The 56,684-nt window shown below is 71.0% G+C and carries 51 protein-coding genes, 1 tRNA gene, 1 rRNA gene and 1 pseudogene (1 of these 54 running past the window's edge); 21 read left to right on the top strand and 33 right to left on the bottom strand.

Going from position 1 to position 56,684, the window contains the following annotated elements; genetic code table 11:
• Positions 1-134, bottom strand: the start of a protein-coding gene (locus ACZ61C_RS46625; protein WP_465314428.1) for a short chain dehydrogenase. It extends 442 nt beyond the left edge of the window; only the first 134 of its 576 coding nucleotides appear in the window; the start codon lies at positions 132-134; its stop codon lies beyond the left edge, outside the window.
• Between the two features lie 213 nt (positions 135-347).
• Between ACZ61C_RS46625 and ACZ61C_RS46620 the strand changes: the two genes are divergently transcribed.
• Positions 348-1,805: an MFS transporter gene (locus ACZ61C_RS46620; protein WP_465314443.1), complete on the top strand. Its 1,458-nt coding sequence runs from the start codon at positions 348-350 to the stop codon at positions 1,803-1,805.
• On the opposite strand, the gene ACZ61C_RS46615 is transcribed toward ACZ61C_RS46620, so the two are convergent.
• The 3 genes from ACZ61C_RS46615 to ACZ61C_RS46605 form a co-directional block, all read right to left on the bottom strand.
• A tRNA-Val gene (locus ACZ61C_RS46615) sits at positions 1,762-1,836 on the bottom strand. The genes ACZ61C_RS46620 and ACZ61C_RS46615 overlap by 44 nt on opposite strands.
• Positions 1,837-1,878: 42 nt before the next feature.
• Positions 1,879-2,340 (bottom strand): peroxiredoxin, encoded by a 462-nt coding sequence (locus tag ACZ61C_RS46610; protein ID WP_465314427.1) that lies wholly within the window; start codon positions 2,338-2,340, stop codon positions 1,879-1,881.
• Positions 2,341-2,411: 71 nt separating this feature from the next.
• Positions 2,412-2,843, bottom strand: coding sequence for a DUF3052 domain-containing protein (locus ACZ61C_RS46605; protein WP_465314426.1), 432 nt, complete (start codon positions 2,841-2,843; stop codon positions 2,412-2,414).
• Between the two features lie 418 nt (positions 2,844-3,261).
• Here ACZ61C_RS46605 and aceE point away from each other — a divergent pair, with 418 nt between their 5' ends.
• Together aceE and ACZ61C_RS46595 are read left to right on the top strand one after the other, a co-directional pair.
• Positions 3,262-6,057, top strand: a complete 2,796-nt coding sequence (gene aceE / locus ACZ61C_RS46600) for a pyruvate dehydrogenase (acetyl-transferring), homodimeric type (RefSeq protein WP_465314425.1) — start codon at positions 3,262-3,264, stop codon at positions 6,055-6,057.
• Positions 6,058-6,129: 72 nt separating this feature from the next.
• Positions 6,130-7,341: an alpha-hydroxy acid oxidase gene (locus ACZ61C_RS46595; RefSeq protein ID WP_465314424.1), complete on the top strand. Its 1,212-nt coding sequence runs from the start codon at positions 6,130-6,132 to the stop codon at positions 7,339-7,341.
• Here ACZ61C_RS46595 and ACZ61C_RS46590 read toward each other — a convergent pair.
• A complete protein-coding gene (locus tag ACZ61C_RS46590; protein WP_465314423.1) occupies positions 7,338-8,081 on the bottom strand; it encodes an SDR family oxidoreductase in 744 nt (247 codons plus the stop codon). The two genes, ACZ61C_RS46595 and ACZ61C_RS46590, sit on opposite strands and share 4 nt — an antisense overlap.
• A gap of 82 nt (positions 8,082-8,163) precedes the next feature.
• Between ACZ61C_RS46590 and ACZ61C_RS46585 the strand changes: the two genes are divergently transcribed.
• Positions 8,164-8,754, top strand: coding sequence for a TetR/AcrR family transcriptional regulator (locus ACZ61C_RS46585; RefSeq protein WP_465314422.1), 591 nt, complete (start codon positions 8,164-8,166; stop codon positions 8,752-8,754).
• 127 nt (positions 8,755-8,881) lie between these two features.
• Complete coding sequence (locus ACZ61C_RS46580) at positions 8,882-10,492, top strand: L-lactate permease (protein ID WP_465314421.1); 1,611 nt, start codon at positions 8,882-8,884, stop codon at positions 10,490-10,492.
• On the opposite strand, the gene ACZ61C_RS46575 is transcribed toward ACZ61C_RS46580, so the two are convergent.
• The 4 genes from ACZ61C_RS46575 to ACZ61C_RS46560 all read right to left on the bottom strand — a co-directional run bounded on the left by ACZ61C_RS46575 (position 10,473) and on the right by ACZ61C_RS46560 (position 14,572).
• On the bottom strand, positions 10,473-11,111 hold the full coding sequence (locus ACZ61C_RS46575) for a nicotinamide mononucleotide transporter family protein (protein WP_465314420.1): 639 nt from the start codon (positions 11,109-11,111) through the stop codon (positions 10,473-10,475). The two genes, ACZ61C_RS46580 and ACZ61C_RS46575, sit on opposite strands and share 20 nt — an antisense overlap.
• 253 nt (positions 11,112-11,364) lie before the next feature.
• Positions 11,365-12,141: a mechanosensitive ion channel family protein gene (locus ACZ61C_RS46570; protein ID WP_465314419.1), complete on the bottom strand. Its 777-nt coding sequence runs from the start codon at positions 12,139-12,141 to the stop codon at positions 11,365-11,367.
• 302 nt (positions 12,142-12,443) lie between these two features.
• Positions 12,444-13,667, bottom strand: coding sequence for an ABC transporter permease (locus ACZ61C_RS46565; protein WP_465314418.1), 1,224 nt, complete (start codon positions 13,665-13,667; stop codon positions 12,444-12,446).
• On the bottom strand, positions 13,664-14,572 hold the full coding sequence (locus ACZ61C_RS46560) for an ABC transporter ATP-binding protein (protein WP_465314417.1): 909 nt from the start codon (positions 14,570-14,572) through the stop codon (positions 13,664-13,666). Before ACZ61C_RS46560 ends, ACZ61C_RS46565 begins: the two co-directional genes overlap by 4 nt.
• 125 nt (positions 14,573-14,697) lie before the next feature.
• Between ACZ61C_RS46560 and ACZ61C_RS46555 the strand changes: the two genes are divergently transcribed.
• The 5 genes from ACZ61C_RS46555 to ACZ61C_RS46535 all read left to right on the top strand — a co-directional run bounded on the left by ACZ61C_RS46555 (position 14,698) and on the right by ACZ61C_RS46535 (position 19,574).
• Positions 14,698-15,912: a PucR family transcriptional regulator gene (locus ACZ61C_RS46555; RefSeq protein WP_465314416.1), complete on the top strand. Its 1,215-nt coding sequence runs from the start codon at positions 14,698-14,700 to the stop codon at positions 15,910-15,912.
• A 159-nt stretch (positions 15,913-16,071) separates the two neighbouring features.
• Positions 16,072-16,995, top strand: coding sequence for an ACP S-malonyltransferase (locus tag ACZ61C_RS46550; RefSeq protein WP_465314415.1), 924 nt, complete (start codon positions 16,072-16,074; stop codon positions 16,993-16,995).
• The gene (locus tag ACZ61C_RS46545) at positions 16,992-17,975 is read left to right on the top strand and encodes a beta-ketoacyl-ACP synthase III (RefSeq protein ID WP_465314414.1); all 984 of its coding nucleotides are present in this window, start codon (positions 16,992-16,994) and stop codon (positions 17,973-17,975) included. The genes ACZ61C_RS46550 and ACZ61C_RS46545 overlap by 4 nt, the downstream gene beginning before the upstream one ends.
• Before the next feature lie 74 nt (positions 17,976-18,049).
• Positions 18,050-18,295: an acyl carrier protein gene (locus tag ACZ61C_RS46540; protein ID WP_004559006.1), complete on the top strand. Its 246-nt coding sequence runs from the start codon at positions 18,050-18,052 to the stop codon at positions 18,293-18,295.
• Between the two features lie 28 nt (positions 18,296-18,323).
• Positions 18,324-19,574: a beta-ketoacyl-[acyl-carrier-protein] synthase family protein gene (locus ACZ61C_RS46535; protein ID WP_465314413.1), complete on the top strand. Its 1,251-nt coding sequence runs from the start codon at positions 18,324-18,326 to the stop codon at positions 19,572-19,574.
• Between the two features lie 51 nt (positions 19,575-19,625).
• Here ACZ61C_RS46535 and ACZ61C_RS46530 read toward each other — a convergent pair whose 3' ends face one another.
• Together ACZ61C_RS46530 and ACZ61C_RS46525 are read right to left on the bottom strand one after the other, a co-directional pair.
• Entirely contained in the window at positions 19,626-20,219 is a 594-nt protein-coding gene (locus ACZ61C_RS46530) for a hypothetical protein (protein ID WP_465314412.1), read from the bottom strand.
• Positions 20,220-20,328: 109 nt separating this feature from the next.
• Positions 20,329-20,832, bottom strand: a complete 504-nt coding sequence (locus ACZ61C_RS46525; protein ID WP_465314411.1) for a DUF3145 domain-containing protein — start codon at positions 20,830-20,832, stop codon at positions 20,329-20,331.
• 212 nt (positions 20,833-21,044) lie between these two features.
• Here ACZ61C_RS46525 and ACZ61C_RS46520 point away from each other — a divergent pair, with 212 nt between their 5' ends.
• On the top strand, positions 21,045-23,450 hold the full coding sequence (locus ACZ61C_RS46520; RefSeq protein ID WP_465314410.1) for a hypothetical protein: 2,406 nt from the start codon (positions 21,045-21,047) through the stop codon (positions 23,448-23,450).
• A 3-nt stretch (positions 23,451-23,453) separates the two neighbouring features.
• On the opposite strand, the gene ACZ61C_RS46515 is transcribed toward ACZ61C_RS46520, so the two are convergent.
• Positions 23,454-24,848: a dihydrolipoyl dehydrogenase family protein gene (locus tag ACZ61C_RS46515; protein WP_465314409.1), complete on the bottom strand. Its 1,395-nt coding sequence runs from the start codon at positions 24,846-24,848 to the stop codon at positions 23,454-23,456.
• A 138-nt stretch (positions 24,849-24,986) separates the two neighbouring features.
• Here ACZ61C_RS46515 and ACZ61C_RS46510 point away from each other — a divergent pair, with 138 nt between their 5' ends.
• A complete protein-coding gene (locus ACZ61C_RS46510; protein WP_465314408.1) occupies positions 24,987-25,433 on the top strand; it encodes an Lsr2 dimerization domain-containing protein in 447 nt (148 codons plus the stop codon).
• A 115-nt stretch (positions 25,434-25,548) separates the two neighbouring features.
• Here the strand turns inward: ACZ61C_RS46510 and ACZ61C_RS46505 are convergent, their stop codons facing one another.
• The 5 genes from ACZ61C_RS46505 to ACZ61C_RS46485 all read right to left on the bottom strand — a co-directional run bounded on the left by ACZ61C_RS46505 (position 25,549) and on the right by ACZ61C_RS46485 (position 29,859).
• Positions 25,549-26,280, bottom strand: coding sequence for a lipoate--protein ligase family protein (locus ACZ61C_RS46505; RefSeq protein ID WP_465314407.1), 732 nt, complete (start codon positions 26,278-26,280; stop codon positions 25,549-25,551).
• Positions 26,277-27,665 (bottom strand): NAD(P)(+) transhydrogenase (Re/Si-specific) subunit beta, encoded by a 1,389-nt coding sequence (locus ACZ61C_RS46500; RefSeq protein ID WP_465314406.1) that lies wholly within the window; start codon positions 27,663-27,665, stop codon positions 26,277-26,279. The genes ACZ61C_RS46505 and ACZ61C_RS46500 overlap by 4 nt, the downstream gene beginning before the upstream one ends.
• A complete protein-coding gene (locus ACZ61C_RS46495) occupies positions 27,662-27,973 on the bottom strand; it encodes an NAD(P) transhydrogenase subunit alpha part 2 (RefSeq protein WP_465314405.1) in 312 nt (103 codons plus the stop codon). Before ACZ61C_RS46495 ends, ACZ61C_RS46500 begins: the two co-directional genes overlap by 4 nt.
• Positions 27,970-29,082, bottom strand: coding sequence for a Re/Si-specific NAD(P)(+) transhydrogenase subunit alpha (locus ACZ61C_RS46490; protein ID WP_465314404.1), 1,113 nt, complete (start codon positions 29,080-29,082; stop codon positions 27,970-27,972). The genes ACZ61C_RS46495 and ACZ61C_RS46490 overlap by 4 nt, the downstream gene beginning before the upstream one ends.
• 123 nt (positions 29,083-29,205) lie before the next feature.
• Positions 29,206-29,859 (bottom strand): TetR family transcriptional regulator, encoded by a 654-nt coding sequence (locus ACZ61C_RS46485; RefSeq protein ID WP_465314403.1) that lies wholly within the window; start codon positions 29,857-29,859, stop codon positions 29,206-29,208.
• A 93-nt stretch (positions 29,860-29,952) separates the two neighbouring features.
• Here ACZ61C_RS46485 and ACZ61C_RS46480 point away from each other — a divergent pair, with 93 nt between their 5' ends.
• The 3 genes from ACZ61C_RS46480 to ACZ61C_RS46470 are packed head-to-tail and all read left to right on the top strand — an operon-like array spanning position 29,953 to position 32,349.
• A complete protein-coding gene (locus ACZ61C_RS46480) occupies positions 29,953-31,020 on the top strand; it encodes a ferredoxin reductase (protein WP_465314402.1) in 1,068 nt (355 codons plus the stop codon).
• An 11-nt stretch (positions 31,021-31,031) separates the two neighbouring features.
• A complete protein-coding gene (locus tag ACZ61C_RS46475) occupies positions 31,032-32,141 on the top strand; it encodes a fatty acid desaturase family protein (protein ID WP_465314401.1) in 1,110 nt (369 codons plus the stop codon).
• Between the two features lie 7 nt (positions 32,142-32,148).
• Positions 32,149-32,349: a hypothetical protein gene (locus tag ACZ61C_RS46470; RefSeq protein ID WP_257921124.1), complete on the top strand. Its 201-nt coding sequence runs from the start codon at positions 32,149-32,151 to the stop codon at positions 32,347-32,349.
• Positions 32,350-32,444: 95 nt separating this feature from the next.
• On the opposite strand, the gene ACZ61C_RS46465 is transcribed toward ACZ61C_RS46470, so the two are convergent.
• The 4 genes from ACZ61C_RS46465 to ACZ61C_RS46450 all read right to left on the bottom strand — a co-directional run bounded on the left by ACZ61C_RS46465 (position 32,445) and on the right by ACZ61C_RS46450 (position 37,639).
• Positions 32,445-33,074: an NUDIX domain-containing protein gene (locus ACZ61C_RS46465; protein ID WP_465314400.1), complete on the bottom strand. Its 630-nt coding sequence runs from the start codon at positions 33,072-33,074 to the stop codon at positions 32,445-32,447.
• Positions 33,071-34,771 carry a CTP synthase gene (locus tag ACZ61C_RS46460; RefSeq protein ID WP_465314399.1) on the bottom strand — a complete coding sequence of 567 codons (1,701 nt, stop codon included), beginning with the start codon at positions 34,769-34,771 and terminating at the stop codon, positions 33,071-33,073. The genes ACZ61C_RS46465 and ACZ61C_RS46460 overlap by 4 nt, the downstream gene beginning before the upstream one ends.
• Positions 34,772-34,920: 149 nt before the next feature.
• Positions 34,921-36,081 (bottom strand): acyltransferase, encoded by a 1,161-nt coding sequence (locus ACZ61C_RS46455; RefSeq protein ID WP_465314398.1) that lies wholly within the window; start codon positions 36,079-36,081, stop codon positions 34,921-34,923.
• A 226-nt stretch (positions 36,082-36,307) separates the two neighbouring features.
• The gene (locus ACZ61C_RS46450) at positions 36,308-37,639 is read right to left on the bottom strand and encodes an aminotransferase-like domain-containing protein (RefSeq protein WP_465314397.1); all 1,332 of its coding nucleotides are present in this window, start codon (positions 37,637-37,639) and stop codon (positions 36,308-36,310) included.
• A gap of 64 nt (positions 37,640-37,703) precedes the next feature.
• On the opposite strand from ACZ61C_RS46450, the gene ACZ61C_RS46445 reads away from it, so the two are divergent.
• Complete coding sequence (locus ACZ61C_RS46445) at positions 37,704-38,312, top strand: DJ-1/PfpI family protein (protein WP_465314396.1); 609 nt, start codon at positions 37,704-37,706, stop codon at positions 38,310-38,312.
• Here the strand turns inward: ACZ61C_RS46445 and ACZ61C_RS46440 are convergent.
• Complete coding sequence (locus ACZ61C_RS46440) at positions 38,288-38,965, bottom strand: GntR family transcriptional regulator (RefSeq protein ID WP_465314395.1); 678 nt, start codon at positions 38,963-38,965, stop codon at positions 38,288-38,290. The two genes, ACZ61C_RS46445 and ACZ61C_RS46440, sit on opposite strands and share 25 nt — an antisense overlap.
• Before the next feature lie 199 nt (positions 38,966-39,164).
• Between ACZ61C_RS46440 and ACZ61C_RS46435 the strand changes: the two are divergent.
• From ACZ61C_RS46435 to ACZ61C_RS46420, 4 genes and pseudogenes are all read left to right on the top strand, one after another.
• Positions 39,165-40,586 (top strand): annotated as a pseudogene (locus ACZ61C_RS46435) (NCS1 family nucleobase:cation symporter-1).
• Positions 40,583-41,290, top strand: coding sequence for an aspartate/glutamate racemase family protein (locus ACZ61C_RS46430; protein ID WP_465314394.1), 708 nt, complete (start codon positions 40,583-40,585; stop codon positions 41,288-41,290). Before ACZ61C_RS46435 ends, ACZ61C_RS46430 begins: the two are co-directional and overlap by 4 nt.
• A 91-nt stretch (positions 41,291-41,381) precedes the next feature.
• A complete protein-coding gene (locus ACZ61C_RS46425; protein WP_465314393.1) occupies positions 41,382-42,650 on the top strand; it encodes an alginate lyase family protein in 1,269 nt (422 codons plus the stop codon).
• A gap of 207 nt (positions 42,651-42,857) precedes the next feature.
• Positions 42,858-44,564: a glycosyl hydrolase family 18 protein gene (locus ACZ61C_RS46420; protein ID WP_465314392.1), complete on the top strand. Its 1,707-nt coding sequence runs from the start codon at positions 42,858-42,860 to the stop codon at positions 44,562-44,564.
• 52 nt (positions 44,565-44,616) lie between these two features.
• Here ACZ61C_RS46420 and ACZ61C_RS46415 read toward each other — a convergent pair whose 3' ends face one another.
• The 4 genes from ACZ61C_RS46415 to ACZ61C_RS46400 all read right to left on the bottom strand — a co-directional run bounded on the left by ACZ61C_RS46415 (position 44,617) and on the right by ACZ61C_RS46400 (position 49,001).
• Positions 44,617-45,567, bottom strand: coding sequence for a copper transporter (locus ACZ61C_RS46415; protein ID WP_465314391.1), 951 nt, complete (start codon positions 45,565-45,567; stop codon positions 44,617-44,619).
• On the bottom strand, positions 45,564-46,748 hold the full coding sequence (gene steA / locus ACZ61C_RS46410) for a putative cytokinetic ring protein SteA (RefSeq protein WP_465314390.1): 1,185 nt from the start codon (positions 46,746-46,748) through the stop codon (positions 45,564-45,566). The genes ACZ61C_RS46415 and steA overlap by 4 nt, the downstream gene beginning before the upstream one ends.
• 88 nt (positions 46,749-46,836) lie before the next feature.
• Positions 46,837-48,012: a DUF1266 domain-containing protein gene (locus ACZ61C_RS46405; RefSeq protein ID WP_465314389.1), complete on the bottom strand. Its 1,176-nt coding sequence runs from the start codon at positions 48,010-48,012 to the stop codon at positions 46,837-46,839.
• Entirely contained in the window at positions 48,009-49,001 is a 993-nt protein-coding gene (locus tag ACZ61C_RS46400) for a zinc-binding alcohol dehydrogenase family protein (RefSeq protein WP_465314388.1), read from the bottom strand. Before ACZ61C_RS46400 ends, ACZ61C_RS46405 begins: the two co-directional genes overlap by 4 nt.
• Before the next feature lie 66 nt (positions 49,002-49,067).
• On the opposite strand from ACZ61C_RS46400, the gene ACZ61C_RS46395 reads away from it, so the two are divergent.
• Positions 49,068-49,514, top strand: a complete 447-nt coding sequence (locus ACZ61C_RS46395) for a MarR family winged helix-turn-helix transcriptional regulator (protein WP_465314387.1) — start codon at positions 49,068-49,070, stop codon at positions 49,512-49,514.
• 6 nt (positions 49,515-49,520) lie between these two features.
• Here ACZ61C_RS46395 and recN read toward each other — a convergent pair whose 3' ends face one another.
• From recN to rrf, 7 genes are all read right to left on the bottom strand, one after another.
• Complete coding sequence (gene recN / locus ACZ61C_RS46390; protein WP_465314386.1) at positions 49,521-51,299, bottom strand: DNA repair protein RecN; 1,779 nt, start codon at positions 51,297-51,299, stop codon at positions 49,521-49,523.
• A gap of 90 nt (positions 51,300-51,389) precedes the next feature.
• Entirely contained in the window at positions 51,390-52,316 is a 927-nt protein-coding gene (locus ACZ61C_RS46385; RefSeq protein WP_465314385.1) for an NAD kinase, read from the bottom strand.
• A complete protein-coding gene (locus ACZ61C_RS46380; RefSeq protein WP_465314384.1) occupies positions 52,313-53,122 on the bottom strand; it encodes a TlyA family RNA methyltransferase in 810 nt (269 codons plus the stop codon). Before ACZ61C_RS46380 ends, ACZ61C_RS46385 begins: the two co-directional genes overlap by 4 nt.
• Positions 53,123-53,127: 5 nt before the next feature.
• The gene (locus ACZ61C_RS46375) at positions 53,128-53,325 is read right to left on the bottom strand and encodes a hypothetical protein (RefSeq protein ID WP_465314383.1); all 198 of its coding nucleotides are present in this window, start codon (positions 53,323-53,325) and stop codon (positions 53,128-53,130) included.
• A 17-nt stretch (positions 53,326-53,342) separates the two neighbouring features.
• The gene (locus ACZ61C_RS46370) at positions 53,343-54,308 is read right to left on the bottom strand and encodes an HAD-IIA family hydrolase (protein WP_465314382.1); all 966 of its coding nucleotides are present in this window, start codon (positions 54,306-54,308) and stop codon (positions 53,343-53,345) included.
• Positions 54,301-56,496: a tetratricopeptide repeat protein gene (locus tag ACZ61C_RS46365; protein WP_465314381.1), complete on the bottom strand. Its 2,196-nt coding sequence runs from the start codon at positions 56,494-56,496 to the stop codon at positions 54,301-54,303. The genes ACZ61C_RS46370 and ACZ61C_RS46365 overlap by 8 nt, the downstream gene beginning before the upstream one ends.
• Positions 56,497-56,592: 96 nt before the next feature.
• Positions 56,593-56,684, bottom strand: a 5S ribosomal RNA gene (gene rrf / locus ACZ61C_RS46360); the annotation flags it as partial.

Genomic DNA, 56,684 nt, shown 5'->3' with positions numbered 1-56,684 from the left:
AGCGAAGCGGGATCCCGGAGATCGGCGCGCACCTCGGTCGTCCGCGAGACGCGGACGACCTCGTGACGCGGTTCGAGAGCGGCGGTGACGGCCCGGCCGACGAGCCCGGTCGCGCCCAGCACGATGATCTTCACTCCGTCGACGCTACCGGCGCCGGCCTCCGGTCCGCCCGGGATTTCCCGTGCGCTCAGAACGGCCGGGAGAAGGTGCCGATGACCATGCAGTCCGGTGGCAGCCCGTTGGGCGGGCTTCGAAGATTTATGTGACTCAGGTCTCTTATCCCTGGTGTCCGGTCCCGGCCCGCGGCGACGACCCCTCGGTGACCGCACCACCGAGAAGGAGTCGAAATGGACAAGCCGGCCGGACGGCGGGAGTGGCTGGGGCTGATGGTGCTCGTGCTGCCCACCCTGCTCGTCGCGATGGACATGACCTCGCTGTTCCTCGCGCTGCCGCAGCTGAGCGCGGACCTCGGCGCGAGCGCCACCGAGCAGCTGTGGATCACCGACAGCTACGGCTTTGTCGTCGCCGGGTTCGTGATCACCATGGGCACCCTCGGCGACCGGATCGGGCGACGGCGGCTGCTGCTCACCGGCGGCGGCGCGTTCGCCGCGCTCTCGGTCGTCGCCGCGTTCTCGACCAGCCCGGAGATGCTCATCGTCGCGCGCGGGGCGCTCGGCATCGCCGGGGCGACGCTGATGCCGTCGACGCTCGCCCTGATCACGAACATGTTCCGCGACGACCGGCAGCGCGGGAAGGCCATCTCGATCTGGGCCACCTGCCAGTTCGCGGGCGGCTCGGCCGGCCCGGTGCTCGCCGGGTTCCTGCTGCAGCACTTCGCGTGGGGGTCGGTCTTCCTGGTCGCCGTCCCGGCGATGGCGGTGCTGCTGGTGGCCGGCCCGTTCCTGCTGCCGGAGTCCCAGGCGCCCGCGACCGGGCGGCTCGACTTCGCCGGGGTGGCGCTCTCGCTGGCGGCCGTGCTGCTCATCGTGTTCGGCCTCAAGCAGCTGAGCACCGGCCGGCTGACCGTGCCGCTGGTCGCGATCGCCGCCGGGGCCGGGCTGGGCACGGTCTTCGTCCGGCGTCAGCTGACCTCGTCGTCGCCGTTGCTGGACCTGCGGCTGTTCCGGAACCGCCCGTTCACCGCGGTGCTGGTCGCGCTCGTGTTCGCCGGGGTCGCGATGGCCGGGGTCGGCCTGCTGGTGACGCAGTACCTGCAGAGCGTCCTCGGGTATTCGCCGCTGGTGTCGGCGCTGCTGTTCGCCCCGATGGGGCTCGGCGTCGCGGCGGGCACACTGGCGGCGCCGGCGCTGACCGGCCGGATGACCCCGGCCACGGCGATCGCGGGCGGCCTGGTGGTCTCGGCGGCGGGCAGCCTCCTGCTGGCCTTCGCGGACGGCCTGCCGCTGGTCGTGGCGGGCATCGCGGTGCTGACGCTGGGCACGGGCCCGCTGTTCGCGCTCGGCATCGGCCTGGTGGTCGGCGCGGTCCCGCCGGAGCGCGCGGGCTCGGCGGCCTCGATGGCCGACACGGGCAACTACCTGGGCGGCTCCCTGGGCCTGGCCCTGATCGGTCTGCTGGCGACGGCGGTCTACCGCGCGGTGTTCCCGGCGGGGACAACGCTGGCGGCGGACGTCACCCGGCCGGAGCTGGCCGCGCAGGCCAAGGCGGCGTTCACGACCGCGGTGAACGTCACGGGCGTGATCGCGGCAGTGCTGTTCGCGGGCCTGGCCCTGCTGGTGACGACGATGCGTCAGCGCGACGTGGTGGGCGCAGCAGGGTTCGAACCTGCGACCGCTCGGGTGTAAGCCGAGTGCTCTTCCGCTGAGCTATGCGCCCGGCGGCGGCGGTCCCCACCCAGGGGGCCGCCGCCGGGAAACCTCACACCAGTTCGGCGACGGCCTTCTTCCAGGCCTGCTGGTCGCGGGCCTCGCCCGGGCCGTTGACCTCGGCGAACCTGACCACACCCGAGGTGTCGACCAGGAACGTGCCGCGGACCGCCAGGCCCGCCTGCTCGTTGAAGACGCCGTAGGCGCGGGCCACCTCGCCGTGCGGCCAGAAGTCGGACAGCAGCGGGAACTGGTAGCCCTCCTTCTCGGCCCACGCCTTCAGCGAGAACGGCGTGTCCACCGAGACACCCAGCACCTGGACGCCCTTGCCGTCGTAGTCCGCGAACTCGTCACGGAGCTGGCAGAGCTCGCCCGTGCAGATGCCGCTGAACGCGAACGGGTAGAAGACCACCAGCACCGGCTTGTCACCCCGGAAGGACGACAGCTGGACCGGCTGCTTGTTGTAGTCGTTGAGCGTGAAGTCTGGGGCCTCAGAGCCGACCTCGAGGGCCATACCGCGTTTCCTCTCCCGAACGGACACGTGCCTGCGACGACAACCCTATCGTGTCACCCGGGCGAGCCGGTTCAGCGCTGCTTGGACTTCGACTTCGGGGACACCAGCCGGGTGCCGATCCAGTTCGCCCCCACGCTCATGTTGGCGGTCTGGGCCAGTCCGACGGCAGGGACCGCTTCCGCGATCTCGCTCGGCTCGACGTGCCCGGGCTGTCCCGTCTTCGGGGTCAGGACCCAGATCACGCCGGTTTCTTCCAGGGGGCCCCTGGCGTCGATGAGCGCGTCGCCGAGGTCGCCGTCGTCTTCGCGCCACCACAGCAGCACCACGTCGATGACCTCGTCGGCTTCCTCGTCGAGGATGTCCCCGCCGATCTGCTCCTCGATCGCCGCGCGGACGTCGTCGTCGACGTCCTCGTCCCAGCCGATCTCCTGGACCACCATCTCGGGCTTGATGCCGAGCCTCTCGGCGACGCTGCTCTGATCAGCGTCTCCCGCGGCGACCACTGCTTTCACTCCTCCAACTACGACGGAGCGTGGCGGTCCGGCACCCTCGTGGAGGGTACGGCTGCGCCACACTCGGCTACCCGGTTGCCGATAGCGAACACTGGTGCGGCGCTGCGCGCAACCGTCCACACCGGATCTTTGACAACTCGTGTCGCAGGATACGGGGCGGCGGGGACTCGCCGCGACGGCGTTTCGGGTGCCTCCGGCGACCGGTCTGGCACCCCGCCGGGACCCGTCCCCTAGGGTGGGGAGGAAGAAAACGCGCGCGCGATACACCGCGCGCTGGGAGTGGCTCGCCCGGGTCGGCCGATGTTACCGCCAAGTAGCGGTGCGGAAGCCGGGACGGAAGACGACGATGGAGAGTCGTACACCCCCGCGTACGAGCACCACCGGCTACAACTTTTCGCAAGGAGACCCCTTGGCCCCGCAGAACGACGGCGCCTCCGGCAAGGAGACCCCGGCACGCGTACGCGTCATCCGTGACGGATTGGCGGCGCACCTGCCCGACATCGACCCGGAGGAGACCGCCGAGTGGCTGGACTCCTTCGACGAGGCGCTGGCCAGGGGAGGTCAGCAGCGGGCCCGGTACCTGATGCTGCGCATCCTGGAGCGCGCCCGTGAACGCCACGTCGGCGTGCCGGCGCTCACGTCGACGGACTACGTCAACACCATCCCGACGGAGAACGAACCGTGGTTCCCCGGCGACGAGGAGATCGAGCGCCGCTACCGCGCCTACATCCGGTGGAACGCCGCGATCATGGTGCACCGGGCGCAGCGCCCGGGCGTCGGCGTCGGCGGGCACATCTCGACCTACGCCTCCTCCGCCGCGCTCTACGAAGTCGGGTTCAACCACTTCTTCCGCGGCAAAGACCACTCGGGCGGGGGTGACCACGTCTACCTCCAGGGCCACGCCTCCCCCGGCACCTACGCCCGCGCGTTCCTCGAGGGCCGGCTGACCGAGCAGCAGCTCGACGGCTTCCGCCAGGAGTTCTCGCACGCCGGCGAGGGCGGCGGCCTGCCGTCGTACCCGCACCCGCGGCTGATGCCGGAGTTCTGGGAGTACCCGACGGTGTCCATGGGCCTCGGCCCGATGAACGCCATCTACCAGGCCCGGTTCAACCGCTACCTGCGCGACCGCGGCATCAAGGACACGAACGACCAGCACGTCTGGGCGTTCCTCGGCGACGGCGAGATGGACGAGCCCGAGTCGCGCGGCCTGATCCACGTCGCGGCGCACGAGGGCCTCGACAACCTGACCTTCGTGATCAACTGCAACCTGCAGCGGCTCGACGGCCCGGTGCGCGGCAACGGCAAGATCATCCAGGAGCTGGAGTCGTACTTCCGCGGCGCCGGCTGGAACGTCATCAAGGTCATCTGGGGCCGCGAGTGGGACTCGCTGCTGCACGCCGACCGCGACGGCGCCCTGGTCAACCTGATGAACGTGACGCCCGACGGCGACTACCAGACGTACAAGGCCAACGACGGCGCCTTCGTCCGCGAGCACTTCTTCGGCCGCGACCCGCGGACGAAGGACCTGGTCAAGGACCTCTCCGACGCCGACATCTGGAACCTCAAGCGCGGCGGCCACGACTACCGCAAGGTGTACGCGGCGTACAAGTCGGCGCTGGAGCACCACGGCCAGCCGACGGTGATCCTGGCCCACACGATCAAGGGTTACGGCCTGGGCCCGGCGTTCGAGGGCCGCAACGCCACGCACCAGATGAAGAAACTCACCCTCGACGACCTCAAGCTGTTCCGCGACTCGCAGCGGATCCCGATCAGCGACGAGGAGCTCGAGCGCGACCCGAAGCTGCCGCCGTACTACCACCCGGGCGCGAACTCGCCCGAGATCGAGTACATGGTCGGCCGCCGCAAGGCGCTCGGCGGCTTCCTGCCCGAGCGGCGTCCGAAGGCGTCGAAGGCGCTCGTGCTGCCCGGCGACAAGGTCTACGAAGGCCTGCGCAAGGGCTCCGGCAAGCAGGAGGTCGCCACGACGATGGCGTTCGTCCGGCTGGTCCGCGAGCTGGCGAAGGACTCCGAGATCGGCAAGCGCGTCGTCCCGATCATCCCGGACGAGGCCCGCACCTTCGGCCTCGACTCGATGTTCCCGACGGCCAAGATCTACAACCCGCACGGCCAGACCTACACCTCGGTCGACGCGAGCCTGATGCTGGCCTACAAGGAGTCCGAAAAGGGCCAGCTGCTGCACGAGGGCATCAACGAGGCGGGCTCGACCGCGTCGTTCACCGCCGTCGGCACGTCGTACGCGACGCACGGCGAGCCGATGATCCCGATCTACATCTTCTACTCGATGTTCGGGTTCCAGCGCACCGGTGACGGCCTCTACGCCGCCGCCGACCAGATGGCCCGCGGGTTCGTCCTCGGCGCCACCGCCGGCCGGACCACCCTGACGGGTGAGGGCCTGCAGCACGCGGACGGGCACTCGCTGCTGCTGGCGGCGACCAACCCGGCCGCGGTGGCCTACGACCCGTCGTGGTCGTTCGAGATCGCGCACATCGTGAAGGACGGCCTGCGCCGGATGTACGGCGAGACCGGCCCGGACGGCAACGGCGAGAACGTCTTCTACTACATGACGATCTACAACGAGCCGTACCAGCAGCCCGCCGAGCCGGAGAACCTCGACGTCGACGGTCTGCTGAAGGGTCTGTACAAGTACGCGGACGCGCCCTCGGGCGACGGTCCGGAGGTGCAGATCCTCGTCTCGGGCGTCACGATGCCGGACGCGCTCAAGGCGCAGAAGCTGCTCGCCGAGGAGTGGGGTGTGCGGGCGTCGGTCTGGTCGGCGACGTCGTGGACCGAGCTGCGGCGCGAGGCCGTGGAGATCGACCACGACAACCTGCTCTACCCGGGCAGCGAGCCGCGCGTGCCGTACGTAACCGAGAAACTTTCACGCGCGAACGGCCCGGTCGTGGCGGTGTCGGACTGGATGCGCGCGGTGCCGGACCTGATCCGCCCGTACGTGCCGACCGACATGCTGACGCTGGGCACCGACGGGTTCGGGTTCTCCGACACCCGGCCGGCGGCGCGGCGGAAGTTCCTGGTCGACGCCGAGTCGATCACCGTCGGCGCGCTGTCGATCCTGGCCAAGCGCGGCGAGGTCGAGCAGGCGAAGGTCCTCGAAGCGGCCACGAAGTACCGGCTCGACGACATCGCGGCCGCCGGGCCGCAGACGTCGGATTCCGGTAGCGCGTGATTCGATGCTAGAAAGGGACCCGGCAGACATCCGATGTCTGCCGGGTCCCGCCTGCTTAGGGAGCTGATGAGTGTGACGAAGCGCCGACTGCCGAAGCCGGACGAGCTGAAGCAGATCCTGCGGCCGAAGCCGATCGTGCTGAACCCGACCGACCGGCGGCTGGCGAACGCGCACACCATCGCCGACCTGCGGACGATCGCGCGCAAGCGCACTCCCCGGGCGGCCTTCGACTACACCGACGGCGCGGCCGAGCTCGAGGACAGCCTGCGCCGCGCGCGGCAGGCCTACCGGCGGATCGAGTTCCACCCGAACGTGCTGCGCGGGGTGTCCGATGTGGACACCACGCGCGAGATCCTCGGGAAGACGTCCGCGCTGCCGTTCGCCTTCGCCCCCACCGGGTTCACCCGGATGATGCAGCACGAGGGCGAGAGCGCGGTGGCGCGCGTCGCCGAGCGCAACGGCATCCCGGTCGGCCTCTCGACGATGGCGACAACATCGATCGAAGACCTCGCGGCCGCCGCGCCCGGCGCGCGGAAGTGGTTCCAGCTCTACGTCTGGCGCGACCACGGCGCGGGTGAAGATCTGATGAATCGCGCGTGGGAGCACGGCTACGACACGCTCATGCTGACCGTGGACACCCCGGTCGGCGGCGCCCGCCTGCGCGACGTCCGCAACGGCCTGACCATCCCGCCCGCGCTGACCCTCAAGACGTTCCTCGACGGCGCGACGCACCCGGCGTGGTGGTTCAACCTGCTGACCACCGAGCCGCTGAACTTCGCCTCGCTCAACCACTTCGGCGGCACCGTCGCCGAACTGCTGAACAAGCTCTTCGACCCCACGCTCAACTTCGACGACCTCGACTGGGTGCGCCGCACCTGGCCGGGCAAGCTCGTGGTGAAGGGCGTGCAGAACGTCGACGACGCTCGCGACGTCGTCAAGCACGGCGCGGACGCGGTCCTGATCTCGAACCACGGCGGCCGCCAGCTCGACCGCGCCCCGACGCCCCTGGAGCTGCTCCCGGCGGTGCTGGACGAGCTCCAGGGCGGCGCCGAGGTCTGGATCGACACGGGCATCCTCTCGGGCGGCGACATCGTGGCGGCGATCGCCCGCGGCGCCGACGCGGTGCTGGTCGGCCGCGCGTTCCTGTACGGCCTGATGGCCGGCGGTGAGCGCGGGGTGCAGCGCTGCGTCGACATCCTGCGGACGGAGATGGTCCGCACGATGCAGCTGCTGGGTGTCCGGACCTTGAAGGACCTGACGCCCTCGCACGCCACCCTGCGTTAGACCTGCGCCTGGCCGCCGTCGACGAAGAACTCGACGCCGTTGACGAAGCTCGCCTCGTCGGTGGCCAGGAACAGCGCCGCCGCGGCGATCTCGCTCGGGTCGCCCAGGCGGCCGAGCGGCACCTGGCTCGCCATGCCTTCGACGAGCTGCTGCCGCGCGTCCGGCTCGGCCAGGCCGAGCAGGCCCGGGGTGAGCGTCGGCCCGGGGCTCAGCACGTTGACGCGGATTCCCTTGCCCTGCAGGTCGAGCGCCCAGGTGCGGGCGAAACTGCGGACGGCGGACTTCGTCGACGCGTAGATGCTCATGCCCGGCGCCACGCGCGTCGACGTCGTCGAGCCGGTGAGGATGACCGACGCCTTGTCGTTCAGCAGCGGCAAGGCCTTCTGCACGGTGAAGACGACACCCTTGACGTTCGTGCCGAAGGTCGCGTCGAACTGCTCCTCGGTGATCTCGCCCAGCGGCTGGGTCACGCCGCCGCCCGAGTTGGCCACGACGACGTCGAGACCGCGGCCGCGCTCGGCGATCACCCGGTAGACCTCGTCGAGGTCGGCGAGGTTCGAGGAGTCGGCGCGGATCGCCTGGACGCTGCCGCCGATCTCGGCGACGGCGTCGTCGAGGACCTCCTTGCGCCGCCCGGTGATCACGACGTGCGCGCCTTCGGCCGCGAACCGCTTCGCGATGCCCAGGCCGATGCCGGTCCCGGCGCCGGTCACCAGTGCCGTCTTGTCCTTCAGGTTCATCTCACCCTCCGAATTCTTGACTATCTCGTCCAGAACGTACGCGGTTCTGGACGAGATAGTCAAGAATGGGTAGGCTTGCTTCATGGCGAGACCCCGGAGCTTCGACGAGGCCGCGGTCCTGCGCGCCGCACGGGACCAGTTCTGGGCAACCGGTTACGCGGGTACGAAGATCGACGACATCGCGGCGGTGACCGGCCTCGGCAAAGGCAGCCTCTACGGCGCCTTCGGGGACAAGCACGCGCTGTTCCTGCGCGTCTACGACGACTACTGCACCGAGGCCACCGAAGCAACGCGTCGCCTTCTCGAGGGCCCCGACGAGACCGCCTACCAGCGGCTGCGCGAGCACGTCCTGGCGATCGCCGAGGACACCGCGGCCGACCGCGACCGGCGCGGCTGCCTGATCGCGAAGAGCACGGCGGAGTGCGCGCAGCACGACGAAGCGATCGCAGCCCGTTCCGAGCGTGCGTTCCGCGAGCTGCACGCCCAGCTGGCGGACTGCATCGCGGCGGCCCAGCGCGCCGGCGACATCGCCGGCGGCCACGACCCGGCCCACCTGGCGAGCCTCCTGCTCGCCGTCAACCGCGGCATCGAAGCGCTCGGCAAGGGCGGTTCCAGCCCGGCTGAGCTGCAGACGATCGCCGAGACCACCCTGGCCGTCCTGCCGAAGCCGTAACTCGCGTTACCGCCTGACCCATTGGGCCAACCGGACTCAACTTCTTGACGGACCGCCTGGTTTGTGACGAAGATCTCGGACACTCGCCGAAAGGCCGTTTTCGCATCGTGGAAAACGGAGGTCGCCCGTGTTCGTGCAAGACGTGACTCCCCTCGGCTCGCTGGGCCTGTCGGCGCTCGTCGCCGTGCTGCCGCTGGCCACCGTCCTCGTCCTCCTCGGCGTCGTCCGGATGCGGGCGCACCACGCCGCCCTGATCGGGCTGCTGGTCGCGCTCGTCGTCGGGATCGCCGCGTTCGGGATGCCGATCGTCCAGGCCGTCTCCGGCGCGCTGTCGGGCGCCGCGTTCGGGTTGTGGCCGATCATGTGGATCGTCGTCAACGCGCTGTGGGTCTACCGGCTCACCGTGCGGACCGGGCACTTCGACGTCCTGCGCCGCTCGTTCGGCCGGATCTCCGACGACCCGCGGATCCAGGCGCTGATCATCGCCTTCTGCTTCGGCGCGCTGATGGAGGCCCTCGCCGGCTTCGGCGCGCCGGTCGCGATCAGCGCCGTGATGCTGGTGGCCGTCGGCTTCCACCCGGTGAAGGCCGCCGTCGTCGCGCTGGTCGCGAACACCGCCCCGGTCGCGTTCGGGGCGATGGGCACCCCGGTCGTCACGCTCGCCCAGGTCACCGGGCTGCCGCTGGAGCAGGTCTCCTCGATCGTCGGCCGCCAGACGCCGTTGCTCGCGCTGGTCGTGCCGCTGCTGCTGGTCATCATCGTCGACGGCAAGCGCGGCCTGCGCGACACCTGGCTGCCCGCGCTGGTCTGCGGGGTCGCGTTCGGGCTCGTGCAGTTCCTCGCGTCGAACTTCGTCTCACCGCAGCTGGCCGACATCGGCGCGGCGCTCGCCGGCGCGGCCGCGCTGGTGGCCCTCCCCCAGACCCGCCGCGCGGTGCCCGAGTCCGTCCGGATCGGCACGGGCGGCGCGGCCACCGGGGAGACGCCGCCGGAAGACTCCCGCGACGACGTCGTCAAGGCCTACCTGCCCTACCTCCTGATCATCGTGATCTTCTCGCTCGCCGTGCTGCCGCCGGTCAAGAAGCTGCTCGACAAGGCGACGTGGAAGTTCCACTGGCCGGGGCTGAACGTCGCGGGGCCGAACGGGAAACCGCTGTCCGGCAACACCTTCTCGCTGCCGTTCCTCAACACCGGCGGCACGCTGGTGCTGCTGGCCGGGATCCTGACGACGGTGCTGCTGGCGGTGTCGGCGAGCGGCGCCGCGAGCGAGTGGCTGGCGACGGTGAAGGAGCTGCGGTTCGCGATCCTCACCGTGACCGGGGTGCTCGCGCTGGCCTACGTGATGAACCTTTCCGGCCAGACGAGCACGATCGGCACGTTCATCGCGGCCGCGGGCGCGGGCCTGGCGTTCCTCTCCCCGGTGCTGGGCTGGTTCGGCGTCGCCGTCTCGGGGTCGGACACGTCGGCGAACGCGCTGTTCGGTGCGTTGCAGGTGACGGCGGCGAACAAGACGGGCCTGCCCGCGGACCTGCTCGCCGCGGCCAACAGCTCCGGCGGGGTGCTCGGCAAGATGGTCTCGCCGCAGAACCTCACGATCGCGTGCGTCGCCGCGAACCTGCCCGGTGAAGAGGGCAAGCTCCTGCGGAAGGTGCTGCCGTGGAGCGTCGGGCTGCTGCTGGTGATGTGCCTGATCGTGTGGGGTCAGAGCACGCCGGTGCTCAGCTGGATGCTGCCATGACGTCGTGGGCGGCGATCGTCTGCTTCGCGGAGCGGTTCCAGCTCCACCAGCCGTGCACGACGAGCCCGGCGAAGACGATGTAGATCGCGGCGGAGAAGTAGAGCCCGGACGAGATCTGCAGCGGCACGCCGATCGCGTCGACGACCAGCCAGACCAGCCAGAACTCGACGAGCCCCGCACCCTGCGCTCCGAAGGCGACGAGGGTCCCGACGAAGATGGCGGCGTCCGGCCAGGGCGCCCAGGACGCGTGCAGCGCGTCCAGGACCAGCGCCATCACGGTGGTCCCGACGACGAAGGCGCCGAGCATGGCCAGGCGTTCGACGAGCCGTCCCTGCCGTACGACGACGCCGAACACGGGGTCCTGGCGGCGCGTCCAAGCCCACCAGCCGTAGACGGAGATGGCGAGGATGGCGACCTGCCGGGCAGCGAGCCCCCCGAGGTGCGCGGAGACGTAGACGGCGAAGAGCAGGACGGTCGCCCCGACCTGCACGGGCCAGGTCCACAGGGTGCGACGCTGAGCGAGGAACACCACGGCCAGCGCGAACACCTGCCCGGCGAGCTCCGCGATCGAGATCCACTGTCCGAGCACGGTGATCCCGTGGTGCAGCAGGAAGTCCACGACACGCCCCTTTCGTTCTCCCGCTCCAACATGCTCCGCGGAGGGTGAATTCCCCAGAGACTGTGAGCGGCGAGACATCCCGAGGCGTGGGACCAAACCGCCCCAATGTGGCCTTGGGTGCGTCTGACGCACCCAAGGCGGCCTTCGGTGCGTTGAACGCACCGAAGGCCACATTGGGGCGCGGGGGTGCGGCAGGCAAGGGCCCGGCGGCTTCCCCGTCCGCCGGGCCCGTCCCGTGAACCACTGAGCCCGCTCAGACCTGCGGGCGCTGCATCCCCGCCGGCGGGGTCGGGGTGTTGTCGGCGCCCACGGTCGCCCGCGGCGGGGCGCTCGTGCCCATCTCGCCCGTGCGCTGGGCCGGGGTCTCGGCCAGCTGCTGCTGCATGTTCGCCATCCAGCCGCGCCAGCGGTCCTGGGCCGGCTTGATGAGGCCGCCGCCGAAGCCGACCACGATCACGCCGCCGATCGTGGCCAGGACCGCGATCAGGACCGGGCCGGTGATCGCCGTGGCGATGTTCACCTGGCCGAGCGCGGCGATGATGCCGAACGCCATGATCAGCCAGTACGCGCCGGTCGCCAGGTAACGGCCGGCCGGGCGGCCCGACATCGCCGACGAGACGACGTCACGCACGACCTTCGCGATGGCCGCCGCGACCACGATCAGCACCAGCGCGACCACGATCCGCGGCAGGAACGCGATGATGTCGTTGAGCAGCTGGCTCACCGGGTTGGTCGGCCCGAACACGCCGAACGCCAGCTGCAGCGCGATCAGCAGAATGAAGTAGTAGACCAGTTTCACGAGGATCCCGGCCGCGTCGATCTTCTGCTGGCCGATGCTGGCGGAAAGGCCGGTCTTCTCGATCAGCTTGCCGAACCCGACCTTTCCGAGGACCAGGCTCAGCCCTTTCGACACCGCCTTCGCGATCAGCCAGCCGATCAGCAGGATGATCAGGAATCCGACGAGTTTCGGCACGAACGTGGCGACGAGGTTCCACGCCTGCCCGAGTCCGTCCTTCAGTTGCTGGCCCATGTCCGACTCCCTCTAGGTGTTCGCACCGAATCACGATTCGGGTGGTGCGCGCTGTTGTGCACCGGATCGTTGATCAGGTACCCAGCCGCGGCAACTCGTGCGCCCCACGATCGAGTGAGACGACTGGCGCGCGAAGATCAGCCACGGCCATACTGGTTCTACCGGTGGGGACCGGGGAGACGAGGCCGTCCGGCGCAGCGTAAACCGCAAGCGCCGGGCGGCCTCGAGCATTTACCGGGTATACAAAAATCCGGCCCCCGGAAGCCGAAGCTTCCGAGGGCCGGATGAACGACCGGCGAACTTCAGGCGGCGCGCAGGGCGTCGCGCAGTTTCACCTTTGCGCCACTGCGCATCACGGCGTTGCGGTAGATCCGCGCGGCGAGCCAGATCAGCCCCGGAATCATCAGCACCACCAGCCCCACCGACAACACGGCTTCCCACACCGGGACCCCGCCCATCGCCAGCCGCATCGGCATCAGCGTCGGCGAGAACACCGGAATCACGGAAAGCACCTCGACAAACGTGTTACCCGGATCCGACGGCAGAACGGAAATGCCGACGACGTACCCGGCGATCACGAACATCAACGCCGGCATCGTCGCGCCGCCGACGTCTTCCTGGCGCGAAACCAGCGCACCCAGCGCGGCGAACACGATCGAGTACATGAAGAACCCGAGCAGGTACCACACGATCAGCCAGACGACCGTGCCCACGGCCGCCGAAACGGAAATGGTGAGCACCCCGGACGCCAGGCCGGCGATCACCCCGCCGGCCCCGATCACGAGTATCTGGATCAGCCCGACCACACCGATGCCGAGCACCTTCCCCGCCATCAGCTGCCACGGCTTGATCGTCGACAGCAGCAGTTCCACGACCCGCGACGTCTTCTCCTCGACAACGCCCTGCGCCACGCTCTGGCCGTTGAGCATCAACGACATGTAGATCAGGATGCCGGCGACGATGCCCAGGATCAGCTGCTGGCCGTTGTAGTCGTACGGCTGCTCCAGGGGTGGGTCCTCGATGAACGTCGCCGACGCGACCGCCGCCTGGAACTGCGCCGGGTTCCCGCCCAGCGCGGTGATCCGCTGGTCGAGCGCGACCTGGCGGGACAGCAGCTGCAGCACGTTCGCGAGCTTGCCGTCGAGGTCCTTCTTCACCTGGACGTGCACGCTCTTGCCGTCGCCGGTGAGCAGCGCGTCGATCGAGCCGTCGGCCAGCTTCGCCCGCCCGGCGGCCTCGTCGGCGACCTGGGTGGTGTCGATGGACTCGTCGACCGCCTGGCCGCCGGCCTTCAGCGGCGCGGCGAACGGCGCGGTCGCCGGGGTGTACCCGACGGTCGAGTCGGCGCCGTCGCCCCCACCCGAGATCAGCTTGACCAGCACGATGCCGACCACGATCAGCAGCAGCATGATCACCGTGGTGACGCGGTAGGCCTTCGACTTCACGCGGGTGCCGATCTCGCGCGAGGCGACCAGGCCGACCGCGCTCATCGGGCTCATCCGGACGTCCGGGAGCGGCGTGCTCATGCGGGGACCTCCTCGGTCGTCACGACGGTGCGGAACAGGTCGGCCAGCGAAGGCTGTTCACGGGCGAACTCGCGCACCGGCCCGGTGGCCAGCGCGGCCTTGAGGACGTCCTGGTCGTCGGCGCCCTCGCCGAGCTCCAGCTCGGTGACCGTGCCCTTGTGGCCGAGCACCCGCACCCCCGGGACGCCGTCGGCCCAGCCGTCACCGGCCGAGGGGACGTCGACGCGCAGCCGGACGGCGCCGCCGGAGCGCAGGTCGCCGACCGTGCCGATCTCGACCATCTGTCCACTCCGGACGATGCCGACCCTGTCGCAGAGCCGCTCGACGAGGTCGAGCTGGTGGCTGGAGAACACGACCGGCACACCCTCGGCGGCCTTTTCCTTGAGCACCGCGCTCATCACGTCCACCGCGACCGGGTCGAGGCCGGAGAACGGCTCGTCGAGCACCAGGATCCGCGGCTCGTGCACCAGCGCCGCGGCCAGCTGGACGCGCTGCTGGTTGCCGAGGCTGAGCTTCTGGACCTCGTCGTCGCGGCGCGCGGCCACGCCCAGCCGTTCGGTCCACTTCTCCGCCGACGACTTGGCGTCCGAAGCGGACATCCCGTGCAGCCGGGCCAGGTAGGTGAGCTGCTCGCCGACCTTCATCTTGGGGTAGAGCCCGCGTTCTTCCGGCATGTACCCGATGTGGCGCCGGGTTTCGTGCGTCACCGGCTCGCCTTCGTAGCGCACCTGGCCGGCGTCGGCGGACAGCACGCCGAGCGCGATCCGCATGGTGGTGGTCTTCCCGGCGCCGTTGCTGCCGACGAAGCCGAACAATTCGCCCGGCCGGACGTCGAACGTCATTTCACGCAAGGCGACCACGTCGCCGTAGCGTTTGGAGATCGCGTCGATCTCTAAACCGGTCATTCCGGTTCCCCCATTCCTGGTCTGCCCTCGCCGGAGATCCTAGGCAGTACGTCCACGCCCCGCATACCGTCCGGCGTTGCCTTCGGCGGCTACGAAAGTTGCGGGCACGTAGGATCGCCTCCGCCATGGATGGAACGACCGCCCCGCGCCGGGTGCCCAAGCACCACGGACTGTCCGCGAAGACACTCCGGCGGCTCGAGCACGCGTCCGGCAGCCTGGCCAGCGCCAGTGTCGCGGTGATGGAACGGCGGCTGCCGTGGTTCGCCCGGCTGCCCGCCGACCAGCGCGCGAGCGTCCTGCTGATCACGCAGGCCGGCGCCGCCGGTTTTGTCAGCTGGCTGCGGGACTCGAAGGAAGCGCTGAAGCTCACGACGGAGGCGTTCCGCGACGCGCCGGCCGAGCTTTCCCGGTGGGTCAGCCTGCGTCAGGCGGTCGGCATGGTGCGGCTCGCCATCGAAGTCTTCGAAGAGCAGCTGCCCGAATTCGCCGCGAACGAAGCCGAACGGGCCGCCCTGATCGAGGGAATTCTCCGCTACGGCCGGGAAATCGCGTTCGCGGCGGCGAACTCCTACGCCGCCGCCGCGGAGGCGCGCGGCGCGTGGGACGCCCGGCTGGAGGCGCTGGTCGTCGACGGCATCGTCCGCGGGGACGCCGAGGAGTCGGTGCTCTCGCGCGCGACCGCGCTGGGCTGGGAGCCGTCCGCCGCGGCGACGGTCCTGGTGGGCAACCCGCCGTCGGAAGACCCGCCGACGGTGGTGTTCGAGGTCCGCAGCCGCGCCGCCCGCGTCGGGCGCCCGGTGCTGCTGTCGGTGCAGGGCTCCCGGCTGGTGGTCGTGGTGGGCGGGCCGACCGAAGGCGGCCTGAAGGAACGCGAAATCCTGGCCAAGATGTCGGTGGCGTTCGCCGACGGCCCGGTGGTCGCGGGCCCGACCGTGGCGACGCTCGCGGAGGCCCACCACAGCGCCACGGAGGCGCTGTCCGGGCTGCGCGCGGTGGTCGGCTGGCCCGGCGCACCCCGCCCGGTCCGTTCGGCGGACCTGCTGCCGGAGCGCGCGCTGTCCGGCGACGCCGAGGCCGAGCGCCTGCTGGTCGACCTGATCGCCCGGCCGTTGGAAGAGGCCGGCCCGACGCTGCAGCGCACGGTGGAGGCCTACCTCGAGTCCGGCGGTGTGCTGGAGACGTGCGCGAAGACGCTGTTCGTCCACCCGAACACCGTCCGCTACCGCCTGCGGAAGGCGGCGGACCTCACCGGCTGCCAGCCGACCGACCCGCGGGACGCGCTGGTGCTGCGGATCGCGCTCACCGTGGGCCGGCTGGCCCGCGCCCGCGGCCTCTGGTGACGGCCCGCGCGTGACCCAGATTACAGTGAACCCGACAAGGCTTCCGGGTTACGAGCGAGGTCGTCCGGCGCGTCTTTGGAGGTTTCCGACAAAGACGCCGGGCAGACACTGTGAGCGTCGGCATCACGGGAACCGGGCCCCAGCGTGTTGTCTTAGAGGGTGACAGCAGCAGTCCTCGCTCCCGGTCAGGGGTCCCAGGCCCCCGGTATGTTCACGCCCTGGCTCGACCTCGACGGCGCCCGCGAGCGCGTCGCCCAGTGGTCCGAGCGCGCGGGGCTCGACCTGCTCCGCCTCGGCACCGAGGGGGACGCCGAGGAGATCCAGGACACCGCGATCGCGCAGCCGCTGATCGTCGCGCTGTCGCTGCTCACCTTCGAGCACCTCCAGGCGACTGCGCCGGTGCCCGCCGACGCGCCGGTCGCCGGCCACTCCGTCGGCGAGCTCGCGGCCGCCGCGATCGCCGGGGTGCTCAAGCCCGAAGACGCCGTCGCGCTCGCCGCCGTCCGCGGCGCCGAGATGGCGAAGGCGTGCGCGCTCGAACCGACGTCGATGGCCGCGGTCATGCTCGGGGACCCCGAGCAGGTCGTCGCCTGGCTCGAAGAGCGGGGCCTGACCGCGGCGAACCGCAACGGAGCGGGGCAGATCGTCGCCTCCGGCGCCGCCGACGCGATCGCGAAGATCGTCGCCGAACCCCTTGACGGCACGAAGATCCGCGCTCTCAAGGTCGCCGGCGCGTTCCACACGCAGTACATGGCGCCCGCCGAAGAGGCGTTGCGCGCCCACGCCGCCGAGCTCACCCCGGCCGACCCGACGCGCCCGCTGCTGTCCAACGCGGACGGCGCGGTCGTCACCAGCGGGGCCGAGTACCTGGAGCGCCTGGTTTCGCAGGTCACCCGGTCGGTCCGCTGGGACCTGACGATGGACGGCCTCGTCGCGCTCGGCGTCACCCGCACCGTCGAACTCGCGCCCGCGGGCACGCTGACCGGCCTGGTCAAGCGGCAGCTCAAGGGCGTCGTGACCACTACCACCGCGCTGAAGACGCCGGCCGAACTGGCGGCGCTGCGCCAGGAGGACGCCTCGTGACCGACCGACCGGCCCTGAGCCTCAACCCGGGCTCCCGCGGGAGCCGCGTGCTGGGCGTCGGCAGCTACCAGCCCAAGAAGGTCGTCACCAACGACGACCTCTCGAAGCTGATGGAGACCAACGACGAGTGGATCCAGACGCGCGTCGGGATCATCGAGCGCCGCTTCGCCGAGAAGGACGAGCTGCTCACCGACATGGCCGTCGCCGCCGGCACCGCCGCGCTGGCCGACGCGGGCGTCGACCCGTCCGAAGTGGACACGGTGATCCTCCCGAACTGCACCATGCCGACGCAGATCCCGAACGCGGCCGCCCAGGTCGCCGCCCGGATCGGCATCCCGAGCCCCGGCGCGTTCGACCTCAACGCCGCGTGCGCCGGGTTCTGCTACGGCCTCGGGGTCGCCTCCGACCTGGTCCGCGCGGGCTCGGCGAAGAAGGTCCTCGTGATCGGCGCCGAGAAGCTCACCGACTCGGTGAACCCGACCGACCGCGCGAACGCGATCATCTTCGCCGACGGCGCCGGCGCCGCGGTCGTCGGCGCGTCCGACGAACCGCAGATCGGCCCGGTCTCCTGGGGCAGCGCGGGTGACCTCGTCGACCTGATCGGGATGACCGAGGACAAGTTCATCTACCAGGAGGGCCAGTCGGTCTTCCGGTGGGCGACCACCCAGATCGCGCCGATCGCGCTGCGGGCGCTGGAGGTCGCCGGGCTGAAGCCGTCCGATGTGGACGTCCTCATCCCGCACCAGGCGAACCTGCGCATCGTCGAGGCGATCGCGAAGAAGCTGCGGGCGCAGGGCGCTCGCGAAGAGATGGTCGTCGCCGACGACATCAAGTACTCCGGCAACACCTCGTCGGCGTCCATCCCCCTCGCGCTGGACCACATGCGCAAGGCCGGGACGGCGAAGTCCGGCGACGTGGTGCTGGCGGTCGGGTTCGGCGCGGGCCTGTCCTACGCCGGGCAGGCGTTCGTCTGCCCCTGACCACCGTTACGCTCCCCGCGGGCACTCGCCCGAGGGCACCAGACCCAAAGAAACACCGAGAAGGGAACTACCCCATGGCTGACAACGCTGAGATCCTCGCCGGCCTCGCCGAGATCGTCGAAGAGGTGGCCGGTGTGGCTCAGGACGACGTCACCGCCGAGAAGTCGTTCGTGGACGACCTGGACATCGACTCGCTGTCGATGGTCGAGATCGCCGTGCAGGCCGAGGACAAGTTCGGCGTCAAGATCCCGGACGACGAGCTCGCCAACCTGAAGACCGTGGGCGACGCCGTGAACTACGTGTCGGCCAACTCCAAGTAAGTCCTCTTCCCTCCTTGAGGAGACTCCCATGAGCAACATCGACGTCGTGATCACCGGTCTCGGCGCCACCACACCGCTCGGCGGGGACGTGACGTCCACGTGGGACGGTCTGCTGGCCGGGCGGAGCGGGATCCGGGCGATCGAGGCCGACTGGGTCGAGGAGCTGCAGCTGCCGGTCAAGATCGGCGGTCAGCTGGCCGTCGATCCGTCGGAGGTCCTCCCGCGGGTGCAGGCCCGCCGGCTGGACCGCTGCGAGCAGGTCGCGCTGATCGCCGCCCGCCAGGCGTGGGCCGACGCCGGGTACGCCGAGCCGACCGACGAACACACCGACGTCGACCCCGACCGCCTCGGCGTGTCGATCGGCACCGGTGTCGGCGGCCCGGTCACCCTGCTCACCCAGAACGACCTGTTGCACCAGCAGGGTCTCCGCAAGGTGTCGCCGCTGACCGTGCCGATGCTGATGCCGAACGGTCCGGCGGCGCACGTGGGCATCGACCTGAAGGCGCGGGCCGGGGTGCATTCGCCGGCTTCGGCCTGTGCTTCGGGCGCGGAAGGCATCGCGAACGGCGTGGAGATGATCCGCTCCGGGCGTGCCGACGTCGTGGTCGCCGGAGGCGCCGAAGCGTGCATCCACCCGATCACGCTGGCCGGGTTCGCCCAGGCCCGCACGGTGTCCACGCGCAACGACGACCCGGGCGCGGCCTCGCGCCCGTTCGACGCCAACCGGGACGGCTTCGTCCTCGGCGAGGGCTCCGGCGTGGTCATCCTGGAGCGCGCGGACCAGGCCAAGGCCCGGGGCGCGCGGATCTACGCGACGATCGCCGGCCACGGCATCACCTCGGACGCCTACCACATCACGGGCAACCACCCCGAGGGCATCGGCCAGATCGCCGCCATGCGCGCGGCGATGAAGATGGCCGGGGTCACCCCCGCGGACATCGGGCACGTCAACGCTCACGCGACGTCCACTGTGGTCGGTGACATCGGCGAGGCGGCGGCGATCCGCAACGCGGTCGGGGAACACCCGGTCGTGACGGCGCCGAAGGGCGCGCTCGGCCACCTCGTCGGCGGCGCCGGCGCGGTCGAGGGGATCATCACGATCCTGGCGCTCTACCACGGCATCGTGCCGGCGACCCTGAACCTGACCGACCTGGACCCGCGGGTGCAGCTGGACGTCGTGGCGGGCGAGGCCCGCAAGGTCGAGCTGACCGCGGCGATCAGCAACTCGTTCGGCTTCGGCGGGCACAACACCGCGCTGCTGTTCACCCCGGCGGCCTGAACACACTGACGAACGAGAAGGGGCCCGGCTTCGGCCGGGCCCCTTCTCGCGTCAGCACTTTTCGTGTTCGGGCGGCGGGCCCTTGTCGACGGAGTCGATCTTCAGGGCGGACTTCTCGACGATCACGGGCAGCACGAGCCGCCACTTGATGCACGGCTCCGGGAAGAACACGGGCGCGTCCTCGCGGTCCTGGACGCTGGTGAACCCGACCAGGACCCGCAGCGACGAGCCCGAGCCGCGCTCGATCCGGTAGACGAGCGCGTCACTGTCCTTTGTGGTGCGGACGCCGTTCTTCCAGGTCGTCTGCGACTGCTCCGCGATCCGCTGGGCGCTGACCACGGCCGTCCACTGCGCGTACTGCTTGGTGTTGATGGCCTCGAAGTACTGCTGCAGCAGCTTGCGGACGTCGTCGGCCTGCGGGTGCGCCCGCGCGTCGTCGGTCATCCCGACGGCGTCCGCCGCGGCCGGTTCACCGCCGCTGGCCGAGGACGGCGCCGACACCGAAGAGGACGTGTCGTCAGTGGGCTGGTCCGGCCGGCGGTAGAGCTCGCGAGCGAGCAGGCCGGCACCCACGGTCACGGAGAGCACCACGACCACGACGGGCACCAGCCAGCGCTGGCGGGAGCTGGGGGCGGGGCTGGTCACGCCCGGAAGCGTACCGGCCCCGGCCGCGGGACTCCGGGCCCGGACGCGCGAGCAGCCCGGCGCGCCGGGGATCACCCGAGGTCGCGCCGGGCCGCTCGCGGGAAACCGGTCAGCCCACCTGGTGCAGCCAGGTCACCGGAGCGCCGTCGCCGGCGTGGCGGTAGGGCTCGAGCGCCTCGTCCCAGCCCGCGGCGAGGAGTTCGTCGAGCTTGTGCGCGAGGGACTCACCCCCACGGGTCATGGCGACGAGGGCGCGCAGCTGGTCTTCGCCCACCACGATGTCCCCGTTGGCGCTGGTCCGCCCGTGCCACAGGCCGAGGCCGGGCGCGAAGCAGAACCGTTCGCCGTCGAGGCCCGCGCTGGGCTCTTCGGTGACTTCGAACCGAATCATCGGCCACGCCTTGAGGGCGGACGCCAATCTGGCGCCGGTGCCCGCGGGCGCGCGCCAGCCGCATTCGGCGCGAAGCTGACCCGGACTGGCCGGCTGCGCCGTCCACTTCAGGTCAACGCGGGCACCCAGGGTGCCCGAAATAGCCCACTCGACGTGCGGACACACCGCAGACGGCGACGAGTGGACGTACACCACACCTCGGGTGCTGCCACGGGTGCTCACTGCTACCTCCGCTTGTAACTCGACGAGGGACGTCTTCCCCTACGCCCTGAATCGAGTTGCAGCGCGGCCTCAGTGCGGCTCCCGAATACCGCCTCCGATGCGTTGTAGCACATTCTGCACCCCAACCGTGCTGTTTGGCCACATGAACACCACAAGTCACCCAGGGCCCCACTTTCGGTGGGCTCGCGGCCGCGTCGTCCCCGTGTCGCGCGGTGGATACCACCACGCGCGCTAGCGTGATGACCCGGAACGACGAGCAGGGAGGGGTTTCGGTGCGACTGGTGCGCCTGGAGCGGCAGCAGTCCCGGGTGGCCGACGACGTCCGGGCGGCGCTGGCGTCCCTGGGCCGCGGCAGCACCGTCGTCGGCGGGATCGCGCTGGTCGGGGTCGGCTCGGTGACCGAGCGCCCGATCGAAGCGGTAGTCCTGTTGCCACACGGGGTGATCATCGTGATCGGCGTCGACCTCCCGGACCCGGCGCTGCGCCTGGAAGCCCCGCTGGGGGCGGAGTGGAAGGCGGACGGCTGGCCCCTGGTCGCCGACGACGACGCGGTCAACCCGGCGACGGAGGCGTTGGACCTGTCCCAGGCGTGCGAGCAGCGCATCGTGTCCCTGGTGCCGGGAACGGCCCCGGTGGGGACGATCGTCGCGGTAGGACCGTACGTGGAGACGGTCGACCAGCCGGCGGGCGACCTGGCGGGCCCGGTCCGGGTCCTCCACCCGACCCCGACGACGATGCTGGCGGCGACGGTGTCGCTGGCCACGGCCCACCGGCCCCGATCGGTGGACCAGGTGCGGGCGTTGATCCGGGGGTTGGCTCCGGAGGCGCCGGAGCTGTCGGACGAGGTTTTGCTGGGGGAGGGCTTCAGCCGCTTTTCGGACGACTCGCCCCCGGAGTCCCTTTGGGACGGTGGTGCGGCGGTTTCTTCTGGGGCGGGTTCTCGTGCGCCGGGCCCAGTGGCGGCCGGCGCGGCTGCGCCGAGTTCTCCTGCGCCGGGCTCGGTGGCGGGCGGTTCACCCGGTCCGGTGGCATCGAGCGGAGCCGACTGGCGGACCAAGACACCGGCCTCGGCTGTCAGTGCTGCTTCGGAACCGGACCTTTCTGCCGCAGTGCCTGCGGTTTCTGCCGCATCCGAGGTCGCTCCGGACTCAGCTGCGCCCCGGGCGAGCACGAATTCTGCCGTCTCGAGCGGCACTCTCCCTGCCGAAACGCGGCCCGAGGCTGCGCAAGCGGGCTCTTCCGCAGCAGATCCCGCGCCTTTCGCTGCCGAGCGCACCGAGGTTCTCTCGTCTCTCACTGAGGGCGAGATCGAACCGGCGGAAACTCCCGCCCTGCCGGTGTTCCCCGGCACCGAGTCCTCTCCGCGACCCGCGGCTCCTGCCACGGAAACCGAGCGGACCGAGTCCCTCGAAGCCCCGGACACCGAGCAAACCGAGACTCTCCGCTTCCCCGGGAGCGCCCGACCTCAGCCCACCCGGTCCACCGAACCGGCGCAATCCACCGGAGCGACCGAGCCCGACGGATCCTCCCAAGCTACCGAGTCGACCGAGCCCGCACAGCCCACCGGAGCGACCCGGCCCATCGGAGTGGCCGAGCCCGCCGGGTTGACCGAGCCCCCCGACCCGGCGCAATCCACCGAACCGACCGAGCCCGCCGAACCAGCGCAACCCACCGACCCGGCCCAGGCCGCCAAGCCAACTCCCTCCACGGAGCCCGCCTCAGCCGCCGAGTCCACTTCGGCCACCAACGCAGTCCAGCTCCCCTGGCTCCCGAAACCGGCCGGTTCCTCCCCCACCGCCGAGGCCACCAGCGCAGCCGAGCTCCCCTGGCTCCCCAAGCCGGCCAGTTCCTCCTCTACCGAGACCGCAAAGCCCACTGAGCACACCGAGTCCAGCGAGCCCGCTCAAGCCGCCAAGTCCACTCCGGCCACCGGATCCGCGCACCCCCTCGGGCCGCCGTCCTTCCCCACTCCCCGGCCGCGCCCCGAACCCGCCGCCCGCGGCGCCACTCCGGCCTCGAAGACCGTCCGCTGGCTCCCCCTGGCCGCCATCGCTCTGCTCGTCGTCCTGGTCGTCGCCGCGATTGCCGTCGCCACCACCGGGGATGACACCGCCGCCGCACCCACTGGCCCGCCCACTCCCGCCACTCAGCCGCCCGGCTCCTCCGCCGGCGCCGCTCCTGTCGAGAGCCTTCAGTTCGCCCTGCGCGCCGCCGGGGGTGACCAACGGTGCGCCTCCCATGCCTTCGGGGATGCTCAAGCCAGCCTTCAGCAGACCAGCTGCGCCGGTGTGCGGCGGGCGAGCTACGCCGCCACCATCGATGGGCGGGCCGGGGCCGTCACCGTCGGGATCGTGCAGTTTCCCGATGCCGCTCAGGCCGCCGACTTTAAGGCCGTCGCCGACACCCCCGGCGGGGGCGGCATCCTCGACCTCGCCACCGAGACCGGCCAGTGGGGCGCCACCCAGCCGCCCCGCTTCGAGAACGCCGCCTACGCCAGCAAGGTCGAAGGCACCTCCGTGCGCCTGGTGCAGGCCGTCTGGGCGCCGGGACCGTCCACTCCGGACGATCCCGGCCTCACCCGGGCCGCGAAAGCCGCCCTGGACCTGCCGGCCCAGTAACCCTCAGAGCCCGTACGCCTCGAGCAGGCGCAACCACACCTCGCTGATCGTCGGGAACGACGGCACCGCGTGCCACAGGCGGTCCAGCGGCACCTCGCCGACGATCGCGATCGTCGCCGAGTGGACCAGCTCCGAGACGTCCTGGCCGACGAACGTCACGCCGAGCAGAACGTTCCGCTCGGTGTCGACCACCATCCGGGCCTTACCCGTGTACCCGTCGGCGTGCAGGGACGAGCCCGCCACCGCGATGTCGATGTCGACGACGCGGTCGGCCGAGCCGGGCCGGGCGTCCGCCAGGCCGACCGCCGCCACCTCCGGGTCGGTGAACACCACCTGCGGGATCGCGTGGTGGTCGGCCGTCGCGGTGAACGGGCTCCACGGCGAAGCCGACACCGGCTTGCCCTCGGCCAGCGCCGCCACCGTGTCGCCGGCCGCGCGGGCGCCGTACTTGCCCTGGTGGGTCAGCGGGGCCCGGCCGGTGACGTCGCCCGCCGCGTACAGCCAGCCACCGTCCACTGCGGACACGCGGCCGGTGTCGTCGACCTCCAGCGGGCGCCCGGGCTCGACGCCGAACGCCTCCAGGCCGAGCCCGGCCGTCGCGGGACGGCGGCCGGTCGCCACCAGGAACTCGTCGACGACGACCGTCTCGCCGTCCTTCAGCGCCAGCTCGGTGCCACCCTCGACGGCCGCGACGCGGGAAACGCCCGACTCCGTGTGCACGTAGACCCCGGCCTCACGCAGACCGTGCAAGACGAGGTCGCCGGCGAACGCGGCGTTACGCGGCAGCGGCCGCTCGCCGGTGATCACCAGGTGGACCTCCGAGCCGAGCGACGCGAACGCCTGCGCCATCTCGACGCCGACCACCCCGCCACCCAGCACGCCGAGGCGGCCGGGCACCGACGAAGCCGACGTCGCCTCCCGCGAACCCCACGGTTCGATCGTGTCGAGCCCGGGGATCGACGGCCGGCTCGGCACGCTGCCGGTGCAGACGATCACCGCGTGCCGCGCGGTCAGGACGCGGTCGCCGCCGACGGTCACCTCCCGCTCACCGGTGATCTCGCCGTGCCCGCGGACCGGCTCGATGCCGGCGCCGCGCGCCCACTCGACCTGGCCCGAGTCGTCACCCTTGCCGGTGAACCAGTCACGGCGGGCGAACACCGCGGCGGGGTCGATCTTGTCGCCGACCGGCACCCCGGGCACGCGCTTGGCCGCCGCGAGGAGATTTCCGGGCCGCAGCAACGCCTTGCTCGGGATGCACGCCCAGTACGAGCACTCGCCGCCGAAGCGTTCGTGCTCGACGAGGGCGACCTTCAGGCCGCCACGGGCCGCCCGTTCGGCGGCCACCTCCCCCACCGGACCCGCGCCGACCACCACTACGTCAAAAGTCTGTCCAGACATGGGTTCAGCGCACACCACCACGCGGGATCGCGCAAGCCAGCAGTTATCCTCGTCAGGAAGCTGCAAGACATCGGCGGCACCGGGTGCCGTCGGGCCCGGTGCGCGCGAGCAACCACGTTCGAGCACGGGAGGTTTGTCGTGGCCAGAAACACGGCTGTGCGGGTCCTGGACGATCTGACCGGGGACCCCGCCGGCGAGACGGTCGGGTTCTCGCTGGACGGCGTCGACTACGACATCGACCTCACCTTCGCCAACGCCGAGGCGCTGCGCGAGCTGCTGCAGCGCTACGCCGACGCGGGCCGGCGCGCCGGCGGCCGCAAGCGCCGGCCGCGGATCGTCCCGGGCGCGAAGAAGACCAAGGCGAAGGCCGCCCCCAAGACCGCAAAGCCGGTCGCCGGGCGCACGACAGCCGCCACCAAGGCCGCGGCACCGAAGACCACCGCCAAGGCCCCGGCGAAGAAGACCGCCGCGAAGGCCGAGCCTGCGAAGACCACCCGCGTGCGCAAGACGGCGGAGCCGAAGAAGACCACCCGCGCGGCCGCCCGCAAGGCGCCCACCGTCACGTTCTCGGCGGCCGAAAAATAAGTCCACAGTAGACAGCCTGACCCGAGCGCCCCAAGGGGCCCTTGGGTGCGTCTAACGCACCGAAGGGCCCCTTGGGTGCGTTCAACGCACCGAAGGCCACATTGGGGCGCTGGGGTCAGGCCGCGCGCTGGGAACCGTCCGCGTGCCAGGCCGGGTACCGGTAGCGGGTGTGCAGCAGCGCCCGCTGCCGGGCCAGCTCGGCCGCGGACGGCGGGCGCGGCACCAGCGTGCCGAGCAGCTGTGACGCCGCCGCCCGCACCGCCGCCTCGACCGCCGGGAAGCCGGGCCGCAGCCCGTGCTCGGCCAGCGACGCCACCGGGCTGCGGTGGGAGTCGAGCGGGCGCGGGTCCGGCGGCGCGCTGGTCAGGTACCGCCCGACCAGCTCCGCCGACGTCTCGACCAGCAGCGTCGAGTGGGCGAGCAGCCCGGTCTTGGTGCGGAACACCGCGAACCCGCACAGCTTCGCCTCGCCGACGAACAGCCCGCGGTCGCCGATCCGCGGCACCAGCCCGAGCTGGTCGACGGCGGCGCTCATCACCTGGCCGAGCGCTTCCAGCGGCCGGTCGGCGGGCCCGGGCAGGACCAGCGTCACGTTCAGGTTGCCCGGGTCGTGGAACACCGTGCCGCCGCCGCTCGCGCGCCGCAGCACCGGGACGCCGTCGCGCGAGCACGCATCGACGTGCACCTCCCGCGCGATCCGCTGCCCGCGGCCCACCACGACACAAACCGGGTTGCGCCAGAGCCACACGACCGGTGACTCGGGCGCAACCCGGAGGAGCGCTTCGTCGAAAGCGAGGTTCTCGGCCGGATCGGTGAACGCCGCGCGCACGTCCGACCCGGTTGTCATAACGCTTTGAGTTCCTCCACGATCTCGCCCACCGACGACTTGGCGTCCCCGAAGAGCATGCTGGTCTTCGGATCGTAGAACAGGTCGTTGTCGATGCCGGCGAAGCCCGAGCTCATGCCGCGTTTCAACACGATCACGGACCGGCTCTCGTTGACCTTGAGGATCGGCATCCCGTAGATCGGCGAGCTCGGGTCGGTCTGCGCGGCCGGGTTGGTGACGTCGTTCGCGCCGATCACCAGCGCGACGTCGGTCTGACCGAACTCGGAGTTGATCTCGTCCATCTCCTTGAGCTGCTCGTAGGGCACGTCGGCCTCGGCGAGCAGCACGTTCATGTGCCCGGGCATGCGCCCGGCCACCGGGTGGATCGCGTAGGCGACTGCGATGCCCTTCTTCTCCAGCAGCTTCGCCATCTCGCGGACGGTGTGCTGCGCCTGCGCCACGGCCATGCCGTAGCCCGGCACCACGACGACCTTGCTGGCGTACGCCATCTGGATCGCGGTGTCGGCGGCGCTGGTCGAACGCACCGGGCGCTCTTCCTTCGTGCCCCCGCCGGACGCGACCGCCGGACCGCCGCCGAAGCCGCCCGCGACGATCGCCGGGATGGACCGGTTCATCGCCTTGGCCATCAGGTTGGTCAGGATCGAGCCGGACGCGCCGACGATCATGCCGGCCACGATCAGCGCCGTGTTGTCCAGCGCGAGGCCCATCGCCGCGGCCGACAGACCGGTGAACGCGTTGAGCAGCGAGATCACGACCGGCATGTCCGCGCCGCCGATCGGCAGCACGACGGTGAGGCCGAGGATGCCGGCCGCGACGAGCAGCCCGACGATCAGCAGCCACGAGTTGCCGCCGGCGATGATGCCCACCGCGCACGCGAGGGCGATCAGCAGGAGCAGCGCGTTGACCGGCTGCTGCAGCTTGCCCATCGTGATCGGGCGGCCGCTGATCAGCTCCTGGAGCTTGCCGAACGCGACGTTCGAGCCCCAGAAGGAGATCGACCCGATGATCGCGGCGAACAGCGACGCGATCGCGATGTACGTCGGCTCGTGCGCGTAGCCGTCGGTGGAGTTGAACTCGACCCACGCGATGAGCGCGACCGCGCCGCCGCCGACACCGTTGAACAGGGCCACCATCTGCGGCATCGCGGTCATCTTGACCTTGCGCGCCGACGGCACGCCGACCACCGCGCCGATCGCGACGCCGAGGACGATCAGCAGCCAGTTGCCCATGCCCGGCGTCAGCAGGGTGGCGATGACGGCGATGCCCATGCCGACCGCGGCGATCCAGTTGCCGCGGACCGCGGTGCGCGGGCCGGTCAGGCCCATCAGGCCGTAGATGAAGAGGGCGAACGCGACGATGTAGAGGATCGCGACGAAGTCGGTCACTTGTCCTCCTCCTCGCCGGGCGCGGGCTTCTTGGCCTTGAACATCGACAGCATCCGGTCGGTGGCCAGGAAGCCGCCGACGACGTTGATCGTGCCGAAGGCGATCGCGATCACCAGCAGGATCTTGTTGAAGACGCCGTCGACGCCGAGGCCGAGCACGACCAGCCCGCCCAGCAGCACGATGCCGTGGATCGCGTTGGTGCCGGACATCAGTGGCGTGTGCAGCGTGTTGGGCACCTTGGAAATGACGGCGAAGCCGACGAACCCGGCGAGCACCAGCACCGCCAGGTTCTGCACCAGGGGACTCATGCCGGGCTCCCTTCGCGCCCGGCCACGCAGGCACCGGCGACGATCTCGTCCTCGAAGTTCAGCTCCAGCGCGCCTTCCTTCGTCACCAGCAGCTCCAGCAGCTCGGTGACGTTCCGGGCGTAGAGCTCGCTGGCGTGCGAAGGCATTTCGGCGGGCAGGTTCAGCGGGGAGGAGATGGTGACGTCGTGCTCCACGACGTCCTCGCCCGGCTTGGTCAGCTCGCAGTTGCCGCCGGTCTCGCCGGCGAGGTCGACGACCACCGACCCGGCCGGCATGCCCTTGACCGCGTCCGCGGTGACCAGGGTCGGCGCCTTGCGGCCCGGCACCAGCGCGGTGGTGATCACGACGTCGAACTTCGTGATGGCCTCGGTGAGCCGCCGCTGCTGCTCCTCGCGCTCCTCCGCCGTCAGCTCGCGGGCGTACCCGCCTTCGCCGACCGCTTCGATGCCGAGGTCCAGGAACTGCGCGCCGAGCGACTTGACCTGCTCGGCGACCTCGGGCCGCACGTCGTAGCCGGTGGTCTGCGCGCCGAGCCGTTTCGCGGTGGCCAGCGCCTGCAGGCCGGCGACGCCGGCGCCGAGCACCAGCACCTTCGCCGGCGGCACGGTGCCCGCCGCGGTGGTGAGCATCGGGAAGAAGCGCGGGAGCTTCTGCGCCGCGAGCAGCACGGCGCGGTACCCGCCGATGCTGGCCTGCGACGACAGCGCGTCCATCGCCTGGGCCCGGGAGATCCGCGGGACCGCTTCCATGGCGAACGCTTTGAGGCCCGCTTCGTCGAGCTTCGCGAGCCCCTCCGGGTTGCCGCGCGGGTCGAGGAAGCCGATGAGCACGGCGCCCCGGCTCAGCTTGGCGATCTCTTCCGGCGCGGGTGGGTTCACCTTGACGACGACCGACGCGCCCCAGGCGTCGCCGAGTTCGGCGCCCGCTTGGGTGTACGCGTCGTCACTCAGGTGCGCCCCGGCCCCGGCGCCCGGTTCGACGAGCACGCGCAGCCCGCGCTGCACGAGTCTCCCGACCAGTTTGGGCACCATGGCCACCCGGCGCTCCCCGGGGCGTGACTCGGCCACCACGCCCACGGTGAGCTGCTGATCCTGTTCGCTGTCCGCCACACGACCTCCTCATCGGCGAGGCACGATCCGTGGGTTGTACCACGCCGGACCGACAGTCCCCAGTGACGTGGGTCGCAAGTCCCGGGGATGTGCCAGAAGATACGAGCGTTGTGCCGGAAACGTTCAGCTCGTTTTCCAATGGGGGATCCCGAGCAGGACCAACCGCAGCCGTTTTTCCGCCGTTCCGGTGATTTTTGCGTCTTCACCAGGGCGCGCTTCCAGCAGTTCCACCGTCGTGGTGATCATTACGGAAACGATCAAGTCGGCCAGCATGTGCAGGTCTTCGGTGCTCCACGCCCGCAGCGGCGTGAACCGGGCGAGGTCGATCGCGAGATCACCGGAGAACATCCGCAGTTCGACGGCGATGGCGCGGGCGAGCGGGCCGCCGCCGTAGCGTTCGCGGGTGAGGAACCGGAAATGGTCCTCGTTCGCCCGGACGAATTGGTGCACGGTGGCGACCGAAGCGCTGATCATCCCCCGGTAGGTGTCCGGGTCGCTGCGCGCCGAGCGCATCATGCCGCGCAGGGTGCGGGTCGCTTCTTCGACGAGCGCGACGCCGAGCTCCTCCATCGAGGCGAAGTGCCGGTAGAACGCCGTCGGGACCAAACCGGCGCCCTTCGCGACCTCACGCAGGGAAAGGCTCGCGAACGGGCGGTCGGCCAGCAGCTCCAGTGCGGTGTCCAGCAACGCCTGGCGCGTGCGCTGCTTGCGCTCCTGGCGGCTTACGGGCTCTTCGGACACGAGGTCCAGCGTACGGATGTCCACCGCGTTGCTCACGTCACATCCTCCGCGTCGTTCGTTGACACGCAGTCCACTCCTGCAGTGCACTGTTGAGTGTACAGTCGTTCACTGTAATCGAGGAGGTCTCCGATGACGGCGCTCATCCCCCGGCGGGTGCGCAGCCTGGCCTCGCTGGCCGAAGCGCTGCTGACCCCGCACGGGATGGACCGCTACCTGGAGCTCGTCGACCCGATGCTGGTCCGCCGCGAGATCCGCGGCCTGGTCACTGCGGTGCGCAAGCAGACACCGGACACCGTCACGCTCACCGTGCGGCCCAGCCGCGCGTGGCCCGGCTTCACCGCCGGCCAGTACGTCCGCCTGCAGGTGGAGATCAACGGCGTCCGGCGCACGCGCTGCTATTCGCCGTGCGGTTCGCAGTACGACGGTGAGCTGGAGTTCACGGTCAAGGAGCAGGGCCTTGTCTCCGGGCACCTGAACCGCGCGATCGGCGCCGGCTCGGTGGTCGGTCTGTCCACTCCGGACGGCACGTTCACGCTGCCGGCCACCCGGCCCGGACGGGTGCTGCTGATCGGCGGCGGCAGCGGGGTCACGCCCGTGCTCGCCATGGTGCGCACCCTGGTCGCCGAGGGGCACGCCGGCGAGATCGTGTTCCTGCAGTACTCGAACGGCCCGGCCGACGCGCTCTACCGCACCGAGCTGGCCGAGCTCGCCGCCCGGCACCCCGGGCTGAAGGTCGTGCACGCCTACACCCACACCCAGGGCGGCGACCTGCGCGGGTTCTTCTCGCCGGAACACCTCGAGCGCGTCGCGCCGTGGCACCGCGACGCGGAGGCGTTCGTCTGCGGCCCGAAGCCGCTGATGGACGCCGTGCGTGACCAGCTGGGTGAACGGGTGCACACCGAAGAGTTCACGCCGCCGGCGTTGACCTTCGACACGGCGAACGCCGAGGGGCAGGTCCGGTTCAAGCGCAGCGACCGGGAGTGCGCCAACTCCGGGAAGCCGTTGCTGGAGCAGGCCGAGGAAGCGGGCCTGTCGCCGGAGCACGGCTGCCGGATGGGCATCTGCTTCTCCTGCACCCAGCTCAAGACCGCCGGCCGCGTCCGCAACGCCAAGACGGGCGAGGTCTCCGGCGAAGAAGACGAAGAAATCCAGCTCTGCATCTCCGTCCCGGTCGGGGACGTCGAGATCGACGCTTAAGGAGAACCGCCATGACCGGTCTGCAGGACCGCCTGACCCCGGAACAGGTCGAGGAGTTCGGCCGCGAGCTCGACGCGCTGCGGCAGCGGACCGTCGACAGCTTGGGCCAGGAAGACGTCGACTACATCCACGGCATCATCAAGACCCAGCGCGGCCTCGAGGTCGCGGGCCGCGCGCTGTTGTTCGCCGGGTTCTTCCCGCCCGCGTGGCTCGCCGGTGTCGGCGCGCTGTCGGTGGCGAAGATCCTCGACAACATGGAGATCGGCCACAACGTCATGCACGGCCAGTACGACTGGACGCGCGACCCGGCGCTGAGCTCGCAGCGCTTCGAGTGGGACACCGTGGCGCCGGCCGAGAACTGGCGGCATTCGCACAACTACATCCACCACACGTACACGAACATCGTCGACAAGGACCGCGACGTCGGGTACGGCATCCTGCGGATGGACACCGCCCAGAAGTGGCACCCGTACTACCTGGGCAACCCGGTGTACGCGACGCTGCTGGCGCTGTTCTTCCAGTGGGGTGTGATGCTGCACGACCTCGAGGTCGAAAACGTCGTCAAGGGCGAGCGGTCGTGGGCCGACAACGCGCCGGTGCTCCGGCGCATCCTGCGCAAGGCGTCGCGGCAGGTCGGCAAGGACTACGTGCTGTTCCCGCTGCTGACCGGGCCGCTCGCGCCGCTGACCTTCGCCGGCAACGCGACCGCGAACCTGGTCCGCAACCTGTGGTCGTTCTCGATCATCTTCTGCGGCCACTTCCCGGCCGACGTCGAGAGCTTCACCGAGGAGGAGACCGCTTCCGAGTCCCGGGGCCAGTGGTACCTGCGCCAGATCCTGGGTTCGGCGAACATCTCCGGCGGCCCGCTGTTCCACATCATGAGCGGCAACCTGTCCCACCAGATCGAGCACCACCTGTTCCCCGACATCCCGGCGCGCCGCTACCCGGAGATCGCCGGCGAGGTGCGCGCGATCTGCGAGAAGTACGGCCTGCCGTACCACACGGGGCCGCTGCGCAAGCAGCTCTGGTCGGTGGCGAAGAAGATCGTGAAGCTCGCTCTTCCGCAGAGTTCGCCGTCGCCGGTTACCGTGGAACCCGACCGGCAGCTCCGAGCAGCGTGAGGGTGACATGGTGGGCCAGTTCGAACGAGACAAGGACACCCTGCAGGTGATCACCGAGTCCGCCGCGACCCACGTCGGCAACATCGCCTCGATCATCACGGGAGCGATCCGCGACATCGCCCGCGAGACCGGCGACTGGCTGACCGACGTGATCGAGATGCGCGAGGCGGCGCAGAAGGCCCGGGACGACGACCCGGACGCCCCCTGACCCGAGCGCCCCAATGTGGCCTTCGGTGCGTCAGACGCACCCAATGTGGCCTTCGGTGCGTCTGACGCACCCAAGGCCGCCTTGGGGCGCTCGGGTCAGGCTTCCTTGCGCTTGGCGAACGCCGTCGGGCGGTCCTCCCACGGGGCGTCCGCCGGACGGGCCGGAGCCCCTCCGGTGACCACCGCGTGCGCGGCCAGCACCCCGGACACCGTGGCGCCGTTCACCAGCTCGCCCGCCAGGGCCATCCGCACGGCCTCGGCGAGCGGGAACTTCCGGATGACGAGGTCCGCCTCCTCCTCGCCGAGCACGTCCCGGTCCACATCGGACAGTCCACGGGCCAGGAAGACCCGCACGACCTCGTCGGTGAAGCCGGGCGACGCCGCGACGTCGACCAGCGTCACCCAGTCCGCGGCGGCCAGACCGGCCTCCTCGACGAGTTCCCGCTTGGCCGTGCCGACCGGGTCCTCGCCGAGGTGGTCGATCAGGCCCGCGGGCAGCTCCCACAGCCGGTGCCCGATCGGGTGCCGGTACTGGTGGATCAGCGTGACCTGCTGCGACTCGTCCAAAGCGACGATCGCCACCGCGCCCAGGTGCTCGATCACCTCGCGGACCGCGGTGCCACCGCCCGGCATCACGACGTCGTCGATCCGCAGGCCGACCACCCGTCCGATGTGGACGTCACGGCTGGAAGCGACGGTGAACTCGTGCTCGCCCGGCGCGGTCACCGGGCGGCCACGGGGGCTTCGGGCAGCTCGACCGGCAGCCGCTCGGCGACCTTGCGGTCCACCACGGCCTTGACGAACGCGCTGAACAGCGGGTGCGGCCGAGTCGGGCGGCTCTTGAGCTCCGGGTGCGCCTGCGTGCCGACGAAGAACGGGTGCTTGTCGGCGGGCAGCTCGACGAACTCGACCAGGCGGTCGTCCGGCGAGGTGCCGGAGAAGACCAGGCCGGCGTCGGTGAGCTGCTTGCGGTAGGCGTTGTTCACCTCGTAGCGGTGGCGGTGGCGCTCGGACACCTCGGTGGTGCCGTACGCCTTCGCGACCTGCGAGCCCGGCTTGAGCTTCGCCGGGTACGCGCCCAGGCGCATGGTGCCGCCCATGTCCCGCTCCCCCGCGACGACGTCGCGCTGGTCGGCCATCGTCGAGATCACCGGGTGCTTGGTGTTCTCGTCGAACTCCGACGAGCCGGCGTCGGCGATGCCGGCCAGGTGCCGGGCGCCCTCGATGACCATGCACTGCAGGCCGAGGCACAGGCCGAGCAGCGGCACCCCGCGCGTGCGGGCGTACTCGATCGCGCCGACCTTGCCCTCGATGCCGCGGATGCCGAACCCGCCCGGGATCAGCACACCGTCCACATCGGACAGCACGGACGCCGCGCCGGACGCGGTCTGCGCGTCGTCGGAGGCGACCCAGACGATCTCGACCTTGGCGCGGTGGGCGAACCCGCCCGCGCGCAGCGCCTCGGTGACCGACAGGTAGGCGTCCGGCAGGTCGATGTACTTGCCGACGACGGCGACCCGGACGACCTCGTTCGGGTTGTGCACCCGGTCGAGCAGGTCACCCCACACCGTCCAGTCGACGTCGCGGAACGGCAGCCCGAGGCGGCGGACGACGTAGGCGTCGAGCGCCTCGCCGTGCAGCACCTTCGGGATGTCGTAGATCGACCGCGCGTCCGGGCAGGCGATGACGGCCTCGGTGTCGACGTCGCACATCAGGCCGATCTTGCGCTTGAGGTCCTCGGGGATCTCGCGGTCGGCCCGGCAGACCAGCGCGTCGGGCTGGATGCCGATGTTGCGCAGCGCGGCGACCGAGTGCTGGGTCGGCTTCGTCTTGAGCTCGCCCGAGGGCGCCAGGTACGGCACCAGCGAGACGTGCAGGAAGAAGCAGTGGTCGCGGCCGACGTCGTGGCGGACCTGGCGGCACGCCTCCAGGAACGGCAGCGACTCGATGTCGCCGACCGTGCCGCCGACCTCGGTGATGACGACGTCCGGCGTCTGGCCGGCCTCGTCGGGCTCGGCCGCGGCGGTGATCCGGGACTTGATCTCATCGGTGATGTGCGGAATGACCTGCACCGTGTCGCCGAGGTACTCGCCGCGGCGCTCCTTGGCGATCACCTCGGAGTAGACCTGGCCGGTCGTGACGTTGGCCTTGCCGTCGAGGTCGCGGTCGAGGAAGCGCTCGTAGTGCCCGATGTCGAGGTCGGTCTCGGCGCCGTCGTCGGTGACGAACACCTCACCGTGCTGGAACGGGTTCATCGTCCCGGGGTCGACGTTGAGGTACGGATCGAGCTTCTGCATCGTGACGCGAAGCCCGCGCGCGGTAAGGAGTTGTCCCAGGCTGGAAGCCGTGAGTCCTTTACCCAGAGAGGAGGCGACGCCTCCGGTGACAAAAACGTACTTGGTAGCCCGTGACTGAAGTCCCACGGGCCGCCAGCATATCCGAAGGCTCCGGATCCGCGCGGCGGGACATGCCCTAAGCCACTTTCGGGGGTCCGTGGGGGCGGAGCCCCCCGGCGGGGTGCGGGGTTCGACCCCGCAGGACACAGTGTGCCGTTGACCACCCGGCAGGGTGACTACGCGGTGGCCTTCGCGAGCTTCAGCCGCGGCCGCCCGGTCAGCGCCCGGCTGCCCGGCAGGCGCCGGAGCACCTCGACGATCAGGATCGTCAGCGCGATCGTGCCGACGTAGATGATCACGCTCAGCCACGGCGCGCCGAAGCGCTCGGCGACGTGCGGGATCACCGGGCCGAGGAAGGCCAGCGCGAGCGGGTGGACCAGGAAGATGCTGAACGACCGGTTCGCCGCCCACGAGACCACCCGGGCCCCGCGGCCGCCTTCCCGGCGCCGCGCCGACCACCACGTGCTGAACGCGTAGATCGCCGCGATGACCGTGAGGAACCACGGGATCAGGTACGGCTGGAACGGGTCGCTGGCCACCTGCGGGAACGTTCCACTGTGGACGGTCCGGAGGTAGTACCACTCGGTGCCGGCCAAGACCGCGACGAGCGCGCCGCCGAGCAGCAGCCGGTGCCGGCCCGCCCAGGCGTGCACGGCCTCGAAGTGCATGGCCACCACGGCCCCGAACAGCGTGTAGAACTGGTACGGCAGGATCGTGGCGTACAGGTGGGTGATCGTCTCGTAGCTGACGCCCAGCGGCTGGTACGTCATGAACAACGTCACGCCGACCTGCAGCAGCCCGCTGCCGAGCAACAGCCACTTGTGCTTGCCCGCGGTCGCCCGCAGCAGCTTCATCAGCAGCGGGAACAGCAGGTACACCTGCATCGTCACGAGCAGGAAGTACAGGTGGTACCAGGCGCCGCCGGTCACCAGGTCCTTCAGCAGCAGGCGCATCGACGCCTCGAGCGAGCCCGGCTGCTGCGTGCCGGTCACCAGCGAGAACGCCCAGAAGAACATCGTCCACGCCAGGTACGGCGTCGCGACCAGCGGCAGCCGCCGGCGCCAGAAGTCGGACGGCGTGATCTCGCGGCCGCGGTTCTGGAACACCAGCACGAACCCGGTCAGCGCGAAGAACGCCTCACGCGTGAAGTGCAGCGGCGTCTCGACGGCGTTCGCCCCGACGTCCTGGGCGAAGTTCGTCGCGCCCACGACATGGATGAGGATCACGCACGCGAACGTGATCAGCCGGAAGAGGTCGATCTGGTGCAGGTACGGCGCTTTCCCACCCGGTCTCGTGGTCCGGGCGGGAGCTTCGAGAGTGGCCTGGGCAGTCGTCATCGTGCCGCCGTTCCGGCACCGTCGTCGGCGTGGTTCACGTTGTCAGACTTGCCACCCATTCTGTGAATTTCCCATGAAGGCACTGGGAAGCGCCTGTTGGCAGGGCCCCGGCGGGCTGTCGGATATGCCACGTCCGCTCAGGGAGCGGGGAGCCGTGGATCATGTTAACGCGTGAGCCCTCCGGTACCGAGCGTGACCTTAGTCATCACCCGGCCGGCCGCTCCGATCAGCGGAGAGCGTCCCGATCGGCCTCCTCCCGGACCGCTTCGAGCGCACTCCGTAGTTCCGTCTTCCCGACCGAACCGAGGGCCAGCCGGAGTGCCTGCGGCACCGCCGGCGTCGTCGCGAACGGCTCCGCCGTCGAGACCGCGACCCGCCGCCGGGCCAGTGCCGCCGCGATCCGGTCCGGCCGGGAGTCCCGGGCCAGTGGCAGCCACCGGAAGTACGACGACGGGTGCCCGAGCCAGGGCAGCCCGGCGAGCACTTCGGAGGCGAGCGCCTGGCGCCGCCGGGCGTCTTCGCGCTTGTCCGCCTCCAAGCGCTCGACCGTACCGTCGTCGAGCCAGCGGCGCGCGAGGGCCACCGTCAGGGCCGGGGTGTTCCACGTCGTCGCGCGGATCGCCGTCTCGACGGCTGGGACGAGCTCGACCGGCGCGGCGGCGAACCCGATCCGCAGCCCGGTCGCGACGCTCTTCGAGAGCCCGGACACGTAGACCGTGCACTCCGGGGCGAGCGCCGCCAGCGGCGGCGGCGCGTCCGCGGCCAGGTAGGCGTAGGAAGCATCTTCGACGATCGTCACGCCGTGCCGCCGGGCGATCTCGACCAGCCGTGCGCGCTGTTCGGCGGAGAGCACCCAGCCGAGCGGGTTGTGCAGGGTCGGCATCGTGTAGACCGCGCGGACGCGACGCCGCCGGCAGAGCCGGTCGAAGGCGTCGAGGTCGGGACCGCCGTCGGCCACCGGCACGGGCGCGACCTCCAGCCCGAGCGTGCGCGCGAGCACCCGGAACCCGGGGTAGGTGACGGCGTCGGCCGCGACGACGTCCCCCGGGGAGAACAGCGCCATCGCCGTCACGGCGAGGCCGTGCTGGGCGCCGCCGGTGATCAGCACCCGCTCGCGGCCGACGGCCAGCCCGCGCAGCCGCAGGTGCCGGGCGACGGCGGCCCGGTCTTCGGCGCGGCCGCGGTGCGGCTGGTAGCGCAGCAGCGCGTCGAGGTCGCCGGCCGTGGCGAGGTCCCGCAGCGCCTGGCGCAGCAGGTCGGCCTGCCCGGGCACGGCCGGGTAGTTGAAGCTGAGGTCGACGGCGTCGGCGGCCACCGACCGCTCGTCGACCCCGTCCCCGGCGGCCAGGTCACGGACGAACGTGCCCCGCCCCTGTTCACAGCTGACCAGCCCCATCGCCTCGAGCTCGGCGTAGACGCGGGACGCGGTCACCACGGCGATGCCCTCGTCCGCGGCCAGCCGGCGGTGGGTGGGCAGCCGCGTGCCCGCCGGCCACCGCCCGGCCCGGATCCCCGCCGCGAACGTGTCGACGACGCCCTTGTACTTCGGCACCCGCACGCGCCCGATTGTAGGCAGGACAATTTGTGGACTGTCCTGGATCGGCGGCCTTAGCGTGGCCGCCATGCACACCGCGATCCTGACCTTCGACGGCTACAACGAACTCGACTCGCTGATCGCCCTCGGCGTCCTGAACCGGGTGCCCGGCTCACGCGTGTCGATCGCGAGCCCGGCCCCGCGCGTGACGTCGATGAACGGGGTCACGATCGACGCCGCGATCGACCTCGAAGAGGCCTGCGCCGCCGACGCCGTCATCGTCGGCAGCGGCGCGCGGACCCGCAAAGTGGTCGAGGACCCGGCGATCATGGCGACGCTGAGCCGGCTCGACCCCGCCCGGCAGCTGCTGGCCGCGCAGTGCTCCGGCACGCTCGTCCTGGCGAAGCTGGGACTGCTCGCCGACGTCCCCGCGTGCACCGACCTGACGACCAGGCCATGGGTCGTCGCGGCCGGGGTCGAAGTGCTGAACCAGCCGTTCTTCGCCCGCGGCACGCTCGCCACCGCGGGCGGCTGCCTGGCCTCGACCTACCTCGCGACGTGGGTCATCGCCCGGCTCCACGGCCTCGAAGCCGCCGAGCACGCGATGCACTACGTCGCCCCGGTCGGCGAGAAGGAGGACTACGTCGCGCGGGCACTGCGCAACGTCACGCCCTACCTGGAGCCGGCGGTGGCCTGATCCGTGCCGAAGAGCGACGTGAGCGTCACTTCCCGGTTGACGCGCACGTGCTCGACGGCTTCGGCGTGCGCGCGCTCCGCGTCGCCTGAGGCGATCGCGTCGTAGAGCCGGCGGTGCTCGTCGAGCAGCTCGGTCCAGTGCTCGTTCTGGCTGGTCAGCCAGCGGAGCCGGCCCTGCAGCGGCTGCAGCATCGTGGTGAGCAGCGTGTTGCCCGCGATGGCGACGATCTCGTCGTGGAAGCGCGAGTTGAACACGGTGATCTTGGCGGCGTCGTCGCGAGCGGTCGCGCGGGCGGCGTCGGCCAGCATCCGCTCGAGCCGCTTCAGCTCCGGCGCCCCGGCCCGTTCGGCGGCACGCCCGGCGGCGAGCCCTTCGAGGGCCTCACGGACGTCGAACAGCTCCTCGACGTCGACCCGTGCCAGCTGCCGGACGACGATCCGCCGCGCCGACTGCTCGACGAGGAACCCTTCGGCTTCGAGACTGCGGATGGCCTCGCGCACGGGCACCCTGGAGACACCGAGGTCTTCGGCCAGCTCCCGCTCGACCAGCCGGTCACCCGGGCGGAGCCGGCCGGTCAGGATGCGCTCGCGCAGCTCGTCGCGCACCCGCTGCCGGGTGGCCGCGAGGGGTTGCCGCTCGCTCGCCGTTGTCACCGGTTCCCTCCCTCAACATGCCTGTAACACAAGTTTACGGGCCGGAGGGTTGACGACGGCGGACGCGAGGGTGATATTTGGGATGCCAAATTTTGGTATCCCAAATCGCCGTCGCTGCACTGTGACACGCGGGGCTTCGCCCCGGCCGGGGGCTCCGCCACCCGGAACCCCCGAAAGCATCCGTCGATCGGAGGCCCGCATGACCGCCGCCCCGCTCACCGAATCCCAGCAAGAGACGAGCTCACCGCCGGATCCCCGGCTCTGAAACGAAGACCTCGCCCCGGCGAAGGACCGCCGCTGGAAGGTCTACGACATCTTCGCGCTGTGGATGTCGGACGTGCACAACCTCGGCAACTACACCTTCGCGGCCGGGCTGTTCGTGCTCGGCCTCTCGGCCTGGCAGGTCTTCACCGCCCTGCTGTTCGGCTTTGTGATCATCTACGCCGGCATGAACCTGATGGGCCGGATCGGGCAGCGCACCGGCGTCCCGTTCCCGGTCGTCGCGCGGATCAGCTTTGGCACGTTCGGCGCCAACCTGCCCGCGCTGATCCGGGCGGTCATCGCGATCTTCTGGTACGGCATCCAGACCTACCTCGCCAGCGTCGCCATCACGCTGCTCGTGCTCGCCATCGACCCCGGCCTGAAACCGTTGACCGAACACGGTTTCCTCGGCCTGCACGCGCTCGGCTGGATCTGCTTCGTGGCCCTGTGGGCGGTCCAGGCGCTCATCCTGACGCGGGGAATGGAGTCCGTGCGCAAGTTCCAGGACTGGTGCGGCCCGGCGATCTGGGTCGTGATGATCGCCCTCGCCGTCTGGATCCTCGCCGCCGGGCACTGGAACATTTCCCTGACCAGCAGCCCGAAACAGCTCTCGACGGGTGAGCAGATCCGGCAGTGGTTCGGCGCGGCCGGGCTCATCCTGGCCACCTACGGCACGCTGATGCTGAACTTCTGCGACTTCTCCCGCTTCGCCCCGGACCAGAAGACGGTGAAGCGCGGCAACTTCTGGGGCCTGCCGATCAACTCGACGGCGTTCGCGCTGCTGTCGGTGATCGTCACCGCGGGCAGCATGCAGGTGTTCGGCGAGGCCATCACCGACCCGGCGGAGCTGCTTTCGAAGGTGCACAACACCCCCGTGCTGATCGTCGGCGCGCTGACCTTCGCCATCGCCACCATGGGCGTCAACATCGTCGCGAACTTCGTCTCCCCCGCCTACGACCTGGCCAACATCTGGCCGAAGCGGATCTCGTTCACCATCGGCGGGCTGATCAGCGCGGTCGCCGCGTTGTGCGTGCTGCCGTGGAAGCTGTACTCGTCGCCGACGGTCGTCAACTACTTCCTCGGCGGGCTCGGCGCGTTCCTCGGGCCGCTGTTCGGGATCATGATCGTCGACTACTACCTGATCCGCCGCGGCAAGGTCGACGTCGCGCAGCTGTTCGTCGACGGCGGGATCTACCCCCGCGTGAACCCGCGTGCGCTCGTGACGTTCTTCCCGACCGCCGCGCTCGCCGCGGTGATCGCGCTGGTGCCGTTCTTCGCCCCGGCCGCGCCGTACTCGTGGTTCATCGGCACGGCGTCGTCGGCGCTGCTGTACTTCGCGGTCTCGAGGAAGCACCGATGAAGATCGTCGTCACCAACTGCAACACCACCGAGGCGATGACGAAGGAGATCGAAGCCGGGGCCCGCGCGGCCGCGAGTCCCGGCACCGAGATCCTGGCGCGGACCCCGAAGTGGGGCCCGGAGTCGGCCGAGGGGTGGCTGGACAGCTTCCTCTCCGCCGCGGCGGTGCTGGATCTGTTGCGGGGCCTGGAAGAAACGTTCGACGCGGTGGTGCTCGCGGGGTTCGGCGAGCACGGCCGCGAGGGCGCGCGCGAGCTGCTCGACGTCCCGGTCGTCGACATCACCGAAGCCGCCGCGCACCTGGCGTGCCTGCTCGGCCGCCGCTACGGCGTGGTGACCACTTTGGACCGGACGGTCGGGCTGATCGAGGACAGCCTGCACACCGCCGGGGTCGCGCGGAACTGCGTCACGGTCACCGGCGCCGGGCTGGGTGTGCTGGAGCTGACCGACGAACGCCGGACGGAGTCGGCGCTGCTGACCGCCGGCCGGCGTGCCCGCGACGCCGGGGCGGAAGTGCTCGTGCTCGGTTGCGCCGGGATGACCGGGCTGGACCGGAAGATCGCCACGATGCTGGACATCCCGGTGATAGACGGCGTCGCGGCGGCTGTCCGGCTCGCCGAGTCGCTCGTCGGCCTGGGCCTGAAGACCAGCCGCGCGGGTTCCTACGCCAAGCCGCTCGACAAGCGCCGGACCTGGCCCGATTGACACCCACCGCACGGGGACGCCAGAATCCCTCCAGCCGTACCGCCGCCCGGTGACGACGTGGGGATCTTGACGTCCCCGAAAGGCGGTCGACGTGCGAAGGCTCCGCGTTCTCGGCGCGATGGCGGTATCCGCGAGTGTGTTCCTGGTCCCGATCAGCGGAACGGCGGCCGCCGCGTCGCCACCGCACACGATCGTCACCGACGGCGCCAAGCTCGCGAACATCAAGCAGGCGCTGCGCGGCGGGCACGCGTCCCAGGCCCAGCGGGACGCGCTGAAAACCGTGCTGGCCAAGGCGAACACCGCGCTCACCGCCGGGCCGTGGTCGGTGATGGACAAGCCGACCGCGCCGCCGAGCGGCGACAAGCACGACTACATGAGCCAGGCCCCCTACTGGTGGGCGAGTGAGAAGACCCCGGAAAACCCGCAGGGCTGCCCGTACGTCAACAAGGACGGCCAGCGCAACCCCGAGGCCGACGCGATCACCGACCACACCTACCGGATGGTGGCCTGGGACGCGATGTACTACCTCTCGCTCGCCTGGTACTACACCGGCGACGCGAAATACGCGAAGCGGGCGGCATTGGACATCCGGACGTGGTTCCTCGACCCGGCCACCAAGATGAACCCGAACATGACGTACTCGCAGATCATCCCGTGCAAGACCACGGTCAGCGGCACCGGGATCATCGACTCGACGCAGTCGTTCAGCCAGGTCCTCGACGTCTTCGCCCTCCTCGACGGCGGCGCGCCGGGCTGGACCGGCAAGGACCGCGACGGCGTCAAGGCGTGGCTGACGCAGTACCTGAACTGGATGCAGACCAGCCCGCAGGCGAAGCTGGAACTGGCCGCCACCAACAACCACGGCACCTTCCTCGACATGCAGAACGCGACCATCGCGGCGTACCTCGGCAAGCGGGACACGGCGAAGAAGATCGTCCTGGACGCCGAGAAGAAGCGGTTCCCGGTGCAGTTCGCCGCCGACGGCAGCCAGCCGCTGGAGCTTTCGCGGACGATGTCGTGGCACTACGTCAACTTCAACCTCACCGCGTGGGGCCGGATGGCGGAACTCGGGAAGAACCTCGGCGTCGACGTCTGGAAGTACACCGCACCGAACGGGGTGACCCTGCGCAAGGTCGTCGACCAGCTGATCCCGGGCGCGCTGCAGGGCGCCGCGGGCTGGCCGCACCAGCAGATCGGCGTGTTCGACCAGTCGATCGCGGCGGACATCTTCCACGCCGCGGCCGAGGAGGCCCACGACCAGGCCGCGGCCGCGGCGCTGAAGAAGATGCCGCTGCCCGCCGGCGGGGACACGTGGCCGGTGCGCGTGTCGTGCTTCCCGCTCGACCCGCCGCTCAAGTAACCCCTACCAACGCTGGGAAATCCGGACACCACACCCCATAGCGCACGCCTCCGCAAGATTGGTCTAGTCCAAAGTATTGACACTCGGTGTCCTCGCGCGCACATTCATGACCGGGGCCGGACCCGCTTCGTGAAGAACCGTCGCGTACGCCCTCTCCCGCGCCGTCGCGGCCCGGGAGAGGGCCGTCCGCCTGCGCGAGGAGACAGCATGGCCAGAGGAGTTTCCCGAAGACTGGCGTGGTTCGCCGCCGCCGCGGCCGCCGTGGTCGTGGGCGCGCTCACGATCGCCGGACCGGCCGCCCCAGGCGCCGCCGCGGCGACCTCCGGCGGGGTCCGGATCGCCTACTTCGACCAGTGGTCCATCTACCAGAACGCCTACTACCTGAAGAACGTCGACTCCATCGCCAACAACCTCGACTACCTGCTCTACGACTTCGAGAACATCGACCCGACGAACCACACCTGCTTCGAGGCGACGAAGGCGACCACGCCCGACCCGGGCGGCGAGACCGACCCGAACGCCGGGGACGGCGGCGGTGACCAGTTCGCCGACTACCAGAAGTCCTTCGGCTCCGACATCAGCGTCGACGGCACCGCCGACGTCTGGAACCAGCCGGTCGCCGGCAACTTCCACCAGCTGCAGGAGCTCAAGGCCCGGCACCCGAACCTCAAGGTGCTGCTGTCGATCGGCGGGTGGACGTACTCGAAGTACTTCTCCGACGCCGCCGCGACCGACGCGTCGCGCAAGAAGTTCGTCAGCTCGTGCCTCGACATGTTCATCAAGGGCAACATCCCGGCGGCCGGCGGGTACGGCGGCCCGGGCACCGCGGCGGGCATCTTCGACGGCATCGACATCGACTGGGAGTACCCGGCTTCCCCGACCGGGCACGTCGGCAACCACTACAGCGCCGCCGACACCGCGAACTACACCGCGCTGATGGCGGAGTTCCGCAGCGAGCTGGACGCGTTGGGCGGCAAGCACTACGCGCTCTCGGCCGCGCTGCCCGGCGGGCAGGACAAGATCGCGAAGCTGCAGACCGACAAGATCGGGCAGTACCTGGACTTCGGCAACGCGATGACCTACGACATGCACGGCGCGTGGGACGCGACCGGGCCGACGAACTTCCAGGACCCGCTCTACTCGTCGCCGGGCGACCCGTCCGGCACGATCCCGCCCGGCACCGAGAAGTACACGATCGACTCGGTGGTCAAGGACTACCTGCACGGCAACAGCGCGTACGGCCTCGCCGGCGGATTCCCCGCGAGCAAGCTGACGCTGGGCATCCCGTTTTACTACCGCGGCTGGACCGGCGTCCCGGCCGGCTCGAACCACGGGCTCTACCAGTCCGCTTCGGGCCCGTCACCCGGCCACGCGCTGAGCGGCAACGTCCCCGGTGTCGCGATGTACAAGGAGCTGTCCGGCCTCGTCGACAACCCGGCGGACACGTACTGGGACCCGGTCACGCAGTCGGCCTGGTTCTACGACGGCACGAACTTCTACGGCGGCTCGTCGGCGCAGTCGATCAAGGCGCGCACGGACTACATCCACTGCACGGGCCTCGGCGGCGCGATGATGTTCTCGCTCTACGACCTGGACCCGGGCTCGACGCTGTTCCACGCGGTGGTCAACGGGCTGGCGGCCTCGACGCCGAACTGCTCGACCCCACCGCCGACCACCACTCCGACGACCCCCACCACACCCACGACCCCGACCACTCCGACCACCCCCACCACGCCGACCACACCCACCACCCCGACAACGCCGCCGTCGGTGCCCGCGTGGGCCCCGAACACGGCGTACGCGACGGGTGCGAAGGTGACCTACAACGGCGTCACGTACACGTGCCGCCAGGCCCACACCTCGCTGGTGGGCTGGGAACCGCCGAACGTCCCGGCCCTCTGGCTGGCCGGCTGAAAGGTGTCGTGAGTGGTAATTAGGGTTCTAACCCTAATTACCACTCACGACATCAGTTGCCGTTGGGGGCGCCGACTCCCGGTGCGGGGGCCTGGGCGTTGCCGGCGATGCCGTAGCGTCCAGCGCCCCCGTCGAGCTGTTCCTTCAACGCCAGCACCGTGCTCACCCGGCCGGCCGACGAGTCGACGTTGTCCACAGTGGACAGAATCGACGTCGCCGAGGTGTCGGCGCGGACCACGCCCAGCGCGCCGGTGCCTTCCGCCGAGCCGGCGTCGCCGGCCAGGACCGTGCCCGCGCCGGTGCGGTCGAGCTGGGTGGCGAACCGGGCGATCGTCGCCGCGCGGTCACCCGCGCCGTCGCCGGTCGCCTGGGCGCCGGTGAGCACGACCGCCAGCTGCGCCGGCTTGACGTCCGGGCCCGCCTTGACGAACCCGCCGTCGGTGAGCCCGCCGAGGGCGGCCGCCAGCTCCTCCACCGAGGACTGCGGTTTCGCCGTGGTCTTGTCCAGCAGCAGCACGGATCCGAGCAGCGCGCCGGCGAGCGTGCCGGAGTCACCCGCGGTCGGGAACTTCGACCCGGCGGGCTGCAGCCGCGTGACGACGTCGCGGAGCTGGTCGGCCTTGTCGGGGTCGGCGAACGCGGCGGTCAGCTGCACCTCGCCGGTCACCGAAGCGCCGGACTGGCCGATCAGCTGCTTGAGCGCGTCGCGGTCGGCCGGGCGCGCGTCCTCGGTGGTCACCAGGACCACCGACCGCTTGTCCAGCACTCCGGCGACGACCTTCGGCCCCATTGCGCCGGCGAACGCGTCCGCGTCGGCCAGGCGGGCGTTGAGCGCGTTGCGCTGCGCCTCGAGATCGGAGACCTGGCTGCCCAGGTCCTTCTTCTCCCCCGCCAGCCCGGACAGCAGCGAGCCGTTCAGCGCGGTCGAGCCGAGCACGACCCCGACGGCGAGCGCGAGGAAGCAGGCGGCGATCGAAACGACGTGGTAGCGCAGCGAAATCACGTGAACAGTCCCTTGACCCAGGCGGCGAGCGAGTTCCAGGTGTGCCGGAGCCAGTCCAGGTAGACCGAGCCGACGTCGGACACCAGCAGGGCCGCGGCGACGACCACGACCGCGGCGAGCACGAGCAGGACGACCGCGCCGATCGACACCCGGCTGCGGTGCAGCGTCGCCACCGCTTTCCCGTCGACGAGTTTCGTGCCGAGCTTGAGCCGGGTCAGGAACGTCGACGGGTTCGAACCGGACCGGCCGTGGTCGAGGAACTCGCGCAGGGTGGCCTGGAAGCCGACCGTGACGACGAGGTTCGCGCCGTGCGCGTCGGCCAGCAGCAGCGCGAGGTCTTCGGCGTTGCCGGTCGCGGGGAACGTCACCGCGCCGATGCCGAGGTCCTGGATCCGCTCGACCCCGGGCGCGTGCCCGTCCGGCTGCGCGGGCACCACGACCTCCCCGCCGCCGCGCAGGGTGACGGTGCCGATGCCGGTCGGGTCGCCGACGATGACGTCCGGCTTGTACCCCTGCACCCGCAGGGTGTCCGCGCCGGCGTCGACGCCGATCAGCACCGGCCGGTGCTCGGCGACGTACTTCTTGAGCTTCTTGAGGTCCTCGGCGTGCCCGTTGCCACCCGCGACGACCAGCACGTGCCGGTCGCGGATGACCACCTTCAGCTCCGGCACGCCGACGCCGTCGAGGATGAGGGTGCGCTCGCGGCGGAGGAACTCGATGGTGTTGGCCGAGAACGCCTCCAGCTGCGTCGACATCCCGGCCTTGGCCTCGATCATCTGGTCCGCGACGCTGTCGGCGGTCTGCTCGATGCCGGAGGCGACCTGGCGCTCGCCGACGAACACGAGGCCGTCGTGCAGCCGCAGCTTCGTGCCGTCCTTGATCGTGCGCAGCAGCTCACCGCCGACCGAGTCGACGAGCGGGACACCGGCGGCGATGAGGATCTCGGGGCCCAGGTTCGGGAACCGGCCGGAGATCGACGGCGACGCGTTGACCACGCCGGCGACCTCGGCCTCGACCAGGGCGTCGGCCGTCTGGCGGTCGAGGTCCAGCTGGTCGAGCACGACGATGTCGCCGGGACTGATCCGGCGCAGCAGCTCCCGGGTCCGGCGGTCCACGCGGGCGACGCCGGTGATCCCCGGGAGGGGTTCTTGGTTCCGCGTGAGCAAGCCGGTGAGCTTCATGTGGCCGATGGTGACAAATTTGCTCGTGGGACGATGTGCGCCACGCCGTAGCCGAGGTGACTCGTTGTGGTGACCTCCCCCGCACGGGTCAGGCCTCGGACTCCTCCGAAAGCGACCCGAAACCGAGGTTCACCCAGGGGCTCGCCGGGTCCTGAAGGAGCTGGTGGTGGACCCGCACGGCCGCCGGGTACCACTCGCCGAACTCGTCGTCCTCGGCGTGCAGCACCCGGCCCATGACGTACCCCGCCGACAGGTCGGCCCATGACTGGTGGTAGCGACGCGCCAGCGAACCCGCCTCGAGCACCATCAGCTCGGCGGTCAGCGCGTCGCAGTAGCCGGCCGCGAGACCCCAGCGGGCGATGTTGACCGCGCGGCCGACGTCCCACGACAACGCCGTCGTGACGAACCCGTCCGTGTCGACCAGGCCGTCGGCCCGGAACCGCTGCTCGCAGCGCGACACCCGCCGGACAGTGTGGCGCAGCTCGTCGGCCTGGTCGGCCGCGTCGTTCTCCGCGCACCACCGGTCCACCAGCTCCGCCCAGGTCAGCGGGTCGAGCTCCCCGCCGGTCAGGCCGTACTCGGCGGCGAACCGCAGGCGCAGCATCAGCACCAGGTTGCCCGGGGTCAGTGCGTACCCGTCGCCGATCAGGTCGGCCATGGTGGCGCGCCAGCCCGGCGGGTCGGGCACGCCCCACCAGTCCCGCAGGCCCCGGACCTCGGCGACGTAGTCGTGGTAGCGGGCGTCGAGGACGTTCCACGGCGCGGCGTTCAGCACCGCCAGGTGCGCGCCGCAGGCGAGGGCGTGCGCGATCGGCCCTTCGAGATGCCCGTACGGCGCAGTGATCAGCCGCTCGACCTGCTCCTCCAGCGGCGTGACGTCGTCGAGGTGCCCGTCGAGCCACGGCTGCAGCGTCGCGCCCGGCAGCCGCCACTCGCCCCGCGTGCCGCGGTTGAACACGACCCGCTCGTGCCGCCCGACCCCGTCGACCGCCCAGTCCAGCGCGCCGCTCATGGCCACCACGTCCGAACCGAGGTCCGGCAGGGCGCCGCGGGTGAAGACCTGCAAGAACTCGTCACCGCCGGTCTCGAAGTAGACGTTCGGGAAGGTCTCCGCGCGCTCGTCGAGGATGCTCAGCGCGTCCACCCGCCGGATCGGGACGAACAGCTCTTCCCCGGCGAGCAGGCCGAGGTAGCGGTCGAGGTCGCCGTCCCGCCGCGCGGCGGCGAGCTGGGCTTCGAGGTCGGCCGGCGGCGGCACGATCACGGGGCGGCTCCCTCCGCTCGGCCGGTCAGCACGACGAGCTTGCCCGCCGTCCGGTTGTGCTCCAGGTCGTCGTGCGCCTGCCGGATCTCCGTCATCGGGTACACCTTCGCGGGGCCGAGGCTCGTTTCGCCGGCGGCGATCCGGTCGAGGTGGCGCTGGAGGACGGAGGCGGGCAGGTCGTCCGCCTCACCACCATAAGCGGTCAACCGCACCCCGGCGGGAAGGTATCCGATCGGATAGAAGTTCGAGATCGTCCATTGGTTGGACAACATGCCGGCGAAGCAGACCGTGCCGTGCACACGCGTGGCGTTCAGGGTGTCCGGCAGGGTCGGGGTGCCGACCAGCTCGAGGGCGGCGTCGACCCCTTCGGGCGCGATCTTCCGGACCTGGGCCGCGACGTCGCCGTCGTCGGAGAGCGGGTGGTCGACGCCGTGTTCGCGCAGGGTGTCGAGCCGGTCGGGCTGCCGGGTGGTCGCGAAGACCGTGGCGCCGAGGTCTTTCGCCAGGGCCGCCGCGGCAAAGCCGAGCGCGGAGGTGCCCCCGCGGATCAGCAGCGTCTGGCCCCTCTTGAGGTCGAGCCCGGTGGTGAGCGAACCGTACGCGGTCTGCAGCGTCTCCGGGACCTGGCCGAGGACCTCCCACGGCAGGTCCGAGCGGAACGGGATGACCTGCCCCTTCGGCACCACCGTGTATTCGGCGTAACCGCCGTCGAAGGTGCGGCCCATCCCGCCCATCATCGTGGCGACCTGCTGCCCGGGCGTCAGCTCCCCGTCCGGGTCGGCGTCGACCACGCCGACGGCCTCGATGCCCGGCACGCGCGGGAACGTCACGCCGTCGGCCAGGCCGAGGCGGGTGTGCAGCTCGGAGCGGTTGAGGCCGAACGCCCGCACCGCGATCCGCACCCAGCCGGGTTTCACCTCGGGCAGCGGGAGGTCGGTGAGTTCGAGGTTCTCGACGGGACCGGGTTCCCGGAGGACGACTGCGCGCATCGTGGACCCTTTCTTCGCAAGCGAACAGTCCGCACAACAACTGTCCGCGCGAGTACTATTCCCCGGGTGAGCTTGTCCCGGGATCACGACGAGGCCTGGCGCGGCTTCCTGCGCTCGTCGGCCCTGCTGCTGCGGGTCCTCGACGCCCAGCTGCGCGCCGAGCACGGCATGACACACCGGACGTACGACGCGCTCGTCCAGCTGTCGGAGGCCCCGGACCGGCGCCTGCACATGAAGGACCTGGCCGACGCGCTGGTCCACAGCACCAGCGGCCTGACCCGCCTCGTCGACGGCTTGGAGCGCGACGGTTACGCACAGCGCGAGGTGGACCCGGGCAACCGCCGCGCCACCCTGGTGGTGTTGACGCCGAAGGGCTTGGCGGCGCTGGAGAACGCCTGGCCGACGCACGTCCGCGGCGTGCAGCGGTACTTCGCCGACCACGTGAGCGCCGAGCAGGCGCGGGTGCTGGCGGCGGTGTTCCGCGCCATCACCGCGGACCTGGACGCCGGCTGACCCGCCCTACTTCTTCTTGGCCCGCTTGCGTTTCGGCTCGAAGTCGGCCTTGTCCTTCGCCGCCGTCGCCAGGAGCTCCTCGGCGTGCGCGCGGCCCGTCTCGTTGTCCATGCCCGCGAGCATCCGGGCCAGCTCGCTCACCCGGTCGGACTGGCTCAGGTTCTTCACGCCGCTGCGCGTGACCCCGCCGGTGTGGCCCTTGTCCACCACCAGGTGCTGGTCGGCGAACGCGGCGACCTGCGGCAGGTGCGTGACCACCAGGACCTGGTGGGTGCGGGCCAGCCGGGCCAGCCGGCGGCCGATCTCGATCGCCGCGCGGCCGCCGACCCCGGCGTCCACCTCGTCGAACACCAGCGTCTGCACCGTGTCCGCGTGCGCGAGGACCACCTCGATCGCCAGCATCACCCGCGACAGCTCACCGCCGGACGCGGCCTTGTGCACCGGCAGCGGCGGCGCGCCGTCGTGCGCGCGCAGGAGCAGCTCGACGTCGTCGACGCCCTCCGCGCCCGCGTGCACCGCGCGGCCGTCGAGCACCAGCGCGTGGGTGTCGCCGTGCTCGGCCGGGCGCTGCTCGACCGTCACCTCGATCGCGGCCTGGCCCATCGCCAGCCCGGACAGCTCCCGCGTGATCTCCGCGGCCAGCTCGGCGGCGGCCTTCTCGCGGGCCGCCGAAACCTCGACGGCGTGCGCGGCCAGCTGCACCGCGAGCTGGTCGCGCCGCATGCCCAGCTCCGCCAGCGCCTCTTCCGAGGTGTCCATCGACTCCAAGCGGCGCCGGGCGTCGTCGGCCCAGGCGAGCACGCCGTCGACGTCCGCCGCGTACTTGCGCGTCAGCCGCTTGAGGTCACCCTGGCGCGCCAGCACCTTCTCCAGCAGCGCCGGGTCGGCGTCCAGCGTCTCGACGTAACTGCCCAGCTCGGCGCCGACGTCGGCCAGCAGCACCGACGCCTCCTCCAAGCGCGGCGCGAGTTCTCGCAGCACGGCGTCCTCGGACGTCGAGAGCCGCCGCAGCGCCTCCGAGACCAGGCCGGCCGCACCCGGGGCGTCCGGGTCGCCGTCCGCGGAACCGGAGACCGCGACGTGCGCCTCGGTCGCGGCCGCGCGCAGCTCGTCGACCGCCGCGAGCCGCTTGATCTGCCCGGTGAGCTCGGCGTCCTCGCCCGGCTCCGGCGCGACGGCGTCGATCTCGGTCAGCCCGTGCTTGAGCAGGTCGGCCTGCTGGGCCAGCTCCCGCGAGCGCGTCGACCGCTCGGTCAGCTCGGCGATCACCGCCAGCCACTCGGACCGGACCTCCTGGTAGGCCCGCAGCGGCTTCGCCACCGCGTCGCCGGCGAACCGGTCGATGACCGCGCGCTGCTCGGCGGGCCGCAGCAGCCGCAGCTGGTCGTTCTGCCCGTGCACCGCGATCAGCTGCTCGGACAGCTCCGCGAGCACGCCGACCGGCACGGACCGGCCGCCCAGGTGGGCGCGGGACCGGCCGTCGACGGCGACCGCGCGCAGCGCGATCACACTGCCGTCTTCGTCCACGTCCGCACCCGAATCGGTGACGATCCGTTCGGCGCCTTCGACGCCGGAATAGGTGAACCGCCCTTCCACGAACGCCTTGAGCATCCCCGTCCGGACCTTGGACACCTCGGCCCGGCCCCCGGAGAGCAGGTGCAACCCGGTGACGACCATGGTCTTACCGGCACCCGTCTCACCGGTCACGACGGTGAAGCCCGCGTGCAGTTCCAGCAGGGCGTCCTCGATGACTCCGAGGCCCTGGATGCGCATCTCGGCCAGCACGCCGCCTACCGTAGCGGCCCCCACCGACACTCTGCGCGCGCGGGAGCCCGGCGAGTCGCCGATATGTTCGAATGGATCGCCGAGCGGTCCCTACTCGCAGGGACGCGCGTGGCGCTCGCGCCAGCTCTTCACCGGCAGTGAGAACTTCTGCACCAGCCGGTCCGTGAACGGCCCGTCCCACAGCCGGACCAGCCGGACGGGCGTCGTGCCGCACGTCACCCGGACCCGGGCGCCCGGCGGCAGGTCGATGAGCCGGCCGCCGTCGCAGGTCAGGACGGCGGACGAGCCGTCGGGGTCGATCCCGACGGTGATCACCGAGTTGCGCGAGACGACCAGCGGCCGCGCGAACATCGCGTGCGCGTTGCTCGGCACGACCAGCAGCGCCTGGACGTCGGGCCAGATGATCGGGCCACCCGCCGAGAACGCGTACGCCGTCGAACCGGTCGGTGTGGCGCACAGCACACCGTCGCAGCCGAAGGCCGACACCGGGCGGCCGTCGACCTCGATCAACGCGTCCAGCACCCGCTCGCGGGTGCTCTTCTCGACGCTGGCCTCGTTGAGCGCCCAGGTGCGGGCGACCTCGGCGCCGTCGTGGGTGACGGTGACATCGATGGTCATCCGCTCTTCGACCTGGTAGTCACCGTCGACGACCCGCTGCACGGTGTCGGCCAGCGCGTCCGAGTCGGCCTCGGCGAGGAAGCCGACGCGCCCGAGGTTGACCCCGAGCACCGGCACTCCGGCCCGGCGGGCCAGCTCGGCCGCGCGCAGCAGCGTGCCGTCACCGCCGAGGACGAACACCAGCTCGACCCCCGCGGCGGGGTTGTCGTCCGGGTCGACGACGGTGCAGGTCGAGCCGACCCCGTGCTCGTCCGGGTTGATCAGCGAGCAGACGTCGTCCTCGATCACCCGGATCCGGATGCCGGCCTTGGCGAAGCGCGCCGAAACCTCGCGCGCCGCCTCGCCCGTCGCTTCACGATCGGGGTGCACCATGAGGAGCACTTCACGTTCGGTGGTCATGCGGGCCCTTCCTCGACGGCGGTTCGGACGAGCCGCTCGGCCTCAGACCTGTCCACGGCCTCGTGTTCATTCTTGAGCCACACGAAGTACTCGACGTTGCCGGACGGCCCGGGCAGCGGGCTGGCGGTCACCCCGCGCAGCGCGAGCCCGAGCTTCGCGGCTTCGTCGATGACGGTGAGCACCGACTCGGCGCGCAGCTCGGGGTCACGCACGACACCGCCGCTGCCGAGCCGGTCCTTGCCCACTTCGAACTGCGGCTTGACCATCGGCACCAGGTCGGCGCCTTCTCGCGCGCAGGCGGCGAGCGCGGGCAGCACGAGCTTGAGGGAGATGAACGAGAGGTCCCCGACGACGACGTCGACCTGCCCGCCGAGGTCGTCGGGAGAGAGGGAGCGAACATTGGTGCGGTCCATGACCACTACACGTTCGTCGGTGCGGATCCGCCAGTCGAGCAGGCCACGGCCCACGTCGGCGGCGATCACGGTCGCGGCGCCGTTGCGCAGCAGGACGTCGGTGAACCCGCCGGTCGACGCGCCGGCATCGAGGCAGCGTTTGCCTTCGACACTCAAGCCGTCGAACGCCGCCAGCGCGCCGAGCAGCTTGTGCGCGCCGCGCGAGGCCCAGCCGGGGTCGTCCTCGTCCTTCACGACGATGGGCGCGTCGGTCTCGACACCGGTGGCGGGTTTGCTCGCCACCAAACCGCGCACGGTGACCTTGCCGCCGGTGATCAGGGCCGACGCCTGCTCGCGCGACCGGGCGAGGCCGCGCCGAACCAGTTCCGCATCGAGGCGCGCCCGCTTGGGCACCGTGGTCAGACCTTGTCGATGCTGGACAGGGCGACCGTCAGCTCGGTGTGCACGGCGTCGAAGCGCTCGACGTGCTCACCGAGCGGCAGCGCGTCCAGGTCGTCCAGGCCGGCGACGGCTTCTTCGATGCCGGCCCGCGGGTCGGTCTGCTGCGAGAACGAACCGGGCGGCGGGCCCGGGACGGGATAGGGGTGGTCCTGCACGCTTCGAACGGTATCAGTCAGGCGAGCTTCGCCTCGGCGCGCGCGCCGAGTTCGGTGACGCCCGTCTCCCAGGCCGTGTGGCACAACGCGCGCAGCAGGTCCAGGGCGTCGCCGTCGCCTTCCGCGTCCAGCACGCCGTCTTCTGTGGTCACGGTCCAGCCCGGGCGCGGCCCGATCTTGAGGTCCTCGGCCTTGGCTTCGAGAGCCGTGAGGTCCTGGGCGAGGTAGGTGGCGCGCTCGGCCGGAACAGCTTCGATCAGCTGTTTCGGCGTCGCGACACCGGAGAGCACGACCAGCGAGTCGACGCCCGCGGCGACCGCGCCGGCGATGTCGGTGTCCAGCCGGTCACCGACCACGAGTGGATGCTCCGCACCGGCGGACTTCGCCGCGGTCTCGAACAGCAGCGGCTCCGGCTTCCCGGCGACCAGCGGCTCGACGTCGGTGGCGGTGCGCAGCGCGGCGACCATCGAGCCGTTGCCCGGCAGCAGGCCGCGCTCGCTGGGCAGGGTCGCGTCGACGTTGCACGCGACCCACAGCGCGCCGGCGCGGATGGCCAGGCAGGCTTCGGCCAGCGCGGCCCAGGTGTTGTCGGGCGAGTGGCCCTGCACCACCGCTTGGACGCCGTCGCCGTTCTCCCGCACCGGCTTCAGCCCGGCACCGGCGACCTCGGCCGCGAGCGACTCGGTGCCGACGACGAGGACCTCGGCGCCGGGCTCGAGCCGGTCCTTGAGCAGCTGCGCCCCGGCCTGCGCGCTCGTGTGCACCTCGCCGGCCTCGGCGGGCATGCCGAGCTCGGTGAGGTGGTCGACGACCTCCGCCGGGGCTTTGGACGCGTTGTTCGTCACGAAGCGGACGGGTGTGCCGTGCTCGCGGGCCGCGCGGACGGTCTCCGGGGCGCCCGGGATCACCCGGGTGCCGTGGTAGACGGTGCCGTCGAGGTCGAAGAGGACCGCGTCGTAGACCGCGAGCAGGGCGTCACTCATCGGTGGCTTCGGTGTCCTTCGCTTCTTCGGCGTCCTTGTCCTGCCCGGCGTTGGCCAGGTCGGCGGCGCGCTCGGACGCGTCGGTCTCGTCCTCGGCATCGGCGTCGGCCGAGTTGAGGAACCACCGGACGGCCTCTTCTTCGCGCCCGGCGGCGGCGAGGTTGTCGGCGTAGGCGTAGAAGAGGCGAGCGCTCCACGGGTCGCGCTTCTCGGCCTTGAGGTCGTCACCCTGCAGCGAGACGACGGCGGCGTCGAGCTGCCCCAGGTCCCGGCGCGCCCCGGCCGCGACGATCGCGAGCTCGACCTGAGTCGCCTTCGCCAGCTTCGCCGTGTCGGCTTCCTTCGCGAGGTCGAGAGCCCGCTCGGGCCGGCCCAGCGCCCGCTCGGCGTCGGCGATGATGGCGATGTGCTCGTCGCTGCGCGTCATCCGCCGGACGGCGCGCAGTTCCGAGAGCGCCTCCGACCAGTTGCCGGCGTGGTAGGCGACCAGGCCGAGCGCCTCACGCACGATCGGCACGCGCGAGGCCTTGGCCTTGGCGTACTTGGCGTGCTCGAGGGCGGCCTCGGGATCACTGTCGATCAGCCCACCGGCGGCGACGAGGTGCTTCCCGACGGTCTCCGCGAGCCCCTTCGGCAGGGTCCGCAGCTCACGGCGGACCTCTTCGTCGAGGTCGGAGTACTCGATGTCTTCGGGCAGTTCAGGTGCCTCGAGGAGCTCCTTGGCGAGGGCCTCGTCGTCGAGCGGGCCGCCGACCTTGGGCCGCGGGTCGCGCCGCGGCCGGTCGTCCCGGCGGTCCTTGCGGTCATGGTCCCGAGCGGCGGGGCGGCTGTCGCCGGTGCCCCGCTTGGCCGAGTCGCGATCGTCGCGGCGCTGGTAGCTGCCCCGGGAGTCGCTGCTGCTGGTGCTGCTGCTGCGGTCGTCATCGCGGCGCTGGTAGCTGCTGCCACGGGAGTCGCTGCCGCGGTTGTCGTCTCGGCGCTGGTAGCTGCCGCTACGGGAGTCGTTGCCGCGGTTGTCGTCGCGCCGCTGGTAACTGCCGCCACGGGAGTCGCTGCCGCGGTTATCGTCTCGCCGCTGGTAACTGCCGCCGCGAGAATCGCTGCCGCTGCGGGTGCCACGGTCATCGTCTCGGCGCTGGTAGCCGCCGCCACGGGAGTCGCTCCCACCGCTGCGCGTGCCGCGGTCGTCATCGCGGCGCTGATAGCTGCCGCGGGAGTCACTGCCACCACTGCGGGTGCCACGATCGTCGTCCCGGCGCTGGTAGCTGCCGCGGGAGTCACTGCCGCCGGAGCGGTAGCCGCCACCGGAGCGGGAGCCGCGGTCGTCGTCGCGGCGCTGGTAACCGCCGCGGTCGCCCCGCGAATCATTGCCACCGCGATTGCGGTCGTCCGACCGGAAATTGCCGCGGTCACCGCGCGAATCGTTTCCGCCGCGCCCGCGGTCGTCGGAACGGAATCCGCCGCGGTCGCCCCGCGAATCGTTTCCGCCGCGGTTGCGGTCGTCCGGACGGAAACTGCCGCGGTTGCGGTCGTCCGAGCGGAAGCCACCGCGGTCACCGCGCGAGTCACTGCCCGAGCGCCCGCGGTCGTCCGAGCGGAAACCACCCGAACGAGCGCCGCCGCGGTCGTCGTCGCGGCGGCCGGAGCCGCTGCGGTCCTCCCAGCGCGGCTTGCGGTCGCCGAACGACGACTTGCCCTGGGGGCGGCCGCCACCGGGCCGGCCACCGCGGTCGTCGCGGCCCGTCCCACCGGAGCGGCTGCCGCGGTCCTCGTACCGGCCACTGCCGGAGCGGGCGGGCCCATCGGAGTACCGGCTGCCGCCACCCGACCGGCCGCCCGAGTCGCGGCCGGCGTACCCGCCGCCCGAGTCGCGGCCGGCGTACCCGCCGCCCCCGCGACGGTCGTCCCGGTTGTCGGACCGGCCACCGCTGTCACGGCTCTGACCTGCGTATCCTCCGCGCTGCTCACGGGGACCGTCCGAGCCGCGGAAGGGCTTGCCACCCCCGCGAACCCCACGGTCGTCACGGCGAGGGCGCCCCTGGTGTCCACCGTCGCGGCCGCCGCGGTCCTGCCGGCCACCACGTCGGTCTCCCCCGGGTCCGTCCGACCGGCCCCGGGAGCCTTCGTCCCGGCGTGCCGACCGGCCTGACCCATCATCCGCTGAGTCTCGTCGACCGAACTCGGACACCTGGCCTCCTGCCATGGAAAAATCTTGTTCCGGACATACGCGTACGGCCCGCTAGGGCAGCCAACTGGCTATCCTAACGGGCCGTACGGAAGGTAAGTTCGGCGGTGTCCTACTCTCCCACAACCCTTCGGTTGCAGTACCATCGGCGCTGTCAAGCTTAGCTTCCGGGTTCGGAATGGGACCGGGCG

The organism is Amycolatopsis sp. NPDC104587 (assembly GCF_055583645.1).
The sequence above is the reverse complement of the archived record's forward strand: the minus strand, read 5'-3'. Positions and strand labels throughout refer to the sequence as shown.

Excerpts from the sequence above, each read along its gene's own strand:
- ACZ61C_RS46620 (WP_465314443.1), top strand. The coding sequence starts at position 348 with ATGGACAAGCCGGCCGGACGGCGGGAGTGGCTGGGGCTGATGGTGCTC.
- ACZ61C_RS46610 (WP_465314427.1), bottom strand. The coding sequence starts at position 2,340 with ATGGCCCTCGAGGTCGGCTCTGAGGCCCCAGACTTCACGCTCAACGAC.
- ACZ61C_RS46590 (WP_465314423.1), bottom strand. The coding sequence starts at position 8,081 with ATGAACCTGAAGGACAAGACGGCACTGGTGACCGGCGCCGGGACCGGC.
- ACZ61C_RS46585 (WP_465314422.1), top strand. The coding sequence starts at position 8,164 with ATGGCGAGACCCCGGAGCTTCGACGAGGCCGCGGTCCTGCGCGCCGCA.
- ACZ61C_RS46570 (WP_465314419.1), bottom strand. The coding sequence starts at position 12,141 with ATGGGCCAGCAACTGAAGGACGGACTCGGGCAGGCGTGGAACCTCGTC.
- ACZ61C_RS46565 (WP_465314418.1), bottom strand. The coding sequence starts at position 13,667 with ATGAGCACGCCGCTCCCGGACGTCCGGATGAGCCCGATGAGCGCGGTC.
- ACZ61C_RS46560 (WP_465314417.1), bottom strand. The coding sequence starts at position 14,572 with ATGACCGGTTTAGAGATCGACGCGATCTCCAAACGCTACGGCGACGTG.
- ACZ61C_RS46555 (WP_465314416.1), top strand. The coding sequence starts at position 14,698 with ATGGATGGAACGACCGCCCCGCGCCGGGTGCCCAAGCACCACGGACTG.
- ACZ61C_RS46540 (WP_004559006.1), top strand. The coding sequence starts at position 18,050 with ATGGCTGACAACGCTGAGATCCTCGCCGGCCTCGCCGAGATCGTCGAA.
- ACZ61C_RS46535 (WP_465314413.1), top strand. The coding sequence starts at position 18,324 with ATGAGCAACATCGACGTCGTGATCACCGGTCTCGGCGCCACCACACCG.
- ACZ61C_RS46515 (WP_465314409.1), bottom strand. The coding sequence starts at position 24,848 with ATGTCTGGACAGACTTTTGACGTAGTGGTGGTCGGCGCGGGTCCGGTG.
- ACZ61C_RS46505 (WP_465314407.1), bottom strand. The coding sequence starts at position 26,280 with ATGACAACCGGGTCGGACGTGCGCGCGGCGTTCACCGATCCGGCCGAG.
- ACZ61C_RS46495 (WP_465314405.1), bottom strand. The coding sequence starts at position 27,973 with ATGAGTCCCCTGGTGCAGAACCTGGCGGTGCTGGTGCTCGCCGGGTTC.
- ACZ61C_RS46480 (WP_465314402.1), top strand. The coding sequence starts at position 29,953 with ATGACGGCGCTCATCCCCCGGCGGGTGCGCAGCCTGGCCTCGCTGGCC.
- ACZ61C_RS46475 (WP_465314401.1), top strand. The coding sequence starts at position 31,032 with ATGACCGGTCTGCAGGACCGCCTGACCCCGGAACAGGTCGAGGAGTTC.
- ACZ61C_RS46470 (WP_257921124.1), top strand. The coding sequence starts at position 32,149 with ATGGTGGGCCAGTTCGAACGAGACAAGGACACCCTGCAGGTGATCACC.
- ACZ61C_RS46455 (WP_465314398.1), bottom strand. The coding sequence starts at position 36,081 with ATGACGACTGCCCAGGCCACTCTCGAAGCTCCCGCCCGGACCACGAGA.
- ACZ61C_RS46445 (WP_465314396.1), top strand. The coding sequence starts at position 37,704 with ATGCACACCGCGATCCTGACCTTCGACGGCTACAACGAACTCGACTCG.
- ACZ61C_RS46430 (WP_465314394.1), top strand. The coding sequence starts at position 40,583 with ATGAAGATCGTCGTCACCAACTGCAACACCACCGAGGCGATGACGAAG.
- ACZ61C_RS46420 (WP_465314392.1), top strand. The coding sequence starts at position 42,858 with ATGGCCAGAGGAGTTTCCCGAAGACTGGCGTGGTTCGCCGCCGCCGCG.
- steA (WP_465314390.1), bottom strand. The coding sequence starts at position 46,748 with ATGAAGCTCACCGGCTTGCTCACGCGGAACCAAGAACCCCTCCCGGGG.
- ACZ61C_RS46400 (WP_465314388.1), bottom strand. The coding sequence starts at position 49,001 with ATGCGCGCAGTCGTCCTCCGGGAACCCGGTCCCGTCGAGAACCTCGAA.
- ACZ61C_RS46385 (WP_465314385.1), bottom strand. The coding sequence starts at position 52,316 with ATGACCACCGAACGTGAAGTGCTCCTCATGGTGCACCCCGATCGTGAA.
- ACZ61C_RS46370 (WP_465314382.1), bottom strand. The coding sequence starts at position 54,308 with ATGAGTGACGCCCTGCTCGCGGTCTACGACGCGGTCCTCTTCGACCTC.